General features: G+C 67.1%; 51 protein-coding genes and 2 tRNA genes (2 of these 53 cut by a window edge). 28 read left to right on the forward strand and 25 right to left on the reverse strand.

Going from position 1 to position 56969, the window contains the following annotated elements; translation table 11 throughout:
• Positions 1-1116 carry the 5' portion of a cysteine--tRNA ligase gene (gene cysS, locus IMX13_RS07745; RefSeq protein ID WP_065181932.1) on the reverse strand. Its footprint begins 261 nt before the window's first position, so only the first 1116 of its 1377 coding nucleotides appear in the window; its start codon is at positions 1114-1116; its stop codon lies off the left edge, out of view.
• 187 nt (positions 1117-1303) lie between these two features.
• Here cysS and IMX13_RS07750 point away from each other — a divergent pair, with 187 nt between their 5' ends.
• The 11 genes from IMX13_RS07750 to IMX13_RS07800 all read left to right on the forward strand — a co-directional run bounded on the left by IMX13_RS07750 (position 1304) and on the right by IMX13_RS07800 (position 12608).
• On the forward strand, positions 1304-1873 hold the full coding sequence (locus IMX13_RS07750; RefSeq protein ID WP_193396139.1) for a hypothetical protein: 570 nt from the start codon (positions 1304-1306) through the stop codon (positions 1871-1873).
• A 319-nt stretch (positions 1874-2192) separates the two neighbouring features.
• Positions 2193-3203 (forward strand): N-acetylornithine carbamoyltransferase, encoded by a 1011-nt coding sequence (locus IMX13_RS07755; protein WP_053519689.1) that lies wholly within the window; start codon positions 2193-2195, stop codon positions 3201-3203.
• A gap of 60 nt (positions 3204-3263) precedes the next feature.
• Positions 3264-4460 (forward strand): argininosuccinate synthase, encoded by a 1197-nt coding sequence (locus IMX13_RS07760; RefSeq protein ID WP_053519690.1) that lies wholly within the window; start codon positions 3264-3266, stop codon positions 4458-4460.
• Positions 4461-4545: 85 nt separating this feature from the next.
• The gene (locus IMX13_RS07765; protein ID WP_053519691.1) at positions 4546-5634 is read left to right on the forward strand and encodes an acetylornithine deacetylase; all 1089 of its coding nucleotides are present in this window, start codon (positions 4546-4548) and stop codon (positions 5632-5634) included.
• 75 nt (positions 5635-5709) lie between these two features.
• Positions 5710-7038, forward strand: coding sequence for an acetylglutamate kinase (locus tag IMX13_RS07770; protein ID WP_053519692.1), 1329 nt, complete (start codon positions 5710-5712; stop codon positions 7036-7038).
• Positions 7039-7041: 3 nt separating this feature from the next.
• The gene (locus IMX13_RS07775; RefSeq protein WP_065175501.1) at positions 7042-7644 is read left to right on the forward strand and encodes a GNAT family protein; all 603 of its coding nucleotides are present in this window, start codon (positions 7042-7044) and stop codon (positions 7642-7644) included.
• The gene (gene argC, locus IMX13_RS07780; protein ID WP_053519694.1) at positions 7641-8594 is read left to right on the forward strand and encodes an N-acetyl-gamma-glutamyl-phosphate reductase; all 954 of its coding nucleotides are present in this window, start codon (positions 7641-7643) and stop codon (positions 8592-8594) included. Before IMX13_RS07775 ends, argC begins: the two co-directional genes overlap by 4 nt.
• A 19-nt stretch (positions 8595-8613) precedes the next feature.
• On the forward strand, positions 8614-9909 hold the full coding sequence (gene argH / locus IMX13_RS07785) for an argininosuccinate lyase (RefSeq protein ID WP_065181935.1): 1296 nt from the start codon (positions 8614-8616) through the stop codon (positions 9907-9909).
• Positions 9909-10172: a YciI family protein gene (locus IMX13_RS07790; protein ID WP_065181936.1), complete on the forward strand. Its 264-nt coding sequence runs from the start codon at positions 9909-9911 to the stop codon at positions 10170-10172. Before argH ends, IMX13_RS07790 begins: the two co-directional genes overlap by 1 nt.
• Positions 10173-10182: 10 nt before the next feature.
• Positions 10183-11340: a glutamate 5-kinase gene (gene proB, locus IMX13_RS07795; RefSeq protein ID WP_053519697.1), complete on the forward strand. Its 1158-nt coding sequence runs from the start codon at positions 10183-10185 to the stop codon at positions 11338-11340.
• Positions 11337-12608 (forward strand): glutamate-5-semialdehyde dehydrogenase, encoded by a 1272-nt coding sequence (locus tag IMX13_RS07800; protein ID WP_193396140.1) that lies wholly within the window; start codon positions 11337-11339, stop codon positions 12606-12608. The genes proB and IMX13_RS07800 overlap by 4 nt, the downstream gene beginning before the upstream one ends.
• A 37-nt stretch (positions 12609-12645) precedes the next feature.
• Here IMX13_RS07800 and IMX13_RS07805 read toward each other — a convergent pair whose 3' ends face one another.
• The 6 genes from IMX13_RS07805 to IMX13_RS07830 all read right to left on the reverse strand — a co-directional run bounded on the left by IMX13_RS07805 (position 12646) and on the right by IMX13_RS07830 (position 17367).
• Positions 12646-13851, reverse strand: coding sequence for an MFS transporter (locus IMX13_RS07805; RefSeq protein WP_053519699.1), 1206 nt, complete (start codon positions 13849-13851; stop codon positions 12646-12648).
• 263 nt (positions 13852-14114) lie between these two features.
• Positions 14115-14191 (reverse strand) — tRNA-Pro (locus IMX13_RS07810).
• 141 nt (positions 14192-14332) lie between these two features.
• Positions 14333-14409, reverse strand: a tRNA-Pro gene (locus tag IMX13_RS07815).
• 55 nt (positions 14410-14464) lie between these two features.
• Entirely contained in the window at positions 14465-14581 is a 117-nt protein-coding gene (cydX, locus tag IMX13_RS07820; RefSeq protein WP_053520342.1) for a cytochrome bd-I oxidase subunit CydX, read from the reverse strand.
• 27 nt (positions 14582-14608) lie between these two features.
• On the reverse strand, positions 14609-15760 hold the full coding sequence (cydB, locus tag IMX13_RS07825; protein ID WP_053520343.1) for a cytochrome d ubiquinol oxidase subunit II: 1152 nt from the start codon (positions 15758-15760) through the stop codon (positions 14609-14611).
• Between the two features lie 17 nt (positions 15761-15777).
• Positions 15778-17367 carry a cytochrome ubiquinol oxidase subunit I gene (locus tag IMX13_RS07830; RefSeq protein WP_053520344.1) on the reverse strand — a complete coding sequence of 530 codons (1590 nt, stop codon included), beginning with the start codon at positions 17365-17367 and terminating at the stop codon, positions 15778-15780.
• A 228-nt stretch (positions 17368-17595) separates the two neighbouring features.
• On the opposite strand from IMX13_RS07830, the gene cydD reads away from it, so the two are divergent.
• A complete protein-coding gene (cydD, locus tag IMX13_RS07835) occupies positions 17596-19335 on the forward strand; it encodes a thiol reductant ABC exporter subunit CydD (RefSeq protein ID WP_193396141.1) in 1740 nt (579 codons plus the stop codon).
• Positions 19332-21005, forward strand: coding sequence for a thiol reductant ABC exporter subunit CydC (gene cydC / locus IMX13_RS07840; protein ID WP_193396142.1), 1674 nt, complete (start codon positions 19332-19334; stop codon positions 21003-21005). Before cydD ends, cydC begins: the two co-directional genes overlap by 4 nt.
• 13 nt (positions 21006-21018) lie before the next feature.
• Here cydC and IMX13_RS07845 read toward each other — a convergent pair whose 3' ends face one another.
• The 11 genes from IMX13_RS07845 to ccmA form a co-directional block, all read right to left on the reverse strand.
• Positions 21019-21360, reverse strand: a complete 342-nt coding sequence (locus tag IMX13_RS07845; protein ID WP_053520347.1) for a DUF1294 domain-containing protein — start codon at positions 21358-21360, stop codon at positions 21019-21021.
• The gene (locus IMX13_RS07850) at positions 21360-22472 is read right to left on the reverse strand and encodes a homoserine O-acetyltransferase (protein WP_111186426.1); all 1113 of its coding nucleotides are present in this window, start codon (positions 22470-22472) and stop codon (positions 21360-21362) included. The genes IMX13_RS07845 and IMX13_RS07850 overlap by 1 nt, the downstream gene beginning before the upstream one ends.
• Before the next feature lie 161 nt (positions 22473-22633).
• On the reverse strand, positions 22634-23623 hold the full coding sequence (locus IMX13_RS07855; RefSeq protein ID WP_193396143.1) for a tetratricopeptide repeat protein: 990 nt from the start codon (positions 23621-23623) through the stop codon (positions 22634-22636).
• Positions 23620-24102, reverse strand: a complete 483-nt coding sequence (locus tag IMX13_RS07860; RefSeq protein ID WP_180875557.1) for a cytochrome c-type biogenesis protein — start codon at positions 24100-24102, stop codon at positions 23620-23622. Before IMX13_RS07860 ends, IMX13_RS07855 begins: the two co-directional genes overlap by 4 nt.
• Positions 24071-24688: a DsbE family thiol:disulfide interchange protein gene (locus IMX13_RS07865; protein ID WP_053516864.1), complete on the reverse strand. Its 618-nt coding sequence runs from the start codon at positions 24686-24688 to the stop codon at positions 24071-24073. The genes IMX13_RS07860 and IMX13_RS07865 overlap by 32 nt, the downstream gene beginning before the upstream one ends.
• Before the next feature lie 8 nt (positions 24689-24696).
• On the reverse strand, positions 24697-26616 hold the full coding sequence (locus IMX13_RS07870; protein WP_193396144.1) for a heme lyase CcmF/NrfE family subunit: 1920 nt from the start codon (positions 26614-26616) through the stop codon (positions 24697-24699).
• The gene (ccmE, locus tag IMX13_RS07875) at positions 26617-27093 is read right to left on the reverse strand and encodes a cytochrome c maturation protein CcmE (RefSeq protein ID WP_164152681.1); all 477 of its coding nucleotides are present in this window, start codon (positions 27091-27093) and stop codon (positions 26617-26619) included.
• On the reverse strand, positions 27090-27278 hold the full coding sequence (gene ccmD, locus IMX13_RS07880; RefSeq protein ID WP_053516869.1) for a heme exporter protein CcmD: 189 nt from the start codon (positions 27276-27278) through the stop codon (positions 27090-27092). The genes ccmE and ccmD overlap by 4 nt, the downstream gene beginning before the upstream one ends.
• Complete coding sequence (gene ccmC, locus IMX13_RS07885) at positions 27275-28045, reverse strand: heme ABC transporter permease CcmC (RefSeq protein WP_193396145.1); 771 nt, start codon at positions 28043-28045, stop codon at positions 27275-27277. The genes ccmD and ccmC overlap by 4 nt, the downstream gene beginning before the upstream one ends.
• Before the next feature lie 43 nt (positions 28046-28088).
• Positions 28089-28784, reverse strand: a complete 696-nt coding sequence (gene ccmB / locus IMX13_RS07890; RefSeq protein ID WP_053516872.1) for a heme exporter protein CcmB — start codon at positions 28782-28784, stop codon at positions 28089-28091.
• The gene (gene ccmA, locus IMX13_RS07895; protein WP_053516874.1) at positions 28781-29410 is read right to left on the reverse strand and encodes a heme ABC exporter ATP-binding protein CcmA; all 630 of its coding nucleotides are present in this window, start codon (positions 29408-29410) and stop codon (positions 28781-28783) included. The genes ccmB and ccmA overlap by 4 nt, the downstream gene beginning before the upstream one ends.
• Positions 29411-29625: 215 nt before the next feature.
• Between ccmA and IMX13_RS07900 the strand changes: the two genes are divergently transcribed.
• The 3 genes from IMX13_RS07900 to IMX13_RS07910 all read left to right on the forward strand — a co-directional run bounded on the left by IMX13_RS07900 (position 29626) and on the right by IMX13_RS07910 (position 32135).
• Complete coding sequence (locus tag IMX13_RS07900; RefSeq protein ID WP_180875558.1) at positions 29626-30774, forward strand: pyridoxal phosphate-dependent aminotransferase; 1149 nt, start codon at positions 29626-29628, stop codon at positions 30772-30774.
• A gap of 14 nt (positions 30775-30788) precedes the next feature.
• Positions 30789-31595 carry an amidohydrolase gene (locus IMX13_RS07905; RefSeq protein ID WP_111186421.1) on the forward strand — a complete coding sequence of 269 codons (807 nt, stop codon included), beginning with the start codon at positions 30789-30791 and terminating at the stop codon, positions 31593-31595.
• Positions 31596-31700: 105 nt separating this feature from the next.
• Positions 31701-32135 (forward strand): hypothetical protein, encoded by a 435-nt coding sequence (locus IMX13_RS07910; RefSeq protein ID WP_053516878.1) that lies wholly within the window; start codon positions 31701-31703, stop codon positions 32133-32135.
• Between the two features lie 79 nt (positions 32136-32214).
• On the opposite strand, the gene IMX13_RS07915 is transcribed toward IMX13_RS07910, so the two are convergent.
• From IMX13_RS07915 to IMX13_RS07925, 3 genes are read right to left on the reverse strand one after another with little or no spacing between them, the layout of a single operon-like run.
• Positions 32215-33822 (reverse strand): pseudouridine synthase, encoded by a 1608-nt coding sequence (locus IMX13_RS07915; RefSeq protein WP_193396146.1) that lies wholly within the window; start codon positions 33820-33822, stop codon positions 32215-32217.
• On the reverse strand, positions 33815-34687 hold the full coding sequence (gene scpB, locus IMX13_RS07920) for an SMC-Scp complex subunit ScpB (RefSeq protein WP_180875560.1): 873 nt from the start codon (positions 34685-34687) through the stop codon (positions 33815-33817). Before scpB ends, IMX13_RS07915 begins: the two co-directional genes overlap by 8 nt.
• 13 nt (positions 34688-34700) lie before the next feature.
• Entirely contained in the window at positions 34701-35606 is a 906-nt protein-coding gene (locus tag IMX13_RS07925) for a ScpA family protein (protein WP_053516881.1), read from the reverse strand.
• A gap of 359 nt (positions 35607-35965) precedes the next feature.
• On the opposite strand from IMX13_RS07925, the gene IMX13_RS07930 reads away from it, so the two are divergent.
• The 10 genes from IMX13_RS07930 to IMX13_RS07975 all read left to right on the forward strand — a co-directional run bounded on the left by IMX13_RS07930 (position 35966) and on the right by IMX13_RS07975 (position 49749).
• Positions 35966-36265, forward strand: coding sequence for a YciI family protein (locus IMX13_RS07930; protein ID WP_053516934.1), 300 nt, complete (start codon positions 35966-35968; stop codon positions 36263-36265).
• Complete coding sequence (locus tag IMX13_RS07935) at positions 36262-36537, forward strand: BolA family protein (protein WP_065181947.1); 276 nt, start codon at positions 36262-36264, stop codon at positions 36535-36537. The genes IMX13_RS07930 and IMX13_RS07935 overlap by 4 nt, the downstream gene beginning before the upstream one ends.
• Positions 36538-36685: 148 nt before the next feature.
• The gene (locus IMX13_RS07940) at positions 36686-37723 is read left to right on the forward strand and encodes a LacI family DNA-binding transcriptional regulator (protein ID WP_053516884.1); all 1038 of its coding nucleotides are present in this window, start codon (positions 36686-36688) and stop codon (positions 37721-37723) included.
• Positions 37724-37800: 77 nt separating this feature from the next.
• Complete coding sequence (locus IMX13_RS07945) at positions 37801-40857, forward strand: TonB-dependent receptor (RefSeq protein ID WP_193396147.1); 3057 nt, start codon at positions 37801-37803, stop codon at positions 40855-40857.
• A gap of 177 nt (positions 40858-41034) precedes the next feature.
• Positions 41035-42639, forward strand: coding sequence for a glucoamylase family protein (locus tag IMX13_RS07950; RefSeq protein WP_053516886.1), 1605 nt, complete (start codon positions 41035-41037; stop codon positions 42637-42639).
• Positions 42640-42643: 4 nt separating this feature from the next.
• Positions 42644-43987, forward strand: coding sequence for a sugar ABC transporter substrate-binding protein (locus IMX13_RS07955; RefSeq protein WP_193396148.1), 1344 nt, complete (start codon positions 42644-42646; stop codon positions 43985-43987).
• Entirely contained in the window at positions 43984-44865 is an 882-nt protein-coding gene (locus IMX13_RS07960; RefSeq protein WP_065175483.1) for a sugar ABC transporter permease, read from the forward strand. Before IMX13_RS07955 ends, IMX13_RS07960 begins: the two co-directional genes overlap by 4 nt.
• A complete protein-coding gene (locus IMX13_RS07965) occupies positions 44862-45698 on the forward strand; it encodes a carbohydrate ABC transporter permease (RefSeq protein ID WP_053516890.1) in 837 nt (278 codons plus the stop codon). Before IMX13_RS07960 ends, IMX13_RS07965 begins: the two co-directional genes overlap by 4 nt.
• Positions 45695-48862 (forward strand): discoidin domain-containing protein, encoded by a 3168-nt coding sequence (locus IMX13_RS07970; protein WP_193396149.1) that lies wholly within the window; start codon positions 45695-45697, stop codon positions 48860-48862. Before IMX13_RS07965 ends, IMX13_RS07970 begins: the two co-directional genes overlap by 4 nt.
• A gap of 2 nt (positions 48863-48864) precedes the next feature.
• Positions 48865-49749: an endonuclease/exonuclease/phosphatase family protein gene (locus tag IMX13_RS07975; RefSeq protein WP_053516893.1), complete on the forward strand. Its 885-nt coding sequence runs from the start codon at positions 48865-48867 to the stop codon at positions 49747-49749.
• Positions 49750-49859: 110 nt separating this feature from the next.
• On the opposite strand, the gene rne is transcribed toward IMX13_RS07975, so the two are convergent.
• Positions 49860-53090: a ribonuclease E gene (gene rne, locus IMX13_RS07980; protein ID WP_193396150.1), complete on the reverse strand. Its 3231-nt coding sequence runs from the start codon at positions 53088-53090 to the stop codon at positions 49860-49862.
• Between the two features lie 408 nt (positions 53091-53498).
• On the opposite strand from rne, the gene IMX13_RS07985 reads away from it, so the two are divergent.
• Positions 53499-54473, forward strand: a complete 975-nt coding sequence (locus IMX13_RS07985; RefSeq protein ID WP_193396151.1) for an RluA family pseudouridine synthase — start codon at positions 53499-53501, stop codon at positions 54471-54473.
• Between the two features lie 355 nt (positions 54474-54828).
• Here the strand turns inward: IMX13_RS07985 and zupT are convergent, their stop codons facing one another.
• The 3 genes from zupT to IMX13_RS08000 all read right to left on the reverse strand — a co-directional run bounded on the left by zupT (position 54829) and on the right by IMX13_RS08000 (position 56495).
• Positions 54829-55638, reverse strand: coding sequence for a zinc transporter ZupT (zupT, locus tag IMX13_RS07990; RefSeq protein ID WP_053516897.1), 810 nt, complete (start codon positions 55636-55638; stop codon positions 54829-54831).
• Positions 55639-55734: 96 nt separating this feature from the next.
• Positions 55735-56148, reverse strand: a complete 414-nt coding sequence (locus tag IMX13_RS07995) for an energy transducer TonB (protein ID WP_053516898.1) — start codon at positions 56146-56148, stop codon at positions 55735-55737.
• Positions 56145-56495, reverse strand: coding sequence for a 4a-hydroxytetrahydrobiopterin dehydratase (locus IMX13_RS08000; protein WP_065181954.1), 351 nt, complete (start codon positions 56493-56495; stop codon positions 56145-56147). The genes IMX13_RS07995 and IMX13_RS08000 overlap by 4 nt, the downstream gene beginning before the upstream one ends.
• 90 nt (positions 56496-56585) lie before the next feature.
• On the opposite strand from IMX13_RS08000, the gene IMX13_RS08005 reads away from it, so the two are divergent.
• Positions 56586-56969, forward strand: the 5' portion of a protein-coding gene (locus tag IMX13_RS08005) for an NfuA family Fe-S biogenesis protein (RefSeq protein ID WP_065175480.1). The gene runs 216 nt beyond the window's last position; 384 of the gene's 600 nt are visible here — the first part of the coding sequence; its start codon is at positions 56586-56588; the stop codon falls past the right edge of the window.

Here is a 56969-nt window from a genome sequence, read left to right on the forward strand (position 1 = left end):
TTCGGCGGGCTCGATGGCGCGGCGTGCTTCGGCGGCGATGCGCGCCAGTTCGGCCAGTGCCTGCGGCGTGTTGAGGTCGTCATCCAGGGTTGCCTCGATCGTGGCCGGGATCACCGCCACGGCCGGAACCGCGGCGAGCTCGCGCAGGGTGCCGTAGAGGCGGTCCAGCGTGCGCACCGACTGTTCGATCAGCGCGTCGGACCAGTCCAGCGGCTGCCGGTAGTGGGCCGACAGCAGGGCCAGGCGCAGCGCTTCCGGCGGGTGCTGGCGCACCAGGTCGTGCACGCGTTCGATGTTGCCCAGCGACTTGCTCATCTTGGCACCGCCGAAATTGAGCATGCCGTTGTGCAGCCAGAAGCGGGCGAAGATCTTTCCGCCATGGGCGCATTCGCTCTGCGCGATTTCGTTCTCGTGATGCGGGAACTGCAGGTCGACACCACCGGCATGGATGTCGATGGTCTCGCCCAGATGGGCGGCAGCCATCGCCGAGCATTCGATGTGCCAGCCGGGGCGGCCACGGCCCCACGGCGACGCCCAGCCCGGCAGGTCGTCGGTGGACGGCTTCCACAGCACGAAATCGCCTGGATCGCGCTTGTACGGCGCGACATCGACGCGGGCGCCGGCCAGCATTTCTTCCGGGTCGCGGCGGGAGAGCTTGCCGTAGCCATCGAAGCTGGCCACGGCGAACAGCACGTGGCCCTCGGCGGCATAGGCATGACCGTTGGCGATGAGCTGCTCGATCATGGTGATGATCTGCGGCATGTGCGCGGTCACTTCCGGTTCGATGTCCGGCGGCACCACGCCCAGCGCGGCCATGTCCTCGCGGTAGGCGGCGGCGAAACGGTCGGTGATGGTGCTGATCGGCACCCCCTGTTCGCGCGCGGCCGTGTTGATCTTGTCATCCACGTCGGTGATGTTGCGGGCGTAGCGCAGGGCGCCGAAACGCCGCCGCAGCAGGTCGGCCAGCACCCCGAACACCACCGGCCCACGGGCATTGCCGATGTGCACGTAGTTGTAGACCGTCGGGCCGCACACATACAGGGTCGGACAGGCCGGGTCGAGCGGAATGAACGGTTCGAGCTGGCGTGTCAGGTTGTTGTGCAGGCGCAGGGTCATGGGGGTGTGGCTGGGGGACAAGCCTGCGATTTTAGAACGTGTCGGCCCCCTTTGGGGCGACCGCCTGCCACCGGTGGACCCGGGGGCCACCCAGGTGGGGTGGGCAGGAGCGGCGCGGACGGGTAATGTTCAGCCCCTTGCGCTCGTCACTGCCTACACTATTGCCGTGTCCTTGCTCCCGTCGCCAATGAAATCCACCGCGTTGCTGACCCTGGCCTGGCTGTCGGCGTTGCCGGCCGTGGCTCTGGCCCAGGAGGGGGAGCCCCGCAACCGGGTGGTGATCGTGGAGAACGTGAAGTTCGACTACGCCCAGGTGCTGAACGTCGAGCCGGTGTTCCAGACCCTGCGCGCGACCCGGACCGAGGAGCACTGCGAGCCGGTGTCGACCCGGACCCTGGCCCCGGTGAATGTCACCGGCGAGGAGCCGACGGAGGACAAGGGCCGGATCAGCCGCTTCTGGGACTCGGTGCGCTCGATGTTCAAGCGCAGCGACGAGGAGGCGGTGGACGAGACCGCAGCCGAGGCGCCCACCGCGCCCACCGGTCCTACCAACAACGGGCCGATGCTGACCCGCGACTGCCGGATCGTTCCCGTCGGGCGCGAGTTCCGTCGGCCCATCGCCTACGACGTGGATTACGTCTACAGGGGCACCAAGTACCGCTCGCGCCTGCCGGAAGACCCTGGCAACCGGCTCAAGGTCCGGGTCTCGATCACGCCCTGGGTCGGCCCGGAGCAGGGCACCGCCAGCAATCCCTGATTCTGGGACCCCGGCCCCTTGCGCCGGCGCCGGCCGCGTGCAAAGATGCCCGGCCATGAAGCTCACCGACTTCCAGCACGACAGCAGCGCAGCCCGACAGGCGTCGGGTATGACCTCGCGTGCCCGTCGACCGGAACCCCACATTCTCGCTGGGTAACCGGAGCTTTTTGCTGTTCGTCCGATAGAAACCCAGCCCGCCGGCTGGGTTTTTTCGTTTCCGCTTCCTGAAAGCTTCAACTGCAACGATTTCACCCCACCTTTGGTTTCCGCATTTCCCTTCCACCGCGTCGAACCTGACGCCGCCACGCAAGGAAAGATGATGTCCCCCAAGCACTTCCTGAACACCCAGGACTGGAGCCGCAGCGAGCTTGATGCGCTGCTGACCCAGGCAGCGCTGTTCAAGCGCAACAAGCTCGGCGACCAGCTCAAGGGCAAGTCGATCGCGCTGGTGTTCTTCAATCCGTCGATGCGCACCCGCACCAGCTTCGAGCTGGGCGCGTTCCAGCTGGGTGCGCACGCGGTGGTGCTGCAACCGGGCAAGGATGCGTGGCCGATCGAGTTCAACCTCGGCACGGTGATGGACGGCGATACCGAAGAACATATCGCCGAAGTGGCCAAGGTGCTGGGCCGCTACTGCGACATCATCGCCGTGCGCGCGTTCCCGAAGTTCGTGGACTGGGCCTATGACCGCCAGGACATCGTGCTCAACAGCTTCGCCAGGTATTCGCCGGTGCCGGTGATCAACATGGAGACCATCACCCACCCGTGCCAGGAACTGGCTCACGTGATGGCGCTGCAGGAGCACTTCGGCACCCAGGACCTGCGCGGCAAGAAGTACGTGCTGACCTGGACCTATCATCCCAAGCCGCTGAATACCGCCGTGGCCAACTCGGCGCTGACCATCGCCACCCGCATGGGCATGGACGTGACCCTGCTGTGCCCGACCGCCGACTACATTCTCGACGACCGCTACATGGGCTGGGCCGAGCAGAACGTGGCCGAGAGCGGTGGTTCGCTGAAGATCAGCCATGACATCGACAGCGCCTACGCCGGTGCCGATGTGGTCTACGCCAAGAGCTGGGGCGCGCTGCCGTTCTTCGGCAACTGGGAGCCGGAAAAGCCGATCCGCGACCAGTTCAAGCACTTCATCGTCGACGAACGCAAGATGGCGCTGACCAACAACGGTGTCTTCAGCCACTGCCTGCCGCTGCGTCGCAACGTGAAGGCGACCGACGCGGTGATGGACTCGCCGCAGTGCATCGCCATCAACGAGGCCGAGAACCGCCTGCACGTACAGAAGGCGATCATGGCGGCGGTTGCCGGGCGCTGATTCTTTCCCATTCAAAAACCCCGCCGGGCATGGCCCGGCGCTACCAGGACATTACCCCCCATGAGCAACAAAGACGTCGTCCTCGCCTTCTCCGGTGGCCTCGATACCAGCTTCTGCGTGCCGTACCTGCAGGAGCGCGGCTACAACGTGCATACCGTGTTCGCCGACACCGGCGGCGTGGATGATGAAGAGCGTGATTTCATCGAGAAGCGTGCCGCCGAGCTGGGCGTGACCAGCCATGTCACCGTCAACGGTGGCCCGGCCATCTGGGAGGGCTTCGTCAAGCCGTTCGTGTGGGCGGGCGAGGGCTACCAGGGCCAGTACCCGCTGCTGGTCTCGGACCGCTACCTGATCGTCGATGCCGCGCTGAAGCGTGCCGCCGAGCTGGGCACCAACATCATCGCCCACGGCTGCACCGGCATGGGCAACGACCAGGTCCGCTTCGATCTGGCGGTGAAGGCGCTGGGCGACTACCAGATCATCGCGCCGATCCGCGAGATCCAGAAGGAGCACACCCAGACCCGCGCCTACGAACAGAAGTACCTGGAAGAGCGTGGTTTCGGCGTGCGCGCCAAGCAGCAGGCCTACACCATCAATGAGAACCTGCTGGGCGTGACCATGTCCGGTGGCGAGATCGACCGCTGGGAAGCTCCGGGCGAGGGCGCACGTGGCTGGTGCTCGCCGCGCAGTGAATGGCCGGAACAGGCGCTGACCGTCACCCTGAAGTTCGTCGAGGGCGAAGCGGTCGAGCTCGACGGCAAGGCATTGCCGGGCGACCAGATCCTGGCCCAGCTCAACAAGCTGTTCGCTCCGTACGGCGTGGGCCGTGGCGTGTACACCGGCGACACCGTGATCGGCCTGAAGGGCCGCATCGTGTTCGAGGCCCCTGGCCTGGTTTCGCTGCTGGCCGCCCACCGCGCGCTGGAAGACGCGGTGTTGACCAAGCAGCAGAACCGCTTCAAGCCGGACGTGGCGCGCAAGTGGGTGGAGCTGGTCTACGAAGGCTTCTATCACGACCCGCTGAAGACCGACATCGAAGCGTTCCTGAAGTCCTCGCAGGCCAAGGTCAACGGCGAAGTGGTACTGGAGACCCGTGGCGGGCGCGTGGACGCGGTGGCGGTGAAGTCGCCGCATCTGCTCAACACCAAGGGCGCCACCTATGCGCAGTCGGCCGACTGGGGCGTGGAAGAGGCGGAAGGCTTCATCAAGCTGTTCGGCATGAGCTCCACGCTGTACGCGCAGGTCAATCGCGGTTGACCGCGATTGCGCTGGGGCGCTCCAGCAGAGGCGATACGGTAGCGCCGGGCCATGCCCGGCGGAATTTCACAGGAACTGTTGATTCATGCTTGAACAGACACTCGATCACCTGCAGGCCCTGGTGTCCTTCGACACCCGCAACCCGCCGCGCGCGATCAGCACCGCTGGCATCTTCGATTACCTGCGCGCCAACCTGCCGGGTTTCACCGTTGAAGTGATCGATCACGGGGCCGGTGCGGTCAGCCTGTATGCCGTGCGCGGCACACCGAAGTACCTGTTCAACGTGCATCTGGACACGGTGCCGGATTCGCCACACTGGACTGCCGACCCGCACGTGATGCGCCGCCTGGACGATCGTGTGGTCGGCCTGGGCGTGTGTGACATCAAGGGCGCTGCGGCGGCGCTGGTGGCTGCGGCCAATGCCAGTGACGGCGACGCCGCGTTCCTGTTCTCCAGCGACGAGGAAGCCAACGATCCACGCTGCATCGCCGCGTTCCTGGCCCGTGGCATTGCCTATGACGCGGTGCTGGTGGCCGAGCCGACCATGAGCGAGGCCGTGCTCGCGCACCGTGGCATCAGCTCGGTGCTGATGCAGTTCGCCGGCCGTGCGGGCCATGCGTCCGGCAGGCAGGATGCCGCCGCCAGTGCGCTGCACCAGGCGATGCGCTGGGGCAATCGGGCCCTGGATCATGTGGATTCCCTTGCATCTGCACGCTTCGGTGGCCTGACCGGCCTGCGTTTCAACATCGGGCGCGTCGAAGGCGGGATCAAGGCCAACATGATCGCACCGGCAGCCGAAGTGCGTTTCGGCTTCCGCCCCCTGCCCTCGATGGACATCGATGCGCTGCTGGCGACCTTCGCGGGTCTTGCCGAACCGGAAGCCGCGCTGTTCACCGAAACCTTCCGTGGCCCCAGCCTTCCGGCCGGTGACATCGCCGAAGCCGAGAACCGCCGTCTGCTGGCGCGTGACGTGGCCGATGCACTGGAGCTGCCGATCGGCAACGCGGTGGACTTCTGGACCGAGGCCTCGCTGTTCTCCGCGGCAGGCTATACCACGCTGGTGTTCGGCCCCGGCGACATTGCCCAGGCCCACACGGCCGATGAGTTCGTGACGCTGGAGCAGCTGCAACGCTATACCGACGCCGTGCACCGCATCATCGGCGCCGGCGCCTGATCAACCCCACAACGCCGCCATGCCCCGGCATGGTGGAACTGCAACGCGGCGACCGCCGCCCGTGACGAAACCGAAATGTCTCCTGCCCTCCAGCCCCACCGCCAGACCCGCCAGACCATCGTGCGCCTGCTGTCCAGCATGGCCAGCGCGAAGGAGATCAGCCAGTACCTCAAGCGCTTCTCGCAGCTGGACGCCAAGCGCTTCGCCGTGGTCAAGGTCGGTGGCGCCGTGCTGCGCGACGATCTTGAAGCGCTGACTTCCTCGCTGTCCTTCCTGCAGGAAGTCGGGCTGACCCCGATCGTGCTGCACGGTGCCGGCCCTCAGCTGGATGCCGAGCTGTCCGCTGCCGGCATCGAGAAGCAGACCGTCAACGGCCTGCGCGTGACCTCGCCGGAAGCATTGGCGATCGTGCGCCGGGTGTTCCAGCAATCCAACCTGCGCCTTGTCGAAGCCCTGCAGCAGAATGGAGCGCGTGCCACCTCGATCACCGGTGGCGTGTTCGAGGCCGAGTACCTGGACGTGGACACCTACGGCCTGGTCGGTGAAGTGAAGAAGGTCAACCTGGCGCCGATCGAAGCCAGCCTGCGCGCCGGATCGATCCCGGTCATCACCAGCCTGGGTGAGACCGCCGGCGGACAGATCCTGAACGTCAATGCCGACTTTGCCGCCAACGAACTGGTGCAGGAACTGCAGCCGTACAAGATCATCTTCCTGACCGGTACCGGTGGCCTGCTGGACGAGGCGGGCAACGTCATCGATTCGATCAACCTGTCCACCGAGTACGACCACCTGATCGCACAGCCGTGGATCCACGGCGGCATGAAGGTCAAGATCGAACAGATCAAGGATCTGCTCGATCGCTTGCCGCTGGAATCGTCGGTGTCGATCACCCGCCCGGCCGATCTGGCCAAGGAACTGTTCACCCACAAGGGCTCAGGCACGCTGGTGCGCAAGGGCGAGAAGGTGCTGCGTGCGGCCACGTGGGACGAGTTGGACCTGCCACGCCTGAAGGGCCTGATCGAATCCAGCTTCGGCCGCACCCTGGTGCCGGACTACTTCCAGAAGACCAGGCTGCTGCGCGCGTACGTCAGCGAGAACTATCGGACGGCCGTCATCCTGACCAACGAGGCCGAAGGAGTCTATCTGGACAAGTTCGCCGTGCTCGATGATGCGCAGGGCGAGGGCCTGGGGCGTGCCGTCTGGAACGTGATGCTGGAGGAAACGCCTCAGCTGTTCTGGCGCTCGCGTCACGGCAATCCGATCAACCACTTCTACTACGCCGAATCCGACGGCTGCTACAAGCAGGACCAGTGGAAGGTGTTCTGGTTCGGTGCCGATGGCATCGACCGCATCCGCACCTATGTCGATCACTGCGCTGCACGCGCACCGAGCCTGCAGGGCTGAACGATGACCGTCACCGACACCTGGGCGACGGTGCCGACCCTGCGCGGCCAGCATGTGACGCTGCAGCCCTTGCAGCAGGGACACGTGGACGGCCTGCGTGCCGCGCTGGAAGGCAGCGGACTGGACCGGCTCTGGTACACCCAGGTGCCGGCGCCGGCACAGGCAGGCGCCTACGTACAGGCCGCACTGCAGGCGCAGGCGGAGGGCAGGGTGCTGCCCTTCGTCATCCGTGATGCCGCTGGCGACATCGTCGGCAGCACCCGCTTCTATGACCTGGATGCCGCCGTGCCCAGGCTCAGTCTCGGCTATACCTGGTATGCACCGCGCGCGCAGCGTACCGGTGCCAATACCGAGGCCAAGCTGTTGCTGCTGCAGCATGCCTTCGAAGTCATGGGCTGCATCAGCGTGGTGCTGGAAACCAGCTGGTTCAACACCACCTCGCGCACCGCCATCGCCCGCCTGGGGGCCAAGCAGGATGGCGTGCTGCGCAACCACAAGCGGCATGCCGACGGCACGCCGCGCGACACCGTCATCTTTTCCATCATCGATGCGGAATGGCAGGGCGTGAAGCGCCACCTGCAGTACCGTCTGGACAGCCACGCATGAACGATTCGATTTTCTCCCTGGGCATCATCGGTGCCCGCGGCCATACCGGTGCCGAACTGATCAAGCTCGTTGCCGCGCATCCGCGCCTGCGCCTGGCGTTCGTATCCTCGCGCGAACGTGCAGGGCAGCGCCTGTCTGACCATCACCCGGAAGTGCAGGGTGATCTGCGCTACGAGAACCTCGACGCCGACGCGGTGGCGGCCAAGGGCGTGGACGCGGTGATCCTGGCGCTGCCCAATGGCCTGGCCGCACCGTTCGTGGCCGCGCTTGAAAGCGCCCGGCCCGATACGGTGATCGTGGACCTGTCGGCCGATTACCGCTTCGATCACAGCTGGTACTACGGTCTGCCGGAGCTGACCCGCGGTCGCTACACCGGGCAGAAGCACATCAGCAATCCTGGCTGCTACGCCACCGCGATGCAGCTGGCGATCCATCCGCTGCTGGACCTGCTGGCCGGGCCCCCGCAGTGCTTCGGCGTGTCCGGCTACTCCGGTGCGGGCACCACGCCCTCCGACAAGAACAACGTCGAACTGCTGGCCGACAACCTGATGCCGTACGCGCTGACCAACCACGTGCACGAGCGCGAGGTGTCGGTGCAGCTGGGGGTGGCAGTGGAGTTCATGCCGCATGTGGCGCCCCATTTCCGCGGCATCACCCTGACCGCCAATCTGTGGTTGAACCGCGCACAGACGCGCGAGCAGATCGTCGAGCGTTTCCAGCAGGCCTATGCCGGCGAAGCACTCATCGAGGTGGTGGATGACGCGCCGTGGGTCAGCCGCATCGCCGGCCGCCACGGTGCCCAGATCGGTGGCTTCACCCTGGCCCCGGGTGGCAAGCGGGTGGTGGTGGTGGCGACGCTGGACAACCTGCTGAAGGGCGCGGCCACCCAGGCCATGCAGAATCTCAACCTTGCGCTGGGCATCGACGAACTGACGTCGATCCCGCACTGAACCCGCATCCGGAGCCCCCATGGCAGACCTTCTTTGGCAGAAACCCGGCGTCGCTGTCGACGCCCAGATCCAGACCTTCCTCGCCGGCGATGACGTGATCCTCGACCGTGAGTTCTTCCTGCATGACATCGCGGCCAGCGCCGCGCATGCACAGGGCCTGCAGCACATCGGCATCCTCGCCGCCAGCGAGCTGGAGGGCCTGCTGCGCGAGCTGGAGGTGCTGGCAGACGACTTCCGCGCAGGCCGTTTCGTGCTGGATACGCGCTATGAAGACGGTCACTCGGCGATCGAAGCGCGCCTGACCGAGCGGTTGGGTGATGCCGGCCGCAAGATCCACACCGGTCGCAGCCGCAATGACCAGATCCTGGTCGCCACGCGCCTGTGGCTGAAGGAAAAGCTGCAGCGCGTCGCCCAGCTCAGCGCCGAGGTGGCCAAGGTCGCGCTCGACCGTGCGCAGGCGGAAAAGGACCTGCCGGTGCCGGGCTATACGCACATCCAGCGAGCCGTTGTATCCTCGGCGGGCATGTGGTGGGCCGGCTGGGCGGAAGCCTTCATCGACAATGCCATCCGTGCACGTGACACCCATGCGCTGGTCGATGCCAACCCGCTGGGCACCGCCGCCGGGTATGGCGTGAACCTGCCGCTGGACCGTGAACACACCACGGCCGCGCTTGGTTTCGCGCGCATGCAGGTATCACCGATCTATGCACAGCTGTCGCGCGGCAAGTTCGAGCTGGCCGCCCTGGAGGCGCTGGGTGGCGCTACCCTGGACCTGCGTCGCATCGCCTGGGATCTGTCGCTGTTCACCAGCGCCGAATTCGGCTTCGTCGCACTGCCGGCGCAGTACACCACCGGCAGCTCGATCATGCCGAACAAGCGCAACCCCGATGTGATCGAACTGATGCGTGCCACCCATGCCAGCGTTGCTGCGGCGCGCACCGAAATCGAACAGCTGCTGTCGCTGCCGTCCGGCTACCATCGTGATCTGCAATCGTCCAAGGGGGCCATCTTCCATGGTTTCGGTCGCGGCCTGGCCGCGCTGGAACTGCTGCCGGCGCTGCTGGCCAACCTGGAATGGCGCGAGGACAGGCTGCGCGCGGCGATCGACTCCGGCATGTATGCCACCGACGTCGCGGTCGAGGCCGCCGTGGCCGGCGTGCCGTTCCGCGACGCCTACAAGGCCGCCGCGGCAGGTGCCGACAGCGCAGGGCAGGGACGCACGCCAGAGGGCAGCCTGGCTGCGCGTGTCTCGCCGGGTTCGGCATCGGACCTGCGCCTGGATGAGCTGCGCGCGCGCTGGCAGGCGCTGTCCTGATGGCGGGCACCGTCTATCTGGTCCTGGCCATGCGCCGGCCCGGCTTCAGTGCCGCCGCTGTGCAGCCGCATCTGGATTTCCTCGATGGACTGCGTGCGCAGGGCCAGCTGCAGCTCACCGGTGGTTTCGCCGACGGCAGCGGCGGTGCCTACGTGCTGTGCAACGTGGAGAGCCTCGCACAGGCGCAGGCCATCGTCGCCACGGATCCGCTGGTGACGATGCAGGCCTCCGAGCTGACCGTGCACGAATGGAATACCCGCTGAGAGCCCGGCCATGACCCCGCACGCCGCCCCCGTCGCTTCGCCGTTTCCCGAACAGGCGCTGCCGCCATGGCGACGTGCCGTACTGAAGGTGGGCAGCAGCCTGCTCGCTGCCGATGGAGGCGGCCTGTCGCCACGCCACGCGCTTGGCCTGGCCCAGTTCGTCTCGGCCAATGTGCTGGCTGGCCGCGAAGTGGTGATCGTCTCGTCCGGCGCGGTCGCCGCCGGCCGCGCGATCCTGCCGCGTGCCGATGCGCCGGGCGCTGCGATGGCCGCGCGGCAGGCACTGGCTGCGCTTGGCCAGGCGCAGCTGATCGGCCTGTGGCAGCGCTTCTTCGAGCGCCCGGTCGCGCAGGTGCTGCTGACCCACGACGACCTGCGCAACCGCCGCCGCTACCTCAACGCCCGCGCCACCCTCACCGAACTGCTGCGGCTGGGTGCGCTGCCGGTGGTGAACGAGAACGACACCGTCTCGGTGGATGAACTCAAGCTCGGCGACAACGACAACCTGGCCGCGACCGTGGCGGCGCTGGTCGATGCCGACGCATTGTTCATCGCCACCGACATCGATGGCCTGTACAGCGCCGATCCGCGCACCGTGGCCGACGCACGGCCGCTGCACGATGTGCCGGAACTGGGCCCGGACGTGCTGGCGATGGCCGGCGGCGCCGGCTCGCGCGCGGGCACCGGGGGCATGCGTACCAAGCTGGAGGCCGCAGCCAAGGCCGGCCGGCTGGGTATCGAAACCTATCTGTTCAACGGCCGCAGCGGCGAGGTGGTGCGCGCGCTGGCGCAGGATCGCCTGTTCGGCACCCGGATCCATGCCGCACGCAGCCGTGAAGCGGCGCGCAAGCACTGGCTGCGCCATGCCCCCCTGGCCGATGGCGCGATCGTGATCGACGCGGGCGCGGCGCAGGCGATGCGTGAGAAGGGCGCCTCGCTGCTGCCCGGTGGCATCACCGGTGCCGACGGTGATTTCCGCCGGGGCGACATGGTGCAGGTGTGCTGGAACACCGCCGAAGGGCGGGTCTGCGTTGCCCGTGGTGTCAGCCAGTACGCGGCTGACGACGTGCGCCGCATCGCTGGCCGCCATTCGCGCGACATCCAGGCCGTACTGGGCTACAACTATGGGGGCAGCGTCGTCCATCGTGACGATCTGGTGCTGCCATGACCGGACCGCAGGACACCTCGATGAGTGACATCCAAGCACAGGCACGCGCCTGCCGTGACGCGGCCCAGGCGGTTGCAGGCCTCGACAGCGAAGCGCGGCGCGCGCTGCTGCAGGCCATGGCACAGGCACTGGAAGTGAATGCCGGCCAGATCCTGGCCGGCAATGCGCGCGACCTGGCCGCCGCGCGCGACAAGGGCGTCGGCAGTGCCATGCTGGACCGGCTGGCACTGGACCCGCCGCGTCTGCTGGCGATGGCCGACGCGGTGCGTGAGGTTGCCGCGTTGCCCGATCCAGTCGGGCAGGTGACCCGCGACGACGTCCGCCCCAACGGCATCCGCGTGCAGAAAGTGCGGGTGCCGCTGGGCGTGATCGCGATGATCTACGAGGCGCGCCCGAACGTGACCGCCGAAGCGGCCGCATTGTGCCTGAAGGCAGGCAACGGCGTGATCCTGCGTGGGGGCTCCGAGGCGATCCATTCCAATACCGCCATTGCCCAGGCATTGGCCGGTGCGTTGCAGGCCAACGGTGTTCCCCCCGCAGCGGTGACCGTACTGACCGACCTGCGGCGTGAGGCGATGCTGGAGCTGCTGCAGCTGCACGAGCTGATCGACCTGGCGATTCCGCGGGGCGGCGAAGGCCTGATCCGCTTTGTCGCCGAACACGCGCGCGTACCGGTGATCAAGCACTACAAGGGAGTCTGCCATCTGTTCGTGGATGCCAGCGCCGATCTCGACCAGGCCATCGGCCTGCTGGTCGATGGCAAGTGCAGCCGGCCGGCCGCATGCAATTCACTGGAGACGCTGCTGGTGCATCAGCGCGTGGCGGCGGAGTTCCTGCCACGCGTGGCGCAGTCGCTTGGCGAACGGGGCGTACAACTGCGCGCGGATGCCCATGCGCGTCCGTTGCTGCCGGGCAGCACCGAGGCGACCGACGAAGACTACGCAGCCGAATTCCTCGATCTGGTGTTGGCCGTGCGCGTCGTCGATGATCTCGATGCGGCAATCGCGCATATCCGCCGCTACACCTCCGATCACACCGAAGTGATCGCGACCACCGATGCCGTCAATGCCGAGCGGTTCGTCAATGCGCTGCGCTCGGCGGTGGTGATGGTCAACGCGTCCTCGCGCTTTTCGGACGGCGGCCAGCTTGGGCTGGGCAGCGAGATCGGCATCTCCACCACGCGCCTGCATGCCTATGGTCCGATGGGGCTGGAGGCACTGACGGTCGAGCGCTTCGTGGTCCGCGGCGAGGGTCAGACGCGGGTCTGACCCGGCAGCCGCCAGGCCTGCGCCGGCGGCGAGCCGTTTACCAGAGGTCTTCCAGCTTTCGCGGCTTGCAGGCCACCCACGATGCGCACAGCATCAGCGTGGCGCAGCCGAACAGGAAGCCGAACGGCAGCGTCCAGCCGTTGCTGACGGTATGCAGCCAACCGACCAGGAACGGACCCAGGCAGCTGAAGCTGTAACCCACGCCCTGCATGAAGCCGGACAGCGCGGCGGAACCGGTCGGGGTACGCGTGCGCAGGTTGATCAGGGTCAGCGCCAGCGGGAAGGTCGAGGGGCCCACGCCGAGCAGGCAGGCCCACAGCAGCGGCGCCTTCATGGGGGCCAGCAGCAGGCCGGCAAAGGCGATCACGAATGACGAATAGCCGATCAGGACCAGCGGGAACGGATTCTGCAGGCGCACCGCCATCGACGGAATGACCAGCGACGGCAACAGGCCCAGCGCCGAGAACACCGCCACCATCACCCCACCGAACGCAGGTGTGGCGCCGGCTTCGACCACGATGCGCGGCAGCCAGGTGAACATCGAATAGGTCATCAACGATGTCATGCCGAACATCAGCGTCATGCTCCAGCCCAACGAGGTGCGCCAGACCTTGCCGTGAGGCTGCGCGGTGGGATCGGCAGCGTCGGCCTGCGGCTTCGGCGCGCGCCTGGCCAGTACCAGCCACGGCAGCGCGGCGGCCAATGCCAGCAATGCCCACATGCCCAGCGATACGCGCCAGCCGGCCGCGCTGGCCACCGGCACCGCCAGCAGTGCCGGCAGCATGGTGCCCAGCTGCAGCACGCTGATGTAGAGCGTGCTCATGGTGCCGACCTTGTTGGCGAAATAGCGCTTCACCAGCGGCGGCACCACCACGTTGCCGATGCCCATTCCAGCCAGCGCGACGACCGCGCCCAGCAACAGGGTGCCGACGTTGCCGGCGCTGGAGCGCAGCAGCAGGCCTGCCGTGGCCAGGATCATCGCCAGCAGGGTGGTGCGCTCCAGGCCCAGGCGCCGGGCCACGGCCGGCGTGGCCACGCCGAACAGCGCGAACGAGGCGGTCGGCAGCATGCCCAGTACGCCGGTCATGGTGGTGCCGAATCCGAACTGCTGGCCCAGTACGTCCAGCAGCGGGGTGATCGAGGTGACGGCAGTGCGCAGGTTGACCGCCGCCAGCAGGATGGCGGCGAATGCCAGAACGCGGCCGTGCAGCAGCGACGGCGATTCGGATGAGGAGGAGCTCATGGTGGTCCTTGCAGGTGTCGCACGCCGCCACAGTGGCGTGCAGCGCCGGCATCGGTCTACGCCGACGCGGCAGGTGGGGGAGTGGACATCATTGTACGTGGCTGGCGAGGCGAGGTCCCGTCGGCGCAATCTGTCGCTATCGGCACCTTCCGGCGCGCTGCGGCGCGCCTCTCCGGCGTTGCGTCCGGCGGGTCGCTGGACGGCAGACACAAAAAAACCCGGAGGACGATGGCGTCTTCCAGGCTTCTTGGTGACCACCGGAGTGGTCGGGGAGACAGGATTCGAACCTGCGACCTCTACGTCCCGAACGTAGCGCTCTACCAGACTGAGCTACACCCCGAAGGGAGCCGCCTATTCTAGCCATTCACCCCGATGGCGGCAAGGGGTGAACGCCGTTTCCTTCACGCTGCCGGGGGCAGCGGCTCTTCAGGGAACAAAAAAGCCTGGACGACTTCACCAGGCTTCAATGCGACCACCGAAGTGGTCGGGGAGACAGGATTCGAACCTGCGACCTCTACGTCCCGAACGTAGCGCTCTACCAGACTGAGCTACACCCCGAAGGAGCCGCCTAAGATACCGTGTGAAGGCCTGGGCGGCAAGGTTTTTTTACATTTCAGCGACGATTCTCTGTGTCGATGCGGTTCTGTTCGCGGGCTTCGAACCACATGCCGTTGAGGATGGCGACCGTCGAGGCGAGGCCGGCGCCGAGGATCCAGGCGAAATACCACATGTTCGGTTCTCCTTGGGAGGCAGGGGATCAGTAGGCGTTGGGGTTGCTGCCCATTTCATCGCTGGTGGTCTTGCCCTTGAGCACGCGGTACACCCAGGTGGTGTAAGCGAGGATGATCGGCAGGAACACCACCGTGGCCAGCAGCATGATCCACAGGGTCAGATGGCTGGACGAGGCATCCCACACGGTCAGGCTGGAGGTGGGCTGGCTGGATGACGGCAGCAGGAACGGGAAGATCGCGAAGCCGACGGTCAGGATGATGCCGGCGATGGCTGCGCCGGAGGCGATGAAGGCCAGGCCGCCGCGACGGGCACGCAGCAGCACCGCGCTGGCGAGCAGGCCAAGCAGGCCGACCAGCGGCGCCAGCAGGGTCGCCGGCATGGTGCTGTAGTTGCGCATCCAGCCGCCGGCCGCGCCCAGCTCGGCGCTCTTCAGCAGCGGGTTGGTGGCGCCGTCGGTGATCACCTGCGAGGTGATCTGGTAGCCCGGCAGGCCGAAGGCCACCCAGGCTCCCCCCACGGCGAACAGTGCGAAGGCGATCAGCGCGGCAATGCTGCCAAAGCGTGCCGAGCGTTCAGCCACCGGGCCATCGGTCTTGATCACCAGCATCGCGGCACCGTGGGCCACCAGCATGGAAACGCTGAGCAGGCCGGCCAGCAGCGCGAACGGCATCAGCAGCCCGAAGAACGAGCCGGTGTAGAAGATGCGCATGCTGTCATCGAAGTGGAACGGCACGCCCAGCAGGACGTTGCCCACCGCCACGCCCATGATCAGCGCAGGGATGAAGCCGCCGATGAACAGCGCCCAGTCCCAGGTGTTGCGCCAGCGCTCGCCCGGCATCTTGCTGCGGAACTTGAAGCCGACCGGGCGCAGGATCAGGGCAAACAGGATGACGAACATCGCCAGGTAGAAGCCTGAGAAGCTGACCGCGTACAGCGGCGGCCAGGCGGCGAAGATCGCACCACCACCCAGGATCAGCCACACCTGGTTGCCTTCCCATACCGGGCCGATGGTGTTGATCACCAGCCGGCGCTCGGCGTCGGTGCGGGCCACGAAAGGCAGCAGCGTGCCCACTCCCAGGTCGAAACCATCCATCACCGCGAAGCCGATCAGCAGGATGCCGAGCAGCAGCCACCAGATCACGCGCAGCGTGGTGTAGTCCAGAAGAATGAAATCCATCTTGGTTTTCTCCTGCCTCAGGCCTGGCCGGCGGCCGGCGCTGCGGCATTGTGGGAAGCATGCGGGCGGGGCGACTGCAGCGACGGCAGCACCTCGTCCGGACCCTTGCGGATCGCCTTGAGCATCAGCTTGATCTCGACCACGATCAGTGCGGTGTAGATCGCGGTGAAGCCGGCCAGGGTCAGCACGATCTGGTGCAGGGCCAGGCCCGATGCCGCGTAGAACGTCGGCAGCACGCCATCAACCGCCCAGGGCTGACGGCCGTACTCGGCCACGAACCAGCCGCATTCGATCGCGATCCACGGTGCCGGCAGCGTCCACAGGGCCAGCGTGAGGAACCAGCGCTTGTCCTGGAAGTTGTTGCGGCACGAGTAGTAGAAGGCCAATGCGAAGAAGGCGATCAGGTAGAAGCCCAGGCCTGCCATCACGCGGAAGGTCCAGAACAGCGGCATCACGCGCGGCACGGTATCCATTGCCGCCTGCGAGATCTGCTCGGGGGTGGCGTTGAGGATGTCCTCGCGGTAGCGCTTGAGCAGCAGCCCATGGCCCAGATCCTGCCAGTGGCGGTCGAACATCTCACGGGCTTCGACGTCGTTCTTGTTGGCGCGCAGGCGCTCCAGCGCACCGTAGGCGAGCTGGCCGCCGCGTACGCGGTGCTCGGCGCGCTCCACCAGTTCCAGGATGCCCGGGATCGGCTGGTCCAGCGAACGGGTGGCGATCAGGCCCATCAGGTATGGGATCTTCACCGCATAGTCGTTCTGGTGCGTCTGCTGGTTGGGAATGCCGAAGGCGGTGAAGTCCGCCGGGGCACGCTCGGTCTCCCACATCGCCTCGATCGCAGCCAGCTTCATCTTCTGGTGCTCGCTGGCGGCGTAGCCACTCTCATCGCCCAGCACCACCACCGACAGCGATGACAGCAGGCCGAACGCAGCGGCCACCGCGAACGAACGGCGGGCCAGGTCCTTGTGCTTGTTGCGCAGCAGGAACAGGGCACTGATCGACATCACGAACACCGCGCCGGTCACGTAGCCGGCGCTGACGGTATGCACGAACTTGGCCTGCGCCACCGGGTTGAACACCACGGCCATGAAATCGACCACTTCCATGCGCATGGTTTCCGGGTTGAACACCGCGCCGGTGGGGTTCTGCATCCAGCCGTTGGCGATCAGGATCCACACCGCCGACAGGTTGGTGCCCAGCGCCATCAGCCAGGTGACCGTCAGGTGCTTGACCTTGCTCAGGCGGTTCCAGCCGAAGAAGAACAGGCCGACGAAGGTGGCTTCCAGGAAGAAGGCCATCAGCCCTTCGATCGCCAGCGGCGCACCGAAGATGTCACCCACATAATGGCTGTAGTACGACCAGTTCATGCCGAACTGGAATTCCATGACGATGCCGGTGGCCACGCCCATGGCGAAGTTGATGCCGAAAAGCACGCCCCAGAACAGGGTCATCCGGCGCCAGATCTCCTTGCCGGTCATCACGTACACACTCTCCATGATGGCGACCATGAACGACAGGCCCAGGGTGAGTGGTACGAATAGGAAGTGGTACATCGCGGTCAGCGCGAATTGCAGCCGCGACAGTTCTACGACTGTCTGATCAATCATGGCCTGGCTACCTCGTTGGATAGTGCCGTTGCAGGTGGCGGGAAGGGTGGTCTACGACGTGAATGATGTGACCGACTACTTCAGATAGCCTTGATCCAGATCAATGTATGAACAGGTACGCGAAGAGATCGTATGCGGGCCCTGTGAAAACTGCGACCCCTGGCCGCAGGGGGAGGCTGTTGCCTGTGCCTACAATGCCATCCATCCTCCACTCCCTGTGAAGACCCTTTGAGCGCTGCCGAACCGACCGTCCTTTCGCCGGAAGCCGAGACGAACCGGCAGCGGCGTGCCCGCACCGCGTGGCTGGCCGACCTTGCGCGGGGGGCACGGGGCCGCCAGCGCCTGGCGGCCGTATGCATCAGCCTGTCCGGCGCGCTGCTGATCGGCCAGGCCGCCGCCATCGCCTGGCTGGTGCAGCAGGTTCTGGTGGAGCAGGCGCCGCTGTCCTCGGGCCTGCCGGTGCTGGCCGCACTGGCGCTGATCCTGTTGCTGCGCACGGCATTGGGCAGCGCGACCCAGGCTGCCGCGGGCGATGTTGCCGACACTGCCCGTCTGGCCCTGCGCGAGCGCGTGTTCGCGCGCCTGCTCGGCCACGGGCCGCTGTGGCTGCGGCAGCGCCGCACCGGCGAGCTGGGCGAGCTGCTGCTGCATCACGGTGATGCGATCGAGAATTATTACAGCGGTTTCCTGCCGGTGCGCACTGAAGTGGTGGTGGTGCCCGTGCTGATCCTGGCCGCGGTGGCCTGGGTGGATTGGGTGGTGGCGCTGATCCTGCTGTTCACGGCGCCGCTGGTGCCGTTCTTCATGATGCTGGTGGGGTGGGGCGCCGAAGCGGCAGGTCGCGCGCAGCTGGGTGAGCTGGCGCGCATGAGCGGCCATTTCGCCGACCGTATCAAGGGCCTGGGCCTGCTGCGCGTGTACGGACGGGGCGAGGCCGAGCTGGCGGGCATAGAAGCCGCTGCCGAGGGCGTGCGGCTGCGCACGATGAAAGTGCTGCGGATCGCGTTCCTGTCGTCCACGGTGCTGGAGTTCTTCGCTTCCGTCAGCGTGGCGATGGTTGCGCTGTACCTGGGCTTGAGCTATCTGGGCATGATGTCGCTGCATGCGGCCGTGCCGACGTTGGGCGCAGGCCTGTTCTGCCTGCTGCTGGCACCGGAATTCTACGCGCCGCTGCGACGGCTGGCCGCGCATTATCACGATCGTGCCAACGCGCTGGCCGCGGCAGCCGAAGTGGAGCGCCTGCTGCAGTCGTTGCCGGATGAGCAGGGACTGATCGAGAACGAGGTCGTGCCGCTGGCAGTGGAGCCGGCCGAGGCCGCACTGCCGCCGCTGCAGGCACAGGGCCTGGTGCTGCGCCCGCTGGGCGCGTCGCAGGATGTGCTGCAGGGCGTGGATGTGCTGCTGGAACCAGGCCAGCGGCTGGCACTGGTAGGTGCCAGCGGCAGCGGCAAGAGCACGCTGTTGGAGGCGCTGGCCGGCTGGCTGCCGCCGCGCGCGGGCAGGCTGATGCTGCGCCCCGGCGTGCAGGTGGCCTATGCCAGCCAGCGCCCCTATCTGTTCCACGGCAGCATCGCCGATAACCTGCGGCTGGCCGATCCTGGCGCCAGTGATGCACGATTGCGCGCGGTGGCCGAGGCAGCGCAGGTGCTCACGTTCGCGCAGGGGCTGCCGCAGGGGCTGGATACGATCATCGGTGAACGCGGCTTCGGCCTGTCCGGAGGCGAGGCACGACGCATCGGCCTGGCCCGCCTGCTGCTGCGCGACCCGCAGGTGCTGTTGCTGGATGAGCCGACCGCCTTCCTCGATGCAGATACCGAGGCCGCGCTGCTGCGCAGTCTTGCCGCCTACGCGCGCGGTCGCAGCGTGGTGGTTGCCACCCACAGCCCGGCCGTGATCGCCTGGGCTGATCGCTGCCTGCTGCTGCCGGAAGGACGTCTGGTCGAGCCGGCGCAGGCGGTGCACGCATGAGCCGCTCGCCCGACACGCTGCGTGCGGTGTTCCTGCAGCAGCGGCCGCGTCTGCTGCTGACCATGCTGCTGCTGTGGACCACGATGCTGGCAGGTACCGCCCTGCTTGGCCTGTCCGGTGGCTTCCTCACCGCAGCGGCGCTGGCCGGTGCCGCCGGTCTCGGCCAGGGCTTCAACTTCTTTTCGCCTTCGGCCGGCATCCGTGGCCTGACCATGGCACGCATCGTTTCCCGTTATTTCGAGAAGCTGGTTGGCCACGATGCCACGTTGCGCATCGCCCGTGACCTGCGGGTGTGGTTCTTCCGGCGCGCCCTGCCACTGGCGCCCGCGCGGCTGGGTGCCACCCGCACCGGCGAGCTGCTCGCGCGCCTGCTCGGTGATATCGGTGAAGTGGACGGCCTGCTGGTCCGCGCGCTGGGCCCGCTGGTCGCGCTGGGTGCCCTGTCGACGGCGGCCGTGCTGTCGGCGGCGATGATCCTGCCGTCCGCAGCGGTGCTGCTGGCGGTGCTGGCCGCGCTGATTGCCTTCGGTGTGCCGTGGCTGGGCGTGCGTGGCCGCGATGGCGAGGAAGCGGATCGCGCCGCGCATCGAGCCGCACTGCGCACTGCCGCGTTTGAAGGACTGGAAGGCGCGGGCGATCTGGCGGCGCTGCATGCCGATGCGGCGTGGCAGCTGAAGGTGCGGGTGGCCGCCAAGCAGTTGGCCGCGCGTGATCGCCGTCGCCGCTGGCGCCTGATCGCCGCGTCGACACTGCACGGCAGCGTGGCCGGACTTGGCCTGGTGGCCATGCTGGCACTGGCCCTGCATGCGGCCGAGCAGCAGCGCATCGCCGCTGAAATGGCAGCCGGACTGGTGTTCCTGACGGTGGCGCTGATCGAGCTGTGGGCGGGGATGGGCCTGGCATGGCAGTCGTTGCAGTCCGGTCGCATCTCGGCCGATCGCCTGCAGTCCATCGTCGAGCAGCCGCCGGCCGTGGACGAACCGCTGGCACCGCAGCCGGTTCCGGTGCACGCACGCGTGCACTGGGATGACGTCCACTTCCAGTGGCCGGGGGCGGTACGCCCGGTGCTGCGCGGGCTGCAGCTGACGTTGGCGCCCGGCGAGCGCATCGCGATCCGTGGCGACAGTGGCTGCGGCAAGACCACGTTGTCCAGCCTCCTGCTGCGCCTGTGGGATCCGCAGCAGGGCCGGCTGACCTATGGCGGGCGGGACCTGCGTGATTTCGCCCAGGCCGATTGGCATCGGCAGCTGGCCTGGCTGCCGCAGAACGCCCCGGTGTTCGCCGGCAGCGTGGCGGAGAACCTGCGCCTGGGGGATCCGGATGCCGACGATGCTGCACTGTGGGCCGTGTTGCACAGGGTGCGGCTGGGCGAGTGGGCCGAGCGCAATGGTGGCCTGCTGGCCTGGGTTGGCGAGAACGGTGCGACGATGTCCGCGGGTCAGGCGCGACGCCTGGCGCTGGCCCGCGCGCTGTTGCGCAACGCGCCGATCCTGTTGCTGGACGAACCGACCGAAGGCCTGGACGTGGACACGGCCCATGCGCTGCTGCAGGATCTGGCCGGCCTGCTGGACGGTCGCAGCCTGTTGATGATCACCCATGACGACCTGCCCGATGGCGTGGTCGACGCGCAGTACCGGTTGCGCGATGGCGCGCTGATCCGCGAGGCGTGAGCGGCGCGCTTCATCAGGAAAATTCGCGCAGCATCACGGCGATCGAGGCCACATTGGCCAGCACGCACAGCCCGAATACCCACTGGAATGCGGCTTTGCGATGCTTGTGGCGGAACGTCGCCTGGCCCAGCAATGCGCCGGGCCAGCCGCCGGCGAAGGCCAGCAGCTGGAGTGTCCGTTCCGGAATGCGCCGGTGGTTGCGTTGTGCGGCGCGCTTGTCATGGCCATACAGGCCAAACGACACGGCACTGGCCAGCAGGCACCAGCCGCCCAGCCACAGGGGCAGAACGCCGCTGATCGTCAGTGCGATCAGCGCGCCGAAGGCGGCCAGCGCGAGATGACGCCGCCATCCCACTAGAGCGTGTCGAGGAAGCTGCGAACAGCCGGGCCGAACCGATCGAAATCGACCAGGAAGGCATCATGGCCCTGCGGCGAGTCCAGTCCGATGAAGCGTGCATCGGCGCCGCCGGCGCGCAGGCCGTCGGCCACCTGCTGCTGCTGCTGCACCGGGAACAGGATGTCGGTGTTGGCACCGATGGCCAGCGCCTTGTCCACACGGATCCTGGCCAGTCCAGCCATGACATCGCCATCGGCATACTCGGCCAGGTCGAACCAGTCCATCGAGCGGCTCAGGTACAGATAGCAGTTCGGATCGAAGAAGCGCACGAAGCGGCGCGCGTGGCCTTCGAGATAACTTTCGACCTGGAACTCCAGGCCGAACGGATCGTCGTCGGCCTGGTCCGAATCCAGGCGCACGCGACCGAAGCGGCCGTCCCATTCCAGCGCTGAGCGGTAGGTGATCACCCCCAGCTTGCGCGCCATGCGCATGCCGGATTCAGGGTACTGGGTGTCGTCGTAGCGGCCACTGTTCCAGCGTGGATCGAGACGGATCGCTTCCCGCTGCAGCGATCGGATGGCGATGGAGAACGGCAGCGCCTGCGCACTGCCGGAAATGTTGATGTGGCTGCGCGCGATTCCCGGATGCAGCATCAGCACCGCCAGCGCGGTCATGCCGCCCATCGAGTTGCCGATCACGCAGGCCAGCCGTTCGATACCCAGCGCACGCACCACCTCGACGGCGGCGCGTGCGCCGTCTTCGATCGACAGTTCGGGGAAGTCGAGCCGGTACGGTTCGCCGGTCGCCGGATTGATCGATGCCGGTCCTGTCGAGCCCTTGCAGCTGCCCAGCGAGTTCACGCAGACCACGAACCAGCGGTCGGTATCGATCGGCTTGCCCGGCCCGAGCATCGCCTCCCACCAGCCCGGTGCGGGATTGCCTGCGTTGCCGGCGGCATGTGCGTCCGGCGACAGGCCGGTGACGATCAGGATCGCGTTGCCCCCATCGGCAGCCAGCGTGCCCCAGGTCTCGTAGGCCACGCGCGCACCGTGCAGGGCGCCGCCGCGCTTGAACGGGAAGGGCGAAGGCAGGGCATGGAAGCGGGTGCCGGGCGGAATGAATTCGGTCATGCGGGCATTCTAGCGGGGCCACATGTGGAGCTGGCGACACGCTGGTTTCCATCAGCGGGCGAATGTCGCACGCCAACCCTCTGTCGGGCATGGCCCGGCGCTACCGATGGCAAGCGCACAGGTAGCGCCGGGCCGTGCCCGGCGAGCGCAGCGGTGCGGTGTTACGGAAACCGCAGTTCCACCACGTTCTCATGCGGCAGGGTCACCTTTACCGGCAGACTCTGCAGGTCACCGTCGCCGCGATTGGCACTGCCACTGCGCGAGATCCGCGCCAGCACTTCCACCTCGCGATGCGCTGACAGGGGAGCGGTGGGCATTGGACTGTCGCCGTCGCCAAGTCCTACCGTGCCGGGAAAACCAGCCAGAGGCAGCTTGCGCACCGCGACCGGCATCGGCGGGCCGCCGACCGCACGTGCCAGCACGAAGATCTGCGCGCCCGCGGGCCATTGCGCATGCTGCACGGAGACGGGCAGCTGCACACGCACCTGCAGCAGTGCAGGCGAGGTCGCCGGGGCCGGATCATGCGCCTGTGCGGCCGCTTCGCGGGCAATGGCGATCTGTGCCTGCAGCGCCTGCGCGGCACCCGGTTCCAGGTGCGGCAGCAGGCCGCTCCAGACATCGGCGGCTTCGTTGTTGCGGCCGCGCTGGCGCAGGGCGATGCCGAGCAGCCAGCTGGCCCGTTCGGCTTCGGGCGCCAGCGTGCGCGCCCGCTGCAGCCACGATACAGCGGTGTCGTCGAACTGCTTTCCGGCATCGGCCTGGGCGCGCGCCTGCGCCGCTTCCACCAGCACGCCCGGGTCGTCCGGTGCCAGTGCCACCGCGCGTGCGAAGGCTTCGGCAGCCGCGGCGGCGTTGCCCAGTTCGCTCTGCGAGCGGCCGAGCAGGGCCCAGCCATCGGCACGTTGTGGATCGCGCTGCAGCGCGCCCTGCAGGGCCTGCACGCCCTCGCGCAGGGTCGCCACCGATGGCGCCGGCTGCACCCGTGCCGCCTGCGGGTTCCCCACCAGCTGGTACAGGCAGGCGCCGGCGATGCCCACGGCAGCCACGGCGACGAGGAAGCCGGTGCGGCCTTGCCGCCGCAGCGGCCACAACACCAGCAGCGCAGTGAGCGCAGCGCTGGCGGCAGCCGCGAAAAGCAGCCAATCGTTCACCAGTCCTCTCCCACGTCGGCCGATGTCGGCGGTGCGGCGGCCACGGTACGGGCACGACGGCGGACGATGCCCACCACCACCAGCGCGCCGCCGCCCAGTACCAGCAGCGGACCACCCCACAGCAACCAGGTGCCCGGCTGCAGTGGGGGCTGGTAAAGCACGAAGTCGCCATAGCGGGCGACGAGGAAGCGCTTGATCTGCGTATCGTCATGGCCCTGCTGCATCAGCTGCAGTACCTCCCGGCGCAGGTCCTGGGCGATCTGGGCGTTGGAATCGGCCAGCGACTGGTTCTGGCACTGCACGCAGCGCAGCTGCGCGGCGAGGTCGTGGAAACGACGCTCCTCCGCTGCATCACGGAACTGCAGCGGCTTTGGGTCATGCAGTGGTTGCTGCGCCAGGCCGGGCAACGACCCGGCCAGCAGCAGTACCAGCAGCCCGCGCAGGCCGCTACGGAGCAACGCGCTGCGAACCGGCCGCATCGTTCTGAGCCTTCTCGATCTTCTCCAGCGCCGGGATCAGCTTCTCGTCGACCACCTTCTGCGTCATCGCTCCGCTGTACTTCCAGCGCACGATGCCGCTGCCGTCGACGAGGAAGGTCTCCGGCGCGGCCGTTACGCCCCAGTCGATCGCGGTACGGCCTTCGATGTCGCTGAGCACGACCATGAACGGATTGCCCAGCTGTTCCAGCCAGTGCAGGGCATCGGTGGGGTCGTCTTTCCAGTTGTAGCCGATCACGCGCACGCGCTTGCTCTCGGCGAAACGGGTCAGTACCGGGTGTTCCTCGCGGCAGGCCGCGCACCAGCTGCCCCAGACGTTCAGCAGATAGGGCGCACCGCGCAGTTCTTCGCTGCGCACGATCATCTGCGGATCGTGCAGCACCGGCAGCGCGAAGGCGGGGGCGGGCTTGTCGATGAGGGCCGAAGGCAGCACGTCGCGCTGCGGGTCGCCCGACTTCATCACGCCGTAGATCATCAACCCGAGCAGGCCGAAGAAGAACAGCACGCCGATAACGATGGCGACCGGCGGCAGCGGGCGGGAGGGGCGCGGGGCGGGGGACTCGGACATGGAAACTCCTACGGACGACGGAAGCGGCGGTCAGCGGCGGTGATGAATCCACCCAGGGCCATCAGCAGCGCGCCCAGCCAGATCCAGCGCACGAACGGTTTGATGTGGACGCGGACCGCCCATGCATTGTTGCCCAGCGGCTCACCCAATGCCACGTAGACATCACCGCCGATGCGCGCATCGATGCCGGCCTCGGTCATCACCTGGCCACCGCTGGCGTACTGCCGCTTCTCCGGATGCAGCAGGGCCAGTTCGCGGTCGTCGCGGAACACCCGCAGATGACCGCGGTCGGCAATGAAGTTGGGGCCCTCGCGGTGATCCACGCCTTCGAAGCGCACTTCGTGACCGCCGACCACGATCTGCTGGCCCGGTGCCAGCGCCACTTCGCGCTGCACGTTCAGCGCTTCCACCAGCAACGCGCCAGCTAGAAACACGGCGACGCCGGCATGGGCAACGATCATGCCGAGCATTTCGGCAGTAAAGCGGCCATTGCCACGCAACCGCTGCCAGACGAAGCGGGCGGTGCCCAGCGCGACCCAGGCCGCCGCGGCGACGCCGATGCCGGCTTTCCATCCGTTCTGCGGCGCCTGCCACCAGGCCAGCGCACCGAGCAGTACCGCCAGACCGAACCAGGGGGCGAGCAGGGCCATCGCGCGCGAAGGCTGGTCGCGCTGCCATTTCACCAGCGGGCCGAAGGGCAGCAGCAGCACCAACGGCGCCATCAACAGCAGGAACAGGCTGCCGAAGTAGGGTGGGCCGACCGAAATCTTGCCCAGCGCCAGCGCATCGGCCAGCAGCGGGTACAGCGTGCCGAGCAGGACCATCGCGCAGGCGGTGGCCAGCAGCAGGTTGTTGGCCAGCAGCAGCGTTTCGCGCGAGGTTGCGGTGAAGCCGCGGCGGGCATCAGCGGCGTCGATGCTCAGCTGGCCCGCGCGCAGCGCGTACAGCAGCAGGCTTCCACCCACCAGCAGTGACAGGAACACGAGGATGAACAGGCCCCGCGAAGGATCGGCGGCGAACGAGTGCACGCTGGTCAGCACGCCGGAGCGCACCAGGAACGTGCCCAGCAGCGACAGCGCGAATGCGGCGATCGCCAGCAGCAGGGTCCAGCTGCCGAAGGTGCCGCGCTTCTCGGTGACCGCCTGCGAGTGGATCAGTGCGGCGCCGACCAGCCACGGCATGAAGCTGGCGTTCTCGACCGGATCCCAGAACCACCAGCCGCCCCAGCCCAGTTCGTAGTAGGCCCACCAGCTGCCCAGGGCGATGCCCAGGGTCAGGAACGCCCAGGCGACATTGGTCCATGGCCGCGTCCAGCGCAGCCAGCGTGCGTCCACGCGTCCCTCCAGCAGCGCGGCCACGGCGAAGGCGAACGGCACCGCGAAACCCACGTAGCCCAGGTACAGCATCGGCGGGTGGATGATCAGCCCCGGATCCTGCAGCAGCGGATTGAGGTCACGGCCCTCCAGCGGGGCCGGGTTCAAGCGCAGGAACGGGTTGGAGGTGAAGATCAGGAAGGCGAGGAAGCCCACGCTGACGATGCCCATCACCGCCAGCACGCGCGCCTGCACGTGCCGGGGCAGGTGCCGTGAGAACAGCGCGACCGCTCCAGTCCACAGCGCCAGCACCAGCGCCCACATCAGCAGCGAGCCTTCGTGCGCGCCCCACACCGCCGAGTAGCGGTAGATGAGTGGCAGCAGCGAGTTGGAGTTCTCGGCCACGTAGCGCACCGAGAAGTCCTGCTGCACGAAGGTGGCGGTCAGCACCGCGAATGCACCGGCCACCAGCAGCAGCTGCGCGTAAGCGGCCGGCTGTGCCACCGCCATCCACGCCGCGTTGCCGCGATGGGCGCCGGCCAGCGGCAGGCCGGCCAGCAGCAGCGACGCCAGCAGTGCGCACAGCAGCAGGATCTGACCCAGTTCGGGCAGCACTCAGCGGACCTCGGGTGCCATCACCGGCACGTCGTGCTTGAGATGGGCCTGGCCCATCTTGTCGGCCACTTCCTTCGGCACGTACTGCTCGTCGTGCTTGGCCAGCACTTCGTCGGCGACGAACACGGCGTTCTGCAGCGCGCCCTCCTGCAGGCGGCCGCTGGCGACCACTGCCGTGCCTTCGGCGAACATGTCCGGCAGGATGCGCGAGGTCGTCACCGCCAGCTGGGCATCGCCATCGGTGACCAGGAAGTGGGCTTCCAGCGAGCCGGGCGGGCGGTTGAAGGAACCCTTCACCACCATGCCGCCGAGGCGGAACCGAGATTGCGGCTCGACGTCGCCACGCAGCACTTCGGAGGGCGTGTACAGGTAGGCAATGTTGCGCTCCAGTGCCATCGCCACCAGCGCGGTGGCCAGGCCGGAAGCGAGCAGGGCCAGCAGGACCCAGGCCAGGCGGCGGCGTTGGACCGGTGTCATCGTTCCAGCTCCGTGGACAGCGACGGTGGGACATCCTGGGCGCTGGCACGTGCCTGCTGCCGCTGCTGCCGGGCCTGTGCCATGCGCCGGGCGGCGCGCAGGCGCAGCCAGGAACCGAGCGCGTCGGCGCAGAGCACCAGCACGAACACCGCGTACGCACCGATCACGTAGGGCAGGTGGCTCATTGCGGGTTCTCCGCAGCAGCCTGCGCGGTGTCGATGCGGCCTCCGACCCAGGCCTTGCCGGCCTCGCGGTCGAGATTGTCGGCGCGCGCTTTGGCCAGCACCGAGCCGGCGAACCAGAACTTGGTACCGATCACCATCCACCACAGCGGGGCGATCATCGCACTGTCGATGGCCGATTCACCGAACACGTTGATCGACTGGCGCTGGTGCAACCCACCCCACCAGTCCACGGAATAGCGGATCACCGGCAGCAGGCTGACGCCGACGATGGCCAGCAGGCCGGCCGCACGGGCGGCACTGCGGCGGTCCTCGATGGCGTGGTACAGGCCGATCACGCCCAGATACAGGAACAGCAGCACCAGTTCGCTGGTCATGCGCGGGTCCCAGTCCCACCAGGTCCCCCACGTGCCCTTGCCCCAGATGCTGCCGGTGAGCAGGGTGATCAGCGTGAACCCCGCGCCCATCGGCGCGCACGCCATGGCCAGGATCTCGCAGACCTTGATCCGCCAGATCAGGGCAATGGCGGCGTACAGCGCCATCAGCGCGAATACGAACAGGCTCATCCAGGCGCTGGGCACATGGATGTAGAGGATGCGGAAACTGTCCAGCTGCCGGGCTTCCGGCGGCACCACCAGCAATGCCTGCCAGATTCCGACAAGCAGGACCGGCACGGCCGCGAGGTAGAACACCCGCGACCAGCGGGCGGCGAAACGATCGAACGTGGGCGGAGAACCGAGTTGGTGGAACCAGCGGACAATCGGATTCATGCGTGACGGCTATCCAGCAGGGGTGGATTGGCTCTCAGCTCGATCAACTCAGAGAAATACGAATCGCAGCGGCAGTCGCCAGCGGTGCCAGCACCAGTGCCACCAGCAGGCCGGCACCCAGCATCAGCAGCGCGCCGACCGGATCCTGTCCACGGCTGGCTGCAGCCAGGCTGCCTGCACCGAAGACCAGCACCGGTACGTACAACGGCAACGACAGCAACGCCACGAGAATACCAGAGCGCCGGATGCCCACGGTCAGTGCAGCGACCACACCACCGATCAGGCTCAGCAACGGTGTTCCCAGCAGCAACGATGCCAGCAACATCGGCAGCTGGTCATGCGGCAGATGCAGCATTTCCGCCAGCAGCGGGCTCAGTACGATCAGTGGCAGGGCCGTGGTGGCCCAGTGCAGCAGCACCCGCACCAGCACCAGCCACGCCAGTGGCACCGGTGCCAGCAGCCATTGCTCCAGCGAGCCATCCTCCGCGTCGGAGCGGAACAGCGAATCCAGCGCAAGCTGCCCGGCCAGCAGCACCGCCAGCCACAGCACCGCACCAGCGGTCGCCGCCAGCGGTTGTGGATCGCGTCCCTGTGCCAGTGCGAACAGCACCACCACCAGCAGGGCGAACAGCAGCGGCTGCAACGCATCGCCGCGGCGGCGCCAGAGCAGGCGCAGGTCACGCCTGACCAGGGCGCGCGCGGTCTGCCACAGGCCCGGTTCGGTACCCGGGGCGATCATGCGGCACCGCCGAGGTCGAGCTGGCGGGTACGCACCGGTGGTGCGGCGTAGGCCCCATGGGTGGTGACCAGGGCGGCGCCACCGGCACGCAGGTGTGCCGAAATCATCCGGTTGACCAGGGTGATGCCCTCCAGGTCGAGGTTGGCGTAGGGCTCGTCGAGCAGCCACAGCGGGGCGGGCGAGAGCCAGATGCGGGCCAGCGCCAGCCGCCGCTTCTGTCCGGCCGACAGGTGCCGCACCAGGGTGTCCTCATACCCGGCCAGGCCGACGATGGCCAGCGCATTGCCCGGCATCTGCCGCGCCCGGCGCCCGTGCAGGCCGCACAGGAAGTGCAGGTTCTCCAGTGTGTCCAGGTCCGGCTTCAGCGCGGGAAGATGGCTGAGATAGGCGACGTAGCGCGCCCGTTCGGCGTTGCTGGCGGGCCTGCCGTCGATCCGCACCTGGCCGGCGCCGGGTCGCGCAAGGCCGGCGAGCACGCGCAGCAGGGTGGTCTTGCCGGCACCGTTGCCGCCCTGCACGAGCAGCGCCTCGCCAGCATCCACGTGGAAGTCCAGCGGGCCGAACACGGGCGCGTCATTGCGCGAGAAGCTCAGGCCGCTGGCGGCCAGCAATGCAGGGGTGTCCAAGGGGCAGGGATCTTCATGCCGGAGTGCGGCGGCAATTGTAGCGATGAAATCCGCCCGGTAGCGCCGGGCCACGCCCGGCGAGCGTCAAGCGCGGTATCCCGCTGAAAGGGCATGTGCAAACAGCCGCCCGGCATGACCCGTCACGACCGGCCCGCGCCGCAGGCCGGGTCCGGATTTCGTACACTTCCAGCCCTTGTTCCCATTAGCCCAGGCCGATGCAACCCACCACCAAGCTGCCCAAGGTCGGTACCACCATCTTCACCGTCATGTCCCAGCTCGCTGCCGAGCACGGTGCAGTCAATCTGGGCCAGGGGTTTCCGGATTTTTCCGCGCCGCAGCGCCTGATCGACGAAACCGCCAGGGCGATGGCGGCCGGCCTGAACCAGTATCCGCCGATGACCGGTGTGGCTCCGCTGCGCCAGGCCATCGCGCAGAAGTCACTGGACCTGTATGGCGCCCAGGTCGACCCGGACACCGAAATCACCGTCACCAGCGGCGCGACCGAGGCCATCTTCAACGCCATCCACGCCGTGGTGCGTGCCGGCGAGGAGGTGATCGTGCTGGACCCCGCATATGACTGCTACGAGCCGGCCATCGAGCTGGCCGGCGCAACCGCCGTGCACGTGCCGCTGGACCCGCAGACGTTCGCCGTGGACTGGGACCGCGTGCGTGCGGCCATCACGCCGCGCACCCGCATGCTGATGGTCAACACCCCGCACAACCCCTCCGGTGCGATGCTGGACGAGGCCGACATGCAGGCGCTGGCCGACGTGCTGCGTGGCACGCAGATCTACCTGATTTCCGATGAGGTGTACGAGCACATCATCTACGATGGCCGCCGCCACGAATCGGCGCTGCGCTACCCGGAACTGCGCGAGCGGACCTTCGTCATCTCCAGCTTCGGCAAGACCTACCACTGCACCGGCTGGAAGATCGGTTATGCGGTGGCGCCGCCGCTGCTGACCGCGGAATTCCGCAAGGTGCACCAGTACAACACCTTCACCAGCTTCGGCCCGGCCCAGTATGGCTTTGCCGCGATGATCCGCGACGAACCGGAGCACCACCTGGAACTGGGCGCGTTCTACCAGGCCAAGCGTGACCGCTTCCGCGAGCAGCTGGCCGGTACGCGGCTGAAGCCGCTGCCGGTGCCGGGCGGCTACTTCCAGCTGGTCGATTACTCGGCCATCAGCGATCTGCCCGACCATGAGTTCGTGAAGTGGCTGACCATCGAGAAGGGCGTCACCGCCATCCCGCTGTCGCCGTTCTACGAAACCGCACCGACCGGCCAGCGCCTGGTACGGCTGTGCTTCGCCAAGAACGAGGCGACCCTGGACGCGGCGATCGAACGCCTGCGCCTGCTGTGAGCGGAGTGACGACCATGCAGGATCTGCGCATTTCCCTCGTCCAGGGCGACACCCGCTGGCACGACCCGGCCGGCAACCGCACCTACTATGGCGCGCTGCTGGCGCCGCTCGCCGGCACCACAGATCTGGTCATCCTGCCCGAGACCTTCACCAGTGGCTTCTCCAACGAGGCCATTGCCCAGGCTGAAGGCATGGATGGCCCGACCGTGGCCTGGGTGCGCGAACAGGCCAGGGCCTTGAACGCGGCAGTGGTCGGCAGTGTGCAGTTGCGCGACGGCGCGGGCGTGTACAACCGGCTGCTGTTCGCGACCCCCGACGGTGGACTGCAGTACTACGACAAGCGCCACCTGTTCCGCTATGGCGGCGAGCACGAGCGCTATGCCGCCGGCCGCGACCGGCTCTGCGTGGAATGGAAGGGCTGGCGCATCAATCCGCAGGTCTGCTACGACCTGCGGTTCCCGGTGTTCTGCCGCAACCGCTACAACGTGGAACGGCCCGAACAGCTGGATTTCGATCTGCAGATCTTCGTTGCCAACTGGCCCTCGGCGCGTGCCTACGCGTGGAAGACACTGCTGCGCGCACGCGCCATCGAGAACCTGTGCTTCGTCGCTGCGGTCAACCGTGTCGGCGTGGACGGCAACCAGCTGCACTATGCCGGAGACAGCGCCGTGCTGGATTTTCTCGGCCAGCCGCAGGTGGAGATCCGCGAGCGCGAGCAGGTGGTGACCACCACCATTTCGGCCGACGCGCTGGCGCTGCACCGTGCGCGCTTCCCGGCGATGCTCGATGCCGACGCCTTCCATCTGGACGTGCAGGCCTGAGCGAAGGACTGAACGCTGCCCGCATCACCGCGCGCGCCTGCATTCACCCTGCACGCGCGCGCTGCTAGATTCGCCGGCAGTCCGAACGCTGTGGAAGTCCTGCCGATGAACAAGTCCCTTGCCCTGCTGCTGGCGCTGGCCGCCACCTCCCTGGCTCCGGCCGCGCATGCCGGTGGCAACCTCGACTGCCACCTGCGCTACAACCTGTCCGGCTGGTCGCTGATCTACAAGACGGCCTCGGGCACCGGCACCGTCAGCTGCAGCAACGGTGCCAGTCTGCCGGTGCGCATCCAGATGAAGGGCGGTGGCCTGACCGTTGGCAAATCGAAGATCACCGACGGGCGCGGCAGCTTCACCGGCGCCGTCAGCGTGGATGAACTGCTCGGTACCTACGCGTCGGTGGGGGCTCATGCCGGTGCGGTGAAATCCAGCAATGCGCAGGTGATGACCAAGGGCGACATCTCGCTGGCGCTGTCCGGTACCGGCAAGGGCTGGGACCTGGGTGTGGACGGCACGGCCTTCACCATCAGCCGGCGTTGACCGGTTCCCGTCGCAGCGGCACCCGATAACGAAAAACCCCGGCCAATGCCGGGGTTTTTCATGTCAGGCGTGCTGCCGATCAGCCGCCGCGCGGGCCGCCGCGACGGGGGCCACCCGGGCCACGATTGCCGCCGGGGCCGCCCGCACCGCGGTTGCCCCCCGGACCGCCGGGGCCGCGATTGCCACCGGGGCCACCCGGGCCACGGTTGCCGCCGCCGGGACCGCGGCTGCCCGGACGAGCACCCTGCGCCGGCTTCGGGCTGCCATACGGATTGAAGCCGGGGTTGGCGTGGTCGGACGGGAAGCTCGGGGCGTTGCCCGGATGCCCGTACGGATGCTTGTTGCCCTGCGCGCCCTGGCTGCGGTTGCCCGCGCCGGGACGGCCCTGGCCACCGGCGCCACCGCGACCCTGGCCGCCTGCGGCGCCCGGACCCTTCGGCTTGCCATAAGGACGGCCCTGGCCGCCGCCCGGACCACGCGCGCCCGGACCGGCGTTGCGGTGGCCGCTCGGGCCGGTGCTGACGCCATCGGGCACGTACCAGGTGCGGAACGCAGCCGGATTGCCTTCCGGCAGCGAACGGTCATTCTTCGGCTTGCGCTGCTTGAACGGCTTCTGCGACTGCTTGGCCGCGGCCTCGCCGCTGACCGTGAGGCCGCCCTTGAAGCCGCCCCCCTTGCCGTTGCGTCCACGGCCACGGTCTTCGCGCAGGGTGTCGAAACGGCGCAGTTCGCGCCCTTCGTCGGCCGTGCTGTGGCCATTGACATAGGCGTTGCCACGGCCACCTTCACGCACGCGCACGGTGGTCTTGGCGGCGCGGCGCTGGCCGATCACCGGCTGCAGGGTGAGGGCCGACGGAGCGCCTTCTTCCAGCTTCAGTTCAGCACGCAGTGCTTCGACCTGGGCGCTCGGCAGCTCGACCGACTGGCCACGGGCCAGTTCGCGCGGCAGGCTGACCCGGCCGTAGCGGGTGCGCTTGAGGCGACTGACCTGGCAGCCCTGCGATTCCCACAGGCGGCGCACTTCGCGGTTGCGGCCTTCCTTGACCACGACGCGGAACCAGTCGTGCGAATCGGTACCGCCGATGCGTTCGATCTCGTCGAACTTGGCCGGGCCGTCTTCCAGCGCGACGCCACGGGCAAGGCGTTCGACGATGGCATCGGCCACCTTTTCCTGGCCTTCCGGTGCACGCACGCGGACCACGTACTCGCGCTCGACCTCGAAGGACGGGTGCATCATCGCGTTGGCCAGTTCACCGTCGGTGGTCGCCAGCAGCAGGCCGGTGGTGTTGATGTCGAGGCGACCGATCGCGATCCAGCGCGCGCCCTTCAGCGGCGGCAGCGATTCGAACACGGTCGGACGGCCTTCGGGGTCTTCGCGGGTGGTCACTTCGCCTTCCGGCTTGTTGTAGACCAGCACGCGCGAGGGTTCGGACAGCGCCGTGGCGACGAAGCCGCGGCCGTCCAGTTCGATCTTGTCGCCGCTCTTGACCGACATGCCGGTCTGCGCAACTTCACCGTTGACCTTGACCAGGCCTTCGGCGATGCGCTGTTCCAGCGCGCGGCGCGAGCCAAGGCCAGCCTGGGCCAGGACCTTGTGCAGGCGTTCTTCCAACTTGAACTGTTCGGAGGTGGCTTCGCGCTTGAGCGAGAGCTTGTTCAACGACAGCTTGCGAGGGGTGTCACTCATCAGTTTTGCTCCGGCCGACGGTTTCGAGGTCGGCCTCTGGTTCGGAATCGGCTTGGTCAACAGCCACGGTCGTCGTCGCGACGGCGTTGTCTTCGCGTTCGTTCACTGGCACCGCGCGCTCGCCCGGCGCGGAATCGGGGTGCCCATCATCGAGGGGCGAAGGTGCTTGCTCATCGGTGGCCGCCGCAGGGACTGCGTCGGCGGAATGCGGGGTGTTGCCACCGGCCAGGCCGGCATCATCATTGGCGGCCCCGTCCGGCTCGGCCGAAACGTCGGGGCCGTCGGCGCTGGCGGCAGCCGGTGCATCGCGGTCCAGGGCCAGCTGTGGTTCCAGCTCGCCCAGGTCCTTCAACTCCGACAGCGGCGGCAGCTCATCCAGGCGCTTGAGGCCGAAGTAATCCAGGAAGCCCTTGGTGGTGCCGAACAGTGCCGGCTTGCCGGGCACGTCGCGGTGGCCGACGACGCGGATCCATTCGCGTTCTTCCAGTGCCTGGATGATGTTGCTGCTGACAGCGACGCCGCGCACCTGCTCGATCTCGCCGCGGGTGATCGGTTGCCGGTAGGCGATCAGCGCCAGCGTTTCCAGGGTGGCACGGGTGTAGCGGGTCTTGCGTTCGGTCCACAGCCGGCTGATCCAGCCATGCACCTCGCCGGTGACCTGGTAGCGGAAGCCCGAGGCGACCTCGACCAGTTCCACGCCGCGGCCTTCGCAGCCTTCGCGCAGGTGCTCCAGCGCACGTTCGATGCTGCCCGGCGGCGCTGGTTCCTCTTCCGGGAACAGGTCCTTCAGCTGGGCCAGGGTCAGCGGCTGGCTGGAGGCCAGCAGGGCACCTTCGACAATGCGGTTGATCAGCGGTTGATCCATCGGCAGGCAGCGCTCACTCGTTCTCGTTGGCGGCGTCGTTGTCGTCGAACTCGCTGCTGAACTGCAGCGGGGCATTGGTGTTGCCGGCCGCCAGCGACTTCACGTAGATCGCCGCCAGCGGTTCCTCCTGGACGATGTCCAGCAGTTGCTCCTTGGCCAGTTCCAGCACGGCCAGGAAGGTGACCAGCACGCCCAGCTTGCCTTCTTCAGCAGTGAACAGGCTTTCAAAACGGTAGAACCTGCCGTCTTCCATGCGGCCGAGCACTTCGCCCATGCGCTGCCTCACGCTCAGCGCCTCGCGCTTGATCGCGTGGCCGCTGAACAGCTCGGCGCGCTTGAGCACATCGTGCAGCGCCAGCAGCATCTCCTTCAGATCCACCGGCGGCGGCAGTTTCACCGTGGCGCGTTCGGGCATGAAGGCATGGGCCACCGTGGTGTCCCGGTCCTGGCGGGGCAGGGCATCGATGTCCTCCGCCGCCTGCTTGAAACGTTCGTACTCCTGCAGCCGGCGCACCAGTTCGGCGCGCGGATCGGCTTCATCGCCTTCGTCGCTGACCGGGCGCGGCAGCAGCATGCGCGACTTCACCTCGGCCAGGATCGCTGCCATCACCAGATACTCGGCCGCCAGTTCGAAGCGCAGCTCGCGCATCACGGTGATGTACTCCACGTACTGCCGGGTGATCTCGGCCACGGGGATGTCCAGCACGTCCAGGTTCTGCCGGCGGATCAGGTACAGCAGCAGGTCCAGCGGACCTTCGAAGGCATCCAGGATGACTTCCAGCGCGTCCGGCGGGATGTACAGGTCCTGCGGGATCTGCAGGACCGGTTGCCCATGCACGACGGCCAGCGGCATTTCCTGCTGCTGGGGGGCGGGCGGCCGGGTTGGCGGGTTCGCGTCGAGCGCGAGTTCGGAAGTCATCTAATGGACATCAGGATTGCAACGGACCAGTCGCGGCACCCGGCGCCGCGCGTGCACCGCGGGCCCCAAGGCACCAGGCGCGCCTGTCTCGGCGCGATTCCACACATATCAAACAGCAGGACGCGCCGCAGGAGACGGCAGCGACGGGACTACGGGGAGGTCGTCTACGTGGCCTGCCCGGAAGCGGCAGGTCGGTCGTCGGGGGCTGCGTTGGCCGCAAAAACCGACGGGTTGCTGCATCCAGCCACGTGCAATGGACTCTAGGGTAAGCCTTTGCCGCGCCAGTGTCCAGCCGCGGCCAGGGCGAGGGGGCTTTGGCTAGAATCGGCGGACCCGACAACGCGAGCGAGGAAATGCCGGTGTGGTATGTGATTGAAGGCTATGACGGCCAGGACGTGCTGACGCAACGGCTGCAGGCCCGGCCGGAACACCTGGCGCGGCTGCACGCGCTGCGTGATGAGGGGAGACTGCTGCTGGCCGGCCCTTGTCCGGCGATCGACAGCGAAGATCCAGGCCCGGCGGGGTTCAGTGGTTCGGTGGTGATCGCCCGCTTCGGGTCGCTGCCGGAGGCGCAGGCCTGGGCCGATGCGGACCCCTATGTGGCCGCAGGTGTCTATGAAAGGGTGCAGGTGCGGCCCTTCCGCCAGGTGCTGCCGTGAACGCGGACCGGATCGAGCGGATCCGTGATGCGCTGCAGCAGGCGCTGGCCCCGAGCGTGCTCGAGATCGAGGACGACAGTCATCGTCATGCCGGCCACGCTGGCGCGCGCGATGGCCGTGGCCATTTCAACGTGCATGTGGTCAGCGAGCGCTTTACCGGCCTCGGCCCGCTGGCCCGCCACCGCGCGGTATACGCGGCGTTGGGCGCGATGATGGAGACCGACATCCACGCGCTGTCCATCCGCGCGCTGGCACCGTCAGAACAGGGCTGAGCCCTTGTCCCGCACTGTCATTGCCGGTCCGTGCGTGGACCGTCAGGGACAGATTTCCATGTCCATTTCAGGACATTCGTCTAACGGACAGTTTACAAGCCCAGATGGAAACGCTTACATTCCGCGCCAATGCTGGTAGGTCCAAGCCGTGGAGGGCGGCTTCGTGAACAAGGCAGCCATTACAATCAAGGATGTCGCACGCGAAGCCCGGGTCTCCGTGGCTACGGTTTCCCGCGCGCTCAACGGGCATGAAAATGTCGCCGAACCGGTCCGCCAGCTTGTGCTGGAGGTGGCCGCACGGCTGCGTTACACCCCGCACGCCGCCGCCCGCAGCCTGAGCAGCCGCCGCACCAACACGGTCGGCGTGGTGCTGCCGGACCTGTACGGCGAGTTCTTCTCCGAGCTGATGCGCGGCATCGACGGCGTTGCCCGCAGTCGCCGCCAGCATCTGCTGGTGTCCAGCTACCACGGCGACCAGGAGCAGCAGGGTGCTGCCCTGCGCGCCATGCGCGGGCGTGTCGATGGCCTGCTGGTGCTCTCGCCCTATGCGGAGAGCCCCGGCTTCCTGACCGACAACCTGCCGCAGTCGCTGCCCACCGTACTGATCAACACGTACCTGCCTGGGCAGGATCATCCGGTGTTGAGCATCGACGACCACGCGGGCGCAATGGCGATGACCCGTCATCTGCTCGACGCCGGTCACCGGCGCATCGCCTTCATTTCTGGCCCGGACCTCAACTTCGACGCGCGCGAGCGCCTGCGCGGCTTCCGTGACGCGCTGGCGGCTGCCGGCGGCAGCGCCGAAGGCATCGAGCTGCCCGGTGATTTCGACGAAGCTTCCGGCCATCGTGCCGGTCAGGAGTTGTTGGCAGCCGGCACGCTGCCCGATGCCGTGTTCGCCGCCAACGACATGATGGCACTTGGCTGCCTGTACGCCTTCGCGCAGGCAGGCGTCCATGTTCCGTCCGATGTCGCCCTGGCGGGTTTTGATGACATTCCGCTGGCACGTTTCGTTCACCCGTCGCTGACCACCATGCAGGTCAGCATCGCCGAGCTCGGCGATCGGGCGATGACGCGCCTGATGCAGTTGATGGACGGCACCTCCACGGAAGGGGCCGGGGACAAGCAGACCCTGGTACCCCGTCTCGTTGTTCGCGATTCCACCACTCCGCCATCCGGCCGTTGAAGCCGGAGGCGTTCCTTCTTTTTTGATTGATCGCAGGGGACCGCACACGCGGTCGCCGCCACCCGGAGATTGAGTTGATGATGCATTCCACTATCCGCACGCCGGCGCGCCGGCTGCTGAGCACCGCACTGGTCAGCTGCCTGATGCTGGCCACCGCCCCGAACGCCCTGGCGCAGTCGGCCAACGCCAGCCTGCGCGGCCAGGTTGCCGGCGCACAGGCCGGTTCGGAGGTCACCGCCACCAACGTTGCGACCGGCACCGTGCGCCGCGGCACCGTCCGCGCCGACGGCAGCTACTCGCTGATGGGCCTGGACCCGGGCACCTACGACGTGGTGGCCAACGGCCAGACCCAGAAGGTCACCGTGACCGTGGCCTCCACCGCCACCCTGAACTTCGCTGGCGCTGCCAGCAGTACCCCGGGTTCAACCGCGGCCACCAACCTGGACACCGTCAACGTCGTCGCGCCGACCCTGCTGCAGGAAGTGCGCACGTCCGAAGTCGGCAAGACCGTCAGCCTGCAGCAGATCCAGACCACTCCGCAGGTGTCGCGCAACTTCCTGGAGTTCGCCGATGCGGTGCCGGGCCTGATCTTCACCCGTGATGCGAAGGGCAACACCTCGCTGCGCGGCGGCGCCACCAATGCCGATGGCACCAACGTGTACATCGATGGCGTGGGCCAGAAGAGCTACGTCAAGGGCGGCGGTGTGGCCGGCCAGTCCGGCAGCGCCGGCAACCCCTTCCCGCAGCTGGCCATTGGCGAATACAAGGTCATCAGCGGCAACTACAAGGCCGAGTACGGCCAGGTCTCGAGCGCTGCGGTGACCGCCGCGACCAAGTCCGGCACCAACGAATTCAAGGGTGAGGCGTTCTATCGCTACACCGACGAGGACATGCGCGCCAAGACCCCGGCCGAACGCCAGGGCGGCAAGGACAAGCAGGTGTCGGCCGAGAAGGAATACGGCTTCGCGCTGGGCGGCCCGATCATCCAGGACAAGGCCCACTTCTTCGTAACCTACGAAGCCAAGCGCTTCGACCTGCCGGTCACCATCGCACCGGACGGTGCGGTCACCGGTGCCGCCGGTCTGCTGCCGCCCGCCGGCGCCGCCGGTCTCGGCCCGGCCAGCCAGCCGTTCCAGCAGGACCTGATCTTCGGCAAGATCGACTTCGAGCCGACCGACAACGATCGCATCGAGCTGACCTTCCAGGACCGCGACGAAACGCAGTCGCAGTTCAGTGGCCAGACCTCGCCGGAAGCCGGCCGTGAAGTGGTCAATACCGACCGTCGTTACGCGCTGCGCTGGAACCACAGCGGCGAGCGCTACTACAACGAATTGATGGTCACCCACGAAGATTCGTTCAACAACCCGACCCCGCTGACCCTGGCCAACGGCATCACCTACACCGCGCCGGACGGTCCTGAAGACCGCACGATCGTGAAGATCGGTGGCGCCTCGGCACTGGACTCGCAGGTGAAGGGCCAGAAGGGCTGGTCGATCGAAGACAACCTGACCCTGGATGGCATCCAGTGGGCGGGCGACCACACCATCAAGATGGGCGTGAAGTACAAGCAGATCGACCTGTACGCTTCCGATGCGGCGCAGATCAACCCGACCTTCACCTACACCCTGGGTGATCCGGACTTCCCGGATTCCATTCCGTACAAGGCGCAGTTCGTCAAGCCGGTGACCGGCGTGTCGGGCGTGTCCGGCGAAGTACGCTCCAAGTCCAAGCAGTACGGCGTGTTCATCCAGGACGACTGGCAGGTCAATGACCACCTGCAGCTGAACATCGGCCTGCGCTGGGACTACGAGAAGACCCCGTCCTACCTGGACTTCGTGACACCGCAGCAGGTGGTCGATGCCATCTATTCGCAGGATCCGCGCGCACCCGCCGGCCAGACCTACGCCGATTCGCTGGCGCTGGGCGGCCTGGACATCAGCGACTACATCAGCAACGGTCACAACCGCAAGGCATTCAAGGATGCCTGGCAGCCGCGCCTGGGCTTCTCGTATGACATCAACGCCGACGAGCAGCATGTGATCCACGGTGGTGCCGGCCGTTCCTACGACCGCGACCTGTTCGACAACCTGCAGCTGGAGACCACCAAGCTGGCCCTGCCGCAGCCGACCATCTACTTCCGCAACCCGGCCACCGGGACCTGCATCAACGGTCAGGCCGCCTGCTACGACTGGAATCCGAACCTGCTCAACGGCATCGGCAACCTGCAGGCGCTGGTGGGATCGACCAGCAACGCCGGCCTGGAGGTCGACCTGCTGAACAACAAGCTGAAGGCACCGTACTCGGATCAGTTCAGCCTGGGCATGAGCAACCAGATCGGTGACTGGCTGACCGATGCCACCATCGCCCGCACCCTGAGCTACGACGGTTTCGCCTTCACCCTGGGCAACCGTTACCCGACCGGCCAGTTCTTCGATGATCCGCGCCTGTGCGGCGGTACCGAGCCGGGCCTGAGCCAGGCCTGGAGCTGCAACGTGCCGGGCTTCGGCAGCCTGATCATCGGCCAGCAGGGCATCAAGACCCGCGCCACCCAGGTCCTGCTGTCGGCGCAGAAGCCGTTCACCAAGGAAAGCGGCTGGGGCACCTCGATCGCCTACACCTGGACCACCGCACGCCACAACCGCGACATCAACGAGAAGTACGCGTTCGACCGCGGCCTGATCGGCGATTACCCGACCATCCGTTCCAACGGTGCCCCTCGTCACCGCCTGGTGGTGACCGGTTCGTACGCGGGCTTCTGGGGCATCACCTTCGGCGGCAAGATCACCCTGGCAACGCCGACGGCCGTCAACGACTGGTACCCCGTGCCGCAGGCCAGCGGCTACACCCTGCCGACCCCGCAGGCGGCCGTGCCCAACGCCAACGGCAAGTTCCTGGTGGGTGGCAAGATCTTCGGCTACCGCTCGGTCGACCTGCAGGCGACGAAGACGTTCAAGATGCCGGGTGATACCGAGCTGTACGCTCGTCTGGACATCATCAACGTGTTCGATTTCGACAACTTCTCCACCTACAACTACGTCAAGACCAACGGCAAGCTGCAGGCCAGCTACAACGAGACCGGTGACATCATCGGTACGCCCCGCCAGATCAAGGCGGAAGTGGGCTTCCGCTTCTAAGCGGGTATGCCTGCTGCAGGAGTCGATGCCGCCGGTTCGCCGGCGGCATCGGCAACTGCGATGATCGCGCTGTCAGGCCACGTTCCCGTGGCTTTTTTAAATGTGTGGTTTGTAAACGATTTCAGATCATTGGACGTTATGCTTTCCCATCGATCAGTCCACCGGAGGAACCGCGCCATGCAGGCACGCCACCTGTTGTCCGCCGCAGCGATGACCCTGGCCATCGCCGCCTGCAAGCCGGCCCAGCAGGAGCCCGCCAAACCCCGGCCGCCGGTGATCCTGATCGAGGCCGACGCACCGCCGCGGCCGATGAAGCCGGAACTGCCGCCGCTGTTCGATGACATTGAACGCCGCACCTTCCAGTTTTTCTGGGACACCACCAATGAAGTGAACGGCCTGACACCGGACCGTTATCCGTCACGCCCGTTCGCCAGCATCGCCTCGGTCGGCTTCGCGCTCACCGCCTATCCGATCGGCATCGAGAATGGCTGGGTCAGCCGCAACCAGGCGATCGACCGCACGCTGACGACGCTGAAGTTCTTCCGTGACGTGCCGATGGGCCCGCAGCGCACCGGCAAAGCCGGCTACAAGGGCTTCTACTATCACTTCCTGGACATGCAGGAAGGCCGCCGCTACGACAGCTGGGTCGAACTGTCGTCGGTGGATACCGCGCTGCTGATGATGGGCGTGCTGTTCGCGCAGTCCTATTACGACGGCGATGATCCGCGCGAGAAGGAAATCCGGCAGATTGCCGATACCCTGTACAGGAAGATCGACTGGCCGTGGCTGCAGCAGCGCGCGCCGCTGATCTCGATGGGCTGGTTCCCCGAAAGCGGCTTCATCGACCACGACTGGATGGGCTACAACGAGGCGATGATGGTGTACATCCTTGCCCTCGGCTCGCCCACCCATCCGGTCAGCCCCGACGCATGGACGGTGTGGACCCGGACCTACGACAACGACTGGGGCGTCTACCAGGGCCAGGAATACCTGTCCTTCGGGCCACTGTTCGGCCACCAGTACAGCCATGTCTGGATCGATTTCCGCGATATCCAGGATGCCTACATGCGCGAGCGCGGCAGCACCTACTTCCTCAACAGCCGCTCGGCCGCGTTGGCCCAGCGCGAGTACGCCATCGCCAACCCGATGCAGTGGAAGGAGTACGGTGAGAACGTGTGGGGACTGACCGCCAGCGATGGTCCGCAGAACACCACCCAGGAATATCGCGGCGAGCAGCGCCAGTTCCGCCACTACTCCTCGCGCGGCGCCGGCCTGCGCGAGAACTTCGACGACGGCACCATCGCGCCGACCGCGGCGGTGGCCTCGATCGTGTTCGCCCCGGAGCAGGTCATTCCGGCCACGCTGGAGATGCACAAGCGCTTCGGCGATTACATCTATTCCAGCTACGGCTTCCTGGATTCGTTCAATCCCAGCTTCAGCTACGACATTCCGATCAAGACCGGGCGCCTGGTGCCGGATCGTGGCTGGGTCGCCAGCGACTACATCGCCATCGACCAGGGCCCGATCCTGACCATGATCGCCAATTACCGCAACGACTTCGTGTGGGAAGTCATGAAGAAGAACCCCTACATCCGCAAGGGGCTGGAGCGCGCCGGATTCAGCGGCGGCTGGCTGGCCCCCGAGGGCTCGTTCCAGCCGCTGGAACTGCAGAAGGACGAGAAGGCTGCATCGGCGCGCGCGGTCGGCATCGCCGAGTCACGCGCGGCCGCCGCACAGGAACAGAAGAACAATGCCAACCGCACCACAGGCCAGGGAAAGTAACGCTGTGCAGAACTGGCTCCATCGCATGCGCCGCTGGGCGCTGCCGGCCCTGGCCGCGCTGGTCGTGGCGGGCTGCGCCCGTACCGAACCGGGCACCACCACCCTGCGCTTCTGGGCGATGGGGCGCGAAGCGGAAGTGGTCAGCGAGCTGATCCACGAATTCGAGGCCGAGAATCCCGGCATCAAGGTGGATGTGCAGAACATCCCATGGACCGCGGCGCACGAGAAGCTGCTCACCGCCTTCGCCGCCGATGGCCTGCCCGATGTCTGCCAGCTGGGCAACACCTGGGTTCCCGAATTCGCCGAGCTCGATGCGCTGACGCCACTGCAACCGTTCGTGCAGCGCTCGGCGGTGGTCGACCCGAAGGATTACTTCCAGGGCATCTGGGACACCAACGTGATCCATGGCGAGCTGGTGGGCGTGCCGTGGTACGTCGATACCCGCCTGATCTATTACCGCAAGGACCTGCTGGCCAAGGCCGGTTACGACCACCCGCCACGGACCTGGCAGGAGTGGAACGAGCAGATGGCGGCGATCAAGCGGATGCAGGGGCCGAACCGCTATGCCGTGCTGATGCCGATCAACGAGTTCGAGCAGCAGCTGTCGCTGGCGCTGCAGCAACCCGATCCGCTGCTGCGCGACGACGATACCCGTGGCAACTTCTCCAGCCCGGGCTTCCGCCGCACGCTGGCTTTCTACGCCAACATGTTCGAGCAGGGCTGGGCGCCGAAGATGTCCGAGACGCAGATCTCCAATGTCTGGGATGAATTCTTCCGCGGCTTCAACGTGTTCTACATCTCCGGCCCCTGGAACATCCGCGAGTTCAAGAAGCTGCAGCCGAAGGCGCTGGAAGGGCAGTGGGGCACCGCCGCGTTGCCGGGCCCGGATGGCCCCGGTGCGGGCATCGCCGGCGGTACCAGCCTGGTGATCTTCCGCAAATCGCAGCAGAAGCAAGCCTCCTGGAAGCTGATCGAGTTCCTGTCGCGCCCGGAAATCCAGGCCCGTTTCCATTCGATCATCGGTGATCTGCCGCCGCGTCGCAGTGCCTGGGATGCACCGTCCCTGGCCGGTGATCCGCTGGCGGCGGCGTTCCGCGACCAGCTGGAGCGGGTCAGGCCGACGCCCAAGGTGCTTGAGTGGGAGCGCATCGTGCAGGAAATGCGCATCGTCACCGAAAAGGTGGTGCGCGGCGGGATGCCCCAGGACGACGCCGTGGCCGAGCTGGACCAGCGCGTGGACAAGGTGCTGGCCAAGCGTCGCTGGATGCATGAACAACAACGCCTGCAGGAGCGCGCGCCATCGCCGACGCGTTCAAGCAGCACCCTGGCCGATGGGGGCGCGCAATGAAACGAACTTCGCTGGCCGGATGGATCTTCGCAGGCCCCTCGCTGATCGTGCTGGGGGTGTTCTTCGGCCTGCCGGTCGCCTCGGCGCTGGCGCTCAGCGTCACCGACTTCGACCTGTACGCATTGGCCGACAGCAGCAACCTGCGTTTCGTCGGCCTCGGCAACTACATCGACCTGCTGCAGACGCCGATGTTCTGGAAGTCGCTGTGGAACACCAGCTACTTCGTGCTGATCGGTGTGCCGCTGTCGATCGGTGTGTCACTGGGCGCGGCGATGCTGCTGAACGCGCCTGCCGCGCGTTTCAAGGCGCTGTTCCGCACCGCGCTGTTCGCGCCGGTGGTGACCACGCTGGTGGCGGTGGCGGTGATCTGGCGCTACCTGTTCCATACCAGCTACGGCCTGGTCAACTACGGCCTGGGCCATCTGGGCATCAGCCCGATCGACTGGCTGGGCGATCCGAACTGGGCGATGCCCACCATCATGCTGTTCGCGGTGTGGAAGAACTTCGGCTACAACATGGTGATCTTCCTGGCCGGCCTGCAGGCGATCCCGCATGATCTGTACGAAGCGGCGCGGATCGACGGTGCCTCGCGCTGGAAGCAGTTCCTGCACATCACCCTGCCCATGCTCGGCCCGGTGCTGCTCGTGGTCGGAGTGATCACCGTCTCCGGCTACTTCCAGCTGTTCGCCGAGCCTTACGTGATGACGCGTGGCGACCCGCTGCAGAGCACGGTCAGCGTGCTGTATTTCATGTTCGAGGAAGGCTTCAAGTGGTGGAACCTGGGACGCGCCTCCGCGGTGGCATTCCTGCTGTTCCTGATCATCCTGGCGGTGACCACCGTGATGCTGCGCTTTGGCCGCAGGAGGCAGTTGGTATGAGTCGTGAAATCGGCCAGTCGCGCTGGCATCCGTGGTGGATCAACGGCGCGTTGCTGGTGCTGGCCCTGGTCAGCCTGGCGCCGCTGCTGTGGATGGTCTCGGTCTCGTTCATGCCGCAGGGCGAGGCCAGCCATTTCCCGCCTCCGCTGTTGCCCTCGCAGGTGACCACCCACAACTACCACGAGCTGTTCGCGCGTACCGGCATGGGCGGCAATTTCGCCAACAGCCTGCTGGTGTCGCTGGCGATCACGCTGGGTTCGCTGCTGCTCAATACGATGGCCGGCTATGCGTTCGCCAAGCTGAATTTCGTTGGCCGTGAGCGCCTGTTCCAGGTGTTGATGGCGGCGCTGGTCATTCCCGCCCAGGTGGCGATGCTGCCGCTGTTCCTGCTGATGAAGCAGCTGGGGCTGGTCAACAGCTTCGGTGGCGTGATCGTGCCGGCGCTGGCGAGCGTGTTCGGCATCTTCCTGGTGCGGCAGTACGCGCGGTCGATCCCGGACGAACTGCTGGAGGCCGCGCGCATCGACGGGGCAGGGGAGCTGCGCATCTTCTTCCAGATCGTGCTGCCGATGCTCAAGCCGGTGCTGGTGACCCTGGCGATCTTCACCTTCATGGGCGCATGGAACGATTTCATGTGGCCGCTGATCGTGTTGACCGATCAGGAGCACTACACTTTGCCGGTGGCCCTGGCCACCCTCTCGCGCGAACACATCATGGACGTGGAAATGATGATGGCCGGCGCGGTGGTTACCGTGGTTCCGGTGCTGGCGCTGTTCCTGGTGCTGCAGCGGTACTACATCCAAGGATTGTTGCTGGGGAGCGTGAAGGGATGAAGGGTGCGATCGCCGTTGGACTGGGCCTGTTGTGGACCTCCCTGGCGATCGCCGCCCCTCCGGCGCTGCCGGCGCCGAAGGTGCTGGACGACTTCGACGATGTCAGTGCCTGGAAGCTGGTGCTGTCCGACCAGGTCAGCGGCTCGCTGCGCCCGGTCAGCGGCGCGGGTGGCGGCCGCGCGCTGTGCCTGGATTACGACTTCCACAACGTATCGGGCTACGTCGGCATCCGTCGCGCGCTGACGGTCGAGTATCCGGTCAACTACCGCTTCGGCTTCCAGCTGCGCGGTGATTCACCGGCCAATGATCTGCAGTTCAAGCTGATCGACGCCAGCGGTGACAACGTGTGGTGGGTCAACCGCCCCGGTTACAGTTTTCCCAGGTCGTGGACGCCGGTCGAGTACCGGCGTCGGCAGATCGACAAGGCGTGGGGGCCGTCGCCGGAGAAGGAAATGGCGCGCAGCGCCGCAGTCGAGTTCACGATCTACAGCAAGGTCGGCGGACGCGGCACGGTGTGCTTCGACAGACTGACCCTGCAGGGCCTTCCCGCACGGGACGAATCGCCGCTGCGGCCGGAGGTGATTGCCGACACCGCCACGGCGCTGCAGGACCGGATGGTGGACGGCAAGAGCGATACCTTCTGGATCAGCGGTGGGGTGAAGCAGCAGACCATCAGCCTGGACCTGCACAAGAGCCGCGAGATCGGCGGCGCGGTGATCGACTGGCTGCCGGACCTGCAGGCGACCCGCTACACCGTGCGCACGTCCGTGGACGGACGCGACTGGCGCACGGCACGCGAAGTGACCGCCGGTGGGGGTGGCCGTGACTGGCTGGCGCTGCCGGATACCGATGCACGCTATGTGCGCTTCGACCTGCAGGCAGGTCCGAACTGGCGCTATGGCATCCGTGACATCACGCTCAAGCCGCTGGACTTCGCAGCCACGCCCAATGCATTCCTGTCGTCGGTTGCGGCTGACCTCCCACGCGGTGCGGTACCGCGCGCGTTCGTGGGCGAACAGCCGTACTGGACCCTGCTGGGTCTGGATGGCGGCCAGCAACAGGCGCTGATCAGCGAAGACGGTGCGCTGGAGCCTGCCAAGGGCAGCTTCAGCATCGAGCCGTTCGTCCGCCTGGATGGCAAGCTGATCGCCTGGAGCGATGTGGCCATCACCCAGTCGCTGCAGGATCGCTACCTGCCCATCGCCAATGTCGACTGGGTGCATGAGAAGGTGGGGCTGGCGGTCACCGGATTCGTGCAGGGCACGCCCGAGCGTGCGCAGCTGATCGGTCGCTACCGCCTGAGCAATCCGGACAAGGTGGCCCACGAGTACACGCTGGCGTTGGCCATCCGCCCCTGGCAGGTCAATCCGCCAACCCAGTTCCTCAACACCACCGGCGGCTTCAGCCGCATCGACAGCCTCGACGTCGGCGAGCAGCTGGTCCGCATCAATGGCGAGCCACGCATCTACCCGCTGCAGGTACCTGATGCGCGTTTTGCCACCTCTTTCGACGGCAAGCTCGATGCCATGCACCTCGCCTCGGGCAAGCTGCCGGCGACGACCACGGTGAAGGACAGCACCGGCATGGCGTCGGGCGCGCTGCTGTACACGATCACCCTGGAACCCGGGCAAAGCCGCGAAGTGGCGGTGGTACTGCCGCAGACCGGTGGCTGGGCGCCGCAGGCCGTGGACGTGGCAAAGGCGCAGCAGCAGGTTGCCGACATGTGGCGTGCCAAGCTCGGCGTGGTGTCGCTGCAGGTTCCGAAGGCGGGCCAGCCGATGGTCGACACGCTGCGCACCGCGGTAGCGCACATGCTGATCTCGCGCGTCGGGCCAAGCCTGCAGCCGGGCACGCGCTCGTATGCGCGCAGCTGGATCCGCGACGGCGCGATGATCTCCGAAGGGTTGCTGCGCATGGGCCGCAGCGACGCGGTGCGTGACTACCTCAACTGGTATGCGCCGTTCCAGTTCGAGAATGGCAAGGTGCCGTGCTGCGTCGACGCACGTGGCAGCGACCCGGTGCCGGAGAATGACAGCCATGGTGAGTTGATCTACAACATCGCCGAGTATGGCCGCTACACCGGCGACAGCACGTTCATGGAACTGATGTGGCCGCATGTGCAGGGGGCCTATCAGTACATGGAGCAGCTGCGTGCCAGCGAGCGCACCGAGGAGAACCGTGCACGCAACCCGGCCTTCTACGGGATGATGCCGGCCTCGATCAGCCACGAAGGTTACTCGGCCAAGCCGATGCATTCGTACTGGGACAACTTCTGGGCGCTGCGTGGCTACAAGGACGCTGCGCTGCTGGCGACGCAACTGGGAAAGGTGGAGGCGATGCAGATCGCCGAGTCACGCGATCAGTTCCGCGACGACCTGCAGGCATCGCTGCTGTCGGCCATGCAGCAGCACAGCATCGATTACCTGCCGGGCTCGGCCGAGCTGGGCGATTTCGACGCGACATCGACGACCATCGCACTGGCGCCCGGGGGCGAGCAGGGCCGGCTTCCGCAGCAGGCCCTGGAAGCAACCTTCGAGCGTTACTGGAAGGAATTCGTCGCGCGTCGCGATGGCAAGCGCGAATGGAAAGACTACACGCCGTATGAGTGGCGCAACGTCGCCGCCTTCGTGCGCCTGGGCTGGCGCGACCGCGCCTGGCAGGCGACCGAGTTCTTCTTCAAGGACCGTGCCCCGCAGGCATGGAACCAATGGGCGGAAGTGGTCTCGCGGACACCGCGCAAGCCGTTCTTCGTCGGCGACCTGCCGCATGCATGGGTCGCGTCGGATTTCGTGCGCTCGGCGCTGGACATGTTCGCCTATAGCCGCGACATGGATGAGTCACTGGTGCTGGCCGGCGGCGTTCCAACGGCCTGGCTGCAGGGTGAGGGCATCGCGGTGCAGGGCCTGCGTACGCCGCAGGGGCAGTTGAACTACCGGTTGCGGCGCAGTGACAAGCTGCTGGTGCTGGAGGTGCAGCCCGGCCTGGTGCCACCGGCTGGAGGCGTCGTGCTTCCGTGGCCCTATGCGGGCGAACCGGGTGACGCCACCATCAATGGTGCGCCGGGTGAATGGATCGACCGCGAACTGCATGTGCACGAACTGCCGGCCCGCGTCGAGATCGAAGTGCCGGCGGCAGTGCGTCGCTCCGAGCGCAAGGGACAGTAAGCATGGGTAGGAAGGCATGGCGTGCGCGCGCGGCAGCGTGCGCACTGGGCATGGCGATCGCGCTGGCGCTGCCTGCCGCGGCGATGGCGGACGTACCACCGGCGGACGATGGGGACGCAGCCGCGCGCGCGCCTGGCATGGGCATGGTCACCTTCAACCTGCACCACGACCGCGAGGACTGGCCCAGCCGGCGTCGTACCATCCTGGCAGAACTCAAGCGCCTGCAACCTGATGCCATCGCGCTGCAGGAAGTGATCCAGCGGCGCAACGTGCGCAACCAGGCGCAATGGCTCGCCAGCCAGCTGGGCTACCGATACGTGTTCGTGTCCACCGATCCGGTCGGCGCGCCCAAGCGCTACGGCAACGCACTGTTGACGCGACAGCCGATCCTCGCCCAGGGCGAGCACCTGCTGCTGCCGCTGGACGACTACCGCACCGTGGCGCACCTGCGCATCGAGGTGGAGGGGCGGCCAGTCAACCTCTATGCAACCCATCTCAATGAGCGCAGCGATGAAAGCGGCAAGCGCATCCGGCGGACGCAGGTGGAAGATCTGCTGCGCTTCATCGCCGCAACGTCGGATGGCGCGCCGGTGGTGATCGCAGGCGACTTCAACGCACTGGTCGATGCGGGTGACCTGAGCGAGCTGCGCAGCCACTATGGCGACAGCTATGGCAGCGTGCATGTGAACACCGACCTGGCGGCTGTCAGCACCCTCAACCGGCATTACTACCAGGCGCCCTCGCGGATCGATCACATCTTCTTCCAGCAGGATCAGCTGGTTGCACGGGAGGCCAGGCTTCTGTTCGACCAGCCGGATGACAGCGGGCGCTGGGCTTCGGATCATTACGGCGTCTGGACGCGATTGCAGTTCGCGCCGAAACCCTGAAGAACGACCCAGCAGCCTATCCCGGTCGGCACGATACAGCCGGATGCACAAACAGAAACGGCGGGGATCATCGATCCCCGCCGTTCTGCTGTCACCCGATCAACGAGCGGTCAGTTGGCCGGCGGCGTGCGCTTGGCGGCCTCGTCGTCCTCTTCGTCAGCCTTGGCTTCGGCCGCCTGGGCGGCAGCATCGGCATGGCCATCCGCGACCGGGTCGAGGGTCGGCGTCACGACGGCATCGGCGACCGGCGCAGGGGCGTCCACCGGCGGGGCTTCCACGGCTACTGGTGCGACCGGGGCTTCGGCAACCACGACAGGTTCGACGACCGGCTTCACTTCAACCACCGGGGCAGCCTCAACGGCCACCGGCGCGGTATCAGGCACGGGCGCTGCCTCAACAGCCGCCGGCTTCGATTCCACGACGGGTGCAGGCTCGACCACGACCGGCTTCACGTCCACCACAGGGGCCGCTTCGGCCACTACCGGCGTTGCTTCGATCACCGGTGCGGCGTCCGCCGACGGGGTTGCCGCCGCCACGGGCTGTGCGGGTGTCGCGGCGTCGATGGCGTCGAGCATGCTGGTCTGCACCGGCGAGGGCGCCGGTTCTGCCTTGGCAGCGGTCTCGACCGGTGCCGGAGGCGCGGCGGTCACCGGCGCGGCGGCTTCAACCACGGCGCTGCTGACCACGGCGGCCGGTGCGGCGGCGACAGCGGCCGCAACGCGGGCCGGCTTCTCGCCTTCGACGATGGACGGCTCGGCGTCGTCATCGAAGTCGAACTCCGGCTGCGAGCGGGCGGGCTGGGTGGCTGCAACCGGTGCTGACCCGGCAGCGTGGTCGACACGCGGCTCGGCGCTGTCGGTGCTGTCGGCGTCATCGCCTTCGTCACCGTCATCCTGGTCTTCGCCCAGCGGATCGGTGCCGGCCGCATTCTCGGCGCCACCACGGCGGCGGCGACGGCCACCACGACGACCACGACGACGGCGGGTCGCGCCTTCGCCGGCCTGCTCGCCCGTGGTGTCGGCAGGTGCCTCTTCGCCCGTCACGGCAGCGGCGTCACCTTCAACGGCGGTGACAGGCGCGACTTCGGCCGGCGCCGCGGTTTCGACCGGCGGCTGTGCGACCACCGCCGCGACCGGCGCCGTAGCCTCCCGCGCGGTCACCGCAGCAGCGGTGATGGCACTGGCCGCCACCGCAGCGGACGCCGTCGCCGTGTCGGTCTGGGCTTCTGCGGCACCACGCTGCGGCTTCTCGGCCGGCTTGTCGCCGTCCTGCTGCGGACGTGGCTGCTTCGGCTGCTTGAGCTTCGGCTGCTGCTGCGGGTTCTGGCCCTGCTGCTCGTTGCGCGGCTTGTTCTGCTGCTGCGGCTGCTGGCCGTCCTTCTGCTTGCCCTGCGGCTGGCCGTTGCCGTTCGGGTTGCCATTGCCGCCCTGACGACCGTCCTTGCGCTGTTCGCCGCGATCCTTGCGGTTGCCGCCCTCCTTCTGCTGCTGCGCATTGCCGTTGCCGCGATTGTCGTCGCGACGGTCCTTGCGGTCCTTGTTGCGATCCTTGTTGCGCTCCCTGCGGCCACCGTCCTGCTGCGGCTGGCGGGCGGCCGGCGGCGCCGGGGCGGGTGCCGGCTCACCACCGAACACGCGCTTGATCCAACCGATCACGCCACCGCCGGTCGACGGGGCGGCGGGCGCAGCCACCACCGGCGCGGGTGCCGCGGCAGCCGGCTCCACTTCCTCACGCACCGGGGCGGGGGAGGTGTGCTTGACCTGGGTCACCACCGGCGGCGGGATGTTCAGCTGGCCCTTGGTGAGGGCGTGCACAGGCAGCTTGCGCGGAGTGCCACGCTGGTAGCTCGGACGGCTGCTTTCCTCGCCCAGTTCGTTCTCACGCAGGCGGGTGACCGTGTAGTGCGGGGTGTGCAGCTGCTCGTCGGCGACGATCACGATCGGCGCTTCATGGCGCTGTTCGATTTCGCGCAGCGCGCTGCGCTTCTCGTTCAGCAGGTAATTGGCGATCTCCACCGGCGCCTGCACCAGCACCTGCCCGGTGTTCTCCTTCATCGCGTGCTCTTCGGCCACGCGGATGATCGACAGCGACAGCGACTCGACGCTGCGCATGCGGCCGTGGCCATCACAGCGCGGGCAGACGATCTGGCTCGATTCGCCCAGGCTCGGGCGCAGGCGCTGGCGGCTCATTTCCAGCAGGCCGAAGCGCGAGATGCGGCCGACCTGAACGCGTGCGCGGTCGTACTTCAGCGCGTTGGCCAGGCGGTTCTCGACCTCGCGCTGATGCTTGTTGGAGGACATGTCGATGAAGTCGATCACCACCAGGCCGCCCAGATCGCGCAGGCGCAGCTGGCGGGCCACTTCCTCGGCCGCTTCCAGATTGGTCTGGAAGGCGGTGTCCTCGATGTCGCTGCCCTTGGTCGCGCGCGAGGAGTTCACGTCGACGGCGGTCAGTGCTTCGGTCTGGTCGACCACGATCGAGCCGCCCGACGGCAGGCGCACGTTGCGCTCGTAGGCGCCTTCGATCTGCGATTCGATCTGGAAGCGGTTGAACAGCGGGATGTCGTCCTTGTAATGCTTGAGCTTGCGCAGGGTCTGCGGCATCACCTGCTGCATGAACTCCTTGGCGTGCTCGTACATCTCCTCGGTGTCCACCAGGATCTCGCCGATGTCGGCGCGCAGGTAGTCACGCAGGGCGCGCACGATCAGGCGCGATTCCTGGTAGATCAGGAACGGGGCCGGCTTGCTCAGCGCCGCCTCGGCGATCGCCCGCCAGACGCTGAGCAGGTAGTCCAGATCCCACTGCAGCTCTTCCGCATCGCGGCCGACGCCGGCGGTACGGATGATCACGCCCATGTCGTCGGGAATGTTCAGCTTGTCCAGTGCGTCCTTCAGGGCAGCCCGGTCTTCGCCCTCGATGCGGCGCGAGACGCCGCCGGCACTTGGCGAGTTCGGCATCAGCACCATGTAGCGGCCGGCCAGGGAGATGAACGTGGTCAGGGCGGCGCCCTTGTTGCCACGCTCTTCCTTGTCGACCTGAACCACCACTTCCTGGCCTTCCTTGAGCAGCTCGCGGATGCCGGCCTTGTTGTGGTCGACACCGGCCTGGAAGTAGTCGCGGGAGATTTCCTTCAGCGGCAGGAAGCCATGGCGGCCACCGCCATATTCGACGAAGGCGGCTTCCAGCGAGGGCTCGATGCGGAAGATCCGGCCCTTGTAGATGTTGGACTTCTTCTGTTCCTTCGACGGCTGCTCGATGTCGATGTCATACAACGACTGGCCATCCACGATGGCAACACGCAGCTCTTCAGCCTGCGTGGCGTTGATCAGCATTCGCTTCATTGTTGCGTTCCTCGCAAGCGGCTACCGCGCGGAACGCCATGGGGTTTCGCCTCTGGATACGGCTCGCCCCCCATTCGCGCAAGCGCGGGGAGGGGGGCTTGGGTTTCCAGCGCTACGACACCACGGCAGGCCGCGGGAGCGCTTCACTCATATGGTTTTTGGGGTGTTGCAGGGCCGCAGGCAGCTGTCAGCCAGGCTGGAGCGCCACGCGGGACATGTTCAGCACGGTTGCGTGTCAGGCATCCGGCGATGGCCGGGAAGGCCGGTGAGCCGCTAACATGGCCGCCCCGCGGGCGGTGGTCGCGCACTGTGCCGGATTCGTCGGAAGCTGGGCTTCTGGCCCTGAGTAACTTCCAACGAAATCAATCCCTTATCTCGCCCCCCGAGTGTAACAGAATAAACAGCCTGATGACCGCCCAAGACCCCACCAAGCCAGCTGGCGACAAGCCATCCGTGCGCATGATCACCGTTCCCGCCGACCGCGCCGGCCAGCGCCTGGATAATTTCCTGCTCGGCCAGCTGAAAGGGGCCCCGCGCAGCCTGGTCTACAAGCTGGTGCGCAGCGGTCAGGTGCGGGTCAATGGCGGCCGCGCCAAGGCCGAGCGCAAGCTGGAGGCGGGCGACGAGGTGCGGGTGCCGCCGGTTCGTCTCACCGAGGAGGGAGACAAGGCTGGCCCTCCCGAGTCGTTCATGCGCCGTCTGGAACAGGCCATCGTCTTCGAGGACGCACGGCTGCTGGCGCTGAACAAACCCTCGGGCGTGGCCAGTCATGGCGGCAGCGGGATCAGCTTCGGCGCTATCGAGACCCTGCGCGCCCTGCGCCCGGGCCAGACGCTGGAACTGGTCCACCGTCTCGACCGCGATACGTCGGGCCTGCTGGTGGTGGCCAAGAAGCGCTCGGCGCTGAGCGAGCTGCAGGCGCTGCTGCGTGAAGACCATGGCGCCGGCATCCGCAAGCGTTACCTGACCCTGCTGACCGGGCGCATGCCCGACGGGGTGATGACGGTGGACGCGCCGCTGCACGTGGGCCTGCGCCAGGGCGGTGAGCGACATGTCCAGGTCAATGCGATCGGCAAGGAATCGATCAGTCATTTCCGCGTGCTGGAGCGGCGTGGGGGCCATTCCTATTGCGAGGTGCGCATCGAGACCGGTCGGACCCATCAGATCCGGGTGCACGCCCAGCATCTGGGGCATGCGGTGGCCGGTGACGACAAGTACGGCGATCCTGCGGTGAACAAGCGGCTTCGTGAGCAGATCGGCCTGAAGCGGTTGTTCCTGCACGCGGCCTCGCTGGAGTTCGCGCTGGACGACGGCAAGGCCCCCTACGTGCTGAACGCTCCGCTGGCGGATGAGTTGGTCGAGGCGCTGGACCGCCTGCGCTGACGGCGGTTCGGCGGCGCCGGGCGCTTGGTCGGCACCGTCGCTTCCCTGCGATGAGTGGGCTTGTCACTTTCTTTGCTCGTGCAAAGAAAGTAGCCAAAGAAACACGCCGCCATCCGCGGCGGCGCTGCGCTCCTCGGCTCGCTACAAGGCGGACCTGACAGCCGCAGCGTAGACCCATACCCGCACGCAGCCCTTGTAGAGTCGAGCCACGCTCGACTCACGCGCGCAGCGCGGGCTTCCTTTTTCATTCTTTCATCGCGCGGCTGGCACGCCTATAGCCTGTCAGAGCCCGGCCCACCCCCGGGATCTCGCTCCGCCAGCCGCGAGGAGGCTCAGCCCGTTGGCCGCAACCCGCTCACCACTTGAACAGCACCAGGCTGACCGCCAGCGTTCCCATGCCTGCAACCAGGCCGTACACCGTTTCGTGACCCTTGGCGTAGCGCTTGGCCGCCGGCAGCAGTTCATCCAAGGCCAGGAACACCATCACGCCGGCGATCAGGCCGAACACCCAGCCGAACGTGGCGTGCGACAGCGATCCGGACAGCAGCCAGTAGCCCAGCATGGCCCCCACCGGCTCGGCCAGGCCTGACAGCAGGCTGGCGCCGAACGCATAGAACTTGTTCTGGGTGGCGAAGTACACCGGGACCGCGATTGCGATGCCCTCGGGAATGTTGTGGATGGCGATGGCGAAGGCCAGCGGCATGCCCACCGACGGGCTTTCCAGCGTAGCGAAGAAGGTCGCCAGCCCTTCCGGGAAATTGTGTGCGGTGATCGCCACCGAGGTCAGCAGCGCGACCCGCTTCAGGTACTCGCGGCTGTTCTCGCGGAACGCAGGGTCCTGCTTGTCCAGGCTGTCGTGCGGATTGGGAATGAAGTGATCGATCAGCACGATCACGATCACACCGGCCAGGAACGCCAGCGTGCCGTAGGTGAAGCCGGTGCGCTCGCCATAGGCCAGGGCGAACGACGCGATGGACTTGTTGAGGATCTCCGACAGCGACACGTAGACCATCGCGCCGCCGGCGAAGGCCAGGCCGAACGCCAGCAGGCGCGGGTTGGGGCGGCGCGAGAACAGCACCAGCAGGCTGCCGATGGCGGTCGCCAGGCCGGCCGCGAGGGTGACCGCCAGCGCGATCCAGATGTTTTCGGGGGGGATCTGCAGCATGTACCGACGCGGTCCTGGTCAACAGACAACCGCCCCGGGCACTGCCGGGGCGGCAAGGGCGAGGCGGGCGTCGGCTGGCCTCGTCATGGTGCGCGGTCAGCCGCCGCGGCGCAGGCGCTCTTCCACCGCGAAACACTGGTCCGGCTTCGGCTGCGGCGGGTTGAAGCTGACCGGCACCTGGATGGTGGCGGGCACGGCCTGGCCATTGCGGGTGGCGGCCTTGAACTGCCAGCCCTGCACGGCATTCCTGGCCAGCTCATCCAGCTGCGGGTTGCCCGCGCCGCTCAGCAGGGTCACTTCGCTGGGCTTGCCGTCGGTGCCGATGGTCACCTTGAAGGTGCTGGTGCCGCCTGTACCGGTACAGGCCAGCTCGAGCGGGTACTGCGGTGGCGGCGTCTTCACCGCAGCCACCTCGGTCGGCGGCGGCACGGGCGGCGACGGCTCGGAGGCGCCACAGCCGGCGAGGCCGGTCACAGCGATCAGGGACAGGCTCAGCACTCGCACATTCATGGCAGTTGCTCCGTGAGGGCCGATGTCTTGGCCGCGCAGATGAAGTCGTTCTCGCTCAGGCCGCCGACGTCGTGGGTCGAATAGCGCACCACGGCGCGGTCGTAGTGCACGCCCAGGTCCGGGTGGTGATCCTCGTGGTGGGCGATCCAGGCCAGTGCATTCACAAAGGCCATGGTGGCGTAGTAGTCCTTGAAGCGGAAGGTGCGCAGCAGCGCCTGGCCGCCTTCGGTCAGTTCCCAGCCGGGAATCTGCGGCAGCAGCTCGGCCAGGCGGGCCTCGCCCAGCTTGTGGTCGCTGCCTTTGCGCGGCACGCAACGGGCCTGGGCCAGTGGAATCAGGTCGGCCATGGGAATCTCCACCTCGTGTTGACTGAACAATGCGCCGGACGGTGTATAAACCGAATGAGCGGTTGACACTTACTTGGCTAGAATAGCCTGATGATCCAGATCTCCGACACTGCCCAGACCCATTTCCGCAAGCTGATCGAACGCGAGGGCGCGCCCGGCATGGGCGTACGCCTGAGCGCGGTTGATCCCGGCACTCCGCGTGCCGATGCGCGGCTGGAATTCGCCGAACCCTCGGACCTGCACGGCGACGAGTGGGCCGTGGACTGCGACGGGTTCACCCTGTATGTCGACGCCGGCAGCGTCGGCTGGCTCGATGGCGCGGAGATCGACATCGTGGCTGGCGCGGCAGGTGCCCAGCAGTTGACCATCAAGGCGCCGCGCATCAAGGGCGAAGCGCCCGGGGAGGCCGCTTCGCTGGTCGAGCGTGTGCACTGGGTGGTGGAGAATGAAATCAATCCACAGCTCGCCTCCCAT

This window comes from Stenotrophomonas sp. B2 (assembly GCF_014947095.1).
GTDB classification, from domain to species: Bacteria; Pseudomonadota; Gammaproteobacteria; order Xanthomonadales; family Xanthomonadaceae; genus Stenotrophomonas; species Stenotrophomonas maltophilia_P.

What these genes read in the sequence shown, in the direction of transcription:
- IMX13_RS07925 (WP_053516881.1), bottom strand. Translation starts at nt 35,606, where the DNA reads ATGACTTCCGAACTCGCGCTCGACGCGAACCCGCCAACCCGGCCGCCC.
- IMX13_RS08000 (WP_065181954.1), bottom strand. Translation starts at nt 56,495, where the DNA reads ATGGCCGACCTGATTCCACTGGCCCAGGCCCGTTGCGTGCCGCGCAAA.
- argH (WP_065181935.1), top strand. Translation starts at nt 8,614, where the DNA reads ATGGCAGACCTTCTTTGGCAGAAACCCGGCGTCGCTGTCGACGCCCAG.
- IMX13_RS07790 (WP_065181936.1), top strand. Translation starts at nt 9,909, where the DNA reads ATGGCGGGCACCGTCTATCTGGTCCTGGCCATGCGCCGGCCCGGCTTC.
- IMX13_RS07860 (WP_180875557.1), bottom strand. Translation starts at nt 24,102, where the DNA reads ATGCGGCCGGTTCGCAGCGCGTTGCTCCGTAGCGGCCTGCGCGGGCTG.
- IMX13_RS07800 (WP_193396140.1), top strand. Translation starts at nt 11,337, where the DNA reads ATGACCGGACCGCAGGACACCTCGATGAGTGACATCCAAGCACAGGCA.
- IMX13_RS07755 (WP_053519689.1), top strand. Translation starts at nt 2,193, where the DNA reads ATGTCCCCCAAGCACTTCCTGAACACCCAGGACTGGAGCCGCAGCGAG.
- IMX13_RS07950 (WP_053516886.1), top strand. Translation starts at nt 41,035, where the DNA reads ATGCAGGCACGCCACCTGTTGTCCGCCGCAGCGATGACCCTGGCCATC.
- IMX13_RS07945 (WP_193396147.1), top strand. Translation starts at nt 37,801, where the DNA reads ATGATGCATTCCACTATCCGCACGCCGGCGCGCCGGCTGCTGAGCACC.
- ccmD (WP_053516869.1), bottom strand. Translation starts at nt 27,278, where the DNA reads ATGAGCCACCTGCCCTACGTGATCGGTGCGTACGCGGTGTTCGTGCTG.
- IMX13_RS07910 (WP_053516878.1), top strand. Translation starts at nt 31,701, where the DNA reads ATGAACAAGTCCCTTGCCCTGCTGCTGGCGCTGGCCGCCACCTCCCTG.
- IMX13_RS07760 (WP_053519690.1), top strand. Translation starts at nt 3,264, where the DNA reads ATGAGCAACAAAGACGTCGTCCTCGCCTTCTCCGGTGGCCTCGATACC.
- ccmB (WP_053516872.1), bottom strand. Translation starts at nt 28,784, where the DNA reads ATGATCGCCCCGGGTACCGAACCGGGCCTGTGGCAGACCGCGCGCGCC.
- IMX13_RS07850 (WP_111186426.1), bottom strand. Translation starts at nt 22,472, where the DNA reads ATGACCGAATTCATTCCGCCCGGCACCCGCTTCCATGCCCTGCCTTCG.
- IMX13_RS07905 (WP_111186421.1), top strand. Translation starts at nt 30,789, where the DNA reads ATGCAGGATCTGCGCATTTCCCTCGTCCAGGGCGACACCCGCTGGCAC.
- cydB (WP_053520343.1), bottom strand. Translation starts at nt 15,760, where the DNA reads ATGGATTTCATTCTTCTGGACTACACCACGCTGCGCGTGATCTGGTGG.
- proB (WP_053519697.1), top strand. Translation starts at nt 10,183, where the DNA reads ATGACCCCGCACGCCGCCCCCGTCGCTTCGCCGTTTCCCGAACAGGCG.
- IMX13_RS07970 (WP_193396149.1), top strand. Translation starts at nt 45,695, where the DNA reads ATGAAGGGTGCGATCGCCGTTGGACTGGGCCTGTTGTGGACCTCCCTG.
- IMX13_RS07960 (WP_065175483.1), top strand. Translation starts at nt 43,984, where the DNA reads ATGAAACGAACTTCGCTGGCCGGATGGATCTTCGCAGGCCCCTCGCTG.
- cydX (WP_053520342.1), bottom strand. Translation starts at nt 14,581, where the DNA reads ATGTGGTATTTCGCCTGGATCCTCGGCGCCGGCCTCGCCTCGACGGTC.
- IMX13_RS07995 (WP_053516898.1), bottom strand. Translation starts at nt 56,148, where the DNA reads ATGAATGTGCGAGTGCTGAGCCTGTCCCTGATCGCTGTGACCGGCCTC.
- IMX13_RS07765 (WP_053519691.1), top strand. Translation starts at nt 4,546, where the DNA reads ATGCTTGAACAGACACTCGATCACCTGCAGGCCCTGGTGTCCTTCGAC.
- IMX13_RS07770 (WP_053519692.1), top strand. Translation starts at nt 5,710, where the DNA reads ATGTCTCCTGCCCTCCAGCCCCACCGCCAGACCCGCCAGACCATCGTG.
- ccmC (WP_193396145.1), bottom strand. Translation starts at nt 28,045, where the DNA reads ATGAATCCGATTGTCCGCTGGTTCCACCAACTCGGTTCTCCGCCCACG.
- cydC (WP_193396142.1), top strand. Translation starts at nt 19,332, where the DNA reads ATGAGCCGCTCGCCCGACACGCTGCGTGCGGTGTTCCTGCAGCAGCGG.
- IMX13_RS07830 (WP_053520344.1), bottom strand. Translation starts at nt 17,367, where the DNA reads ATGATTGATCAGACAGTCGTAGAACTGTCGCGGCTGCAATTCGCGCTG.
- IMX13_RS07975 (WP_053516893.1), top strand. Translation starts at nt 48,865, where the DNA reads ATGGGTAGGAAGGCATGGCGTGCGCGCGCGGCAGCGTGCGCACTGGGC.
- IMX13_RS07750 (WP_193396139.1), top strand. Translation starts at nt 1,304, where the DNA reads ATGAAATCCACCGCGTTGCTGACCCTGGCCTGGCTGTCGGCGTTGCCG.
- ccmE (WP_164152681.1), bottom strand. Translation starts at nt 27,093, where the DNA reads ATGACACCGGTCCAACGCCGCCGCCTGGCCTGGGTCCTGCTGGCCCTG.
- zupT (WP_053516897.1), bottom strand. Translation starts at nt 55,638, where the DNA reads ATGCTGCAGATCCCCCCCGAAAACATCTGGATCGCGCTGGCGGTCACC.
- IMX13_RS07985 (WP_193396151.1), top strand. Translation starts at nt 53,499, where the DNA reads ATGACCGCCCAAGACCCCACCAAGCCAGCTGGCGACAAGCCATCCGTG.
- IMX13_RS07965 (WP_053516890.1), top strand. Translation starts at nt 44,862, where the DNA reads ATGAGTCGTGAAATCGGCCAGTCGCGCTGGCATCCGTGGTGGATCAAC.
- scpB (WP_180875560.1), bottom strand. Translation starts at nt 34,687, where the DNA reads ATGGATCAACCGCTGATCAACCGCATTGTCGAAGGTGCCCTGCTGGCC.
- rne (WP_193396150.1), bottom strand. Translation starts at nt 53,090, where the DNA reads ATGAAGCGAATGCTGATCAACGCCACGCAGGCTGAAGAGCTGCGTGTT.
- IMX13_RS07805 (WP_053519699.1), bottom strand. Translation starts at nt 13,851, where the DNA reads ATGAGCTCCTCCTCATCCGAATCGCCGTCGCTGCTGCACGGCCGCGTT.
- argC (WP_053519694.1), top strand. Translation starts at nt 7,641, where the DNA reads ATGAACGATTCGATTTTCTCCCTGGGCATCATCGGTGCCCGCGGCCAT.
- IMX13_RS07915 (WP_193396146.1), bottom strand. Translation starts at nt 33,822, where the DNA reads ATGAGTGACACCCCTCGCAAGCTGTCGTTGAACAAGCTCTCGCTCAAG.
- IMX13_RS07865 (WP_053516864.1), bottom strand. Translation starts at nt 24,688, where the DNA reads ATGTCCGAGTCCCCCGCCCCGCGCCCCTCCCGCCCGCTGCCGCCGGTC.
- IMX13_RS07775 (WP_065175501.1), top strand. Translation starts at nt 7,042, where the DNA reads ATGACCGTCACCGACACCTGGGCGACGGTGCCGACCCTGCGCGGCCAG.
- IMX13_RS07900 (WP_180875558.1), top strand. Translation starts at nt 29,626, where the DNA reads ATGCAACCCACCACCAAGCTGCCCAAGGTCGGTACCACCATCTTCACC.